This window comes from Paraburkholderia susongensis, from assembly GCF_900177725.1.
In the GTDB taxonomy this organism is placed as follows: domain Bacteria; phylum Pseudomonadota; class Gammaproteobacteria; order Burkholderiales; family Burkholderiaceae; genus Paraburkholderia; species Paraburkholderia susongensis.
The window spans coordinates 57,224-114,894 of record NZ_FXAT01000005.1 but is presented as its reverse complement, the minus strand read 5'-3'; the positions used below and the strand labels follow the sequence as shown (position 1 = coordinate 114,894).

Here is a 57,671-nt window from a genome sequence, read left to right as displayed (position 1 = left end):
GTGTGCGCTCGTCGTCGATTCGCACGAAGCCCGGCGCGCCGCCGCGATGCGACACATCTACGCCGCTCGCCGCGCCAACTGCGTCATCGAGATTGGCGGTAGCGATGAAAAATACGTCGGCGCGGGCGATCAGCGAGCGGTCTTCTTCCGACAGCGCATCGGCGTGTTCGACCGTGGCGTCCGCCAGCGTATCGCCAGCGAACGCCGGCTCACGTGCGTTGATGTACTTCGCGCAGTTGCCGAAGCTCTGCTTGACCGCGAGCGTTACCACGCCGCCATCGACAGCTTCGATCACGCCATTCACGCGGTTGCGCCGTCGTGTGTGCGGCTGGATGCCGAGGCCGCCAATGCGCGCGCCGGGCACCCAGCTTCCCGCGAGCGGATCACCGGGCAGCACGCCGCCGTCGACACGCATCGTGCGGCTGTCCGGCGTCGATACGAAGCCCGCTGTGTTCGCGCGCAGCGTCGCCCACGGCTGACCGCTTGCGTCGACACCGCCGAACACCATGAACGGCAGCATCGCGAAGAACGCGCGATGCTGGTCCGGCATGTAATCGCGGATGCCGCGCGAGCCGCTTGCGAGCGCGACGTCGGCGACGCCGGCACGCAGTTGCGCCTCCCGCTCGCCATCGTGAAACGGGCCGATCGCGCGGTATGGGTTCGGTTCGGGGAGACGGGTCATGACGGTCTCGGGTTGGCGGCGCGTACGTGCGTACGTGCGGCTCAGGCCGCGAGCAGACCCGCTTTCGTCGGTGGCATCGGCACGAAGCCCGGCAACGCGGCGACGCGCTCGAGCCATGCGCGCAGGTGCGGATACGGCTCCAGCGACACGCCGCCTTCAGGTGCATGCGCGATGTAGGTATGCGCGGCGATATCCGCGATCGTTACGTGATCGCCCGCGGCGAACGGCTTGTGCGCGAGCTCCGCATCGAGCAGCGGCAGCAGCGTCCTCGCGATTTCCTGCGCGCGCGCCAGATCCAGATCCCGCTTGAATACATGGACGAGACGTGCGGCGCACGGGCCGGACGCGATCGGCCCGGCTGCGAGTGACAGCCAGCGCTGCACGGTTGCCGCGCCGAGCGGATCGTGCGGGAGCCAGGACGGATCGCCGTAACGCTTGGCCAGATAGACGAGGATCGCATTCGAATCGAACAGCACCGTGTCGCCATCGACGATGGTTGGCACCTGGCCGAATGGGTTGAGCCTCAGATACGCGGGCTGACGGTGTTCGCTCGCGGCGAGATCCAGCGGCACGATCTCGAACGGCAGGTCCAGCATTGAGAGAAACAGCCGGACGCGGTGTCCATGGCCGGAAAGCAGGGTGGTGTATAGCCGGATCGGCTGGTCGGGACGGACAGCGGGCATCGCATTCTCCAAGACGATAGCGCGGCGGGAAGAAGCGCCAGGGAAGCTCCAGATTAGGCAATGGCTGCACGCTCGGGAAGACTGCTAAGCTTGGAAACATTTTCTATCGAAAGTGGACAATCGCCGATGACTGACGTGCGCGACGTGAATCTGAACCGGCTGGCGGTGTTCGTCGCCGTGGTCGAGGCGGGGTCGCTTACGGCGGCCGCCGAACGGCTCGGCATTGCCAAGACGATGGTCAGCGCGCACATGCAGCGGCTCGAACGCGAGATCGGCGCGAGCCTGATCGCGCGCACCACGCGGCAGTTGTCCGTTACCGATGCGGGCCGCGCGTTTTACGACGCCAGCTGCCGCATCCTGCAGATCACGGAAGAGGCGCTTTCAGCGGTGTCGGACGAGGCTTCGCCGGTGCGCGGCACGCTGCGGGTGAGCGCGCCTGTCGACTACGGCGCACAGATCGTCGCGCCCGCGCTCGTCGATCTGCGCGGCGCATACCCGGAACTCGACGTCGAACTGATCTGCGCCGATCACTACGTCGACCTGATCGGTGAGGGGATCGATCTGGCTGTACGGCTGGGCAATCTGCCGGACTCGAACTATCGCACGGTGAAACTCGGCAGCTACGTGCGATGGCTGGTCGCGAGTCCCGCGTTTGTCGCGCGGCACGGTATGCCACGGTCGCTGAAGGCGCTGGCGTCCTTGCCGCATATCGCGATGACGGTGCTGAGGCATGCGTCGACGCTCGAGTTGACGCGCGAGTTGACGCATGACGCCGGTCGGCGTGCAGCGGGCCGCGTCGCTTATGACAAAGCCGTGCGCCGCGTGCGCTGCGTGAACGCGCTGAGCGTGAACACGGCGACCTCGGCGCGAGCGGCGGTTCTCGCGGGCGGAGGCTTTGCAGCGCTGACCGACTTCTCGACCCGGGCCGATGTCGCGTCCGGCGACCTCGTCCGGTTGCTGCCCGAATGGTCCGGCGTGCCTTCGAATGTGCAAGCCGTGTTTCCGCCGACGAGCTATCCGTCGGGCAAGGTGCGGGCGGTCATCGAGGCGCTGAAGGCGAGGATCGCGAAAAGCGCCGCGTAAGCCACCGGTTCCCTGCGACGATCACCAGCCATGCGGTGCGGTGGTACTTCCGGTTCCAACTCAGTCTGCGCGACAAGGCTGCTGCCTGCTGGCAGCGCAGGAACGAAGCCTGGCTAAGTGGCTGGCTCGACTGTGCCGCCGCCTCGAGCTTCGTGCGTCTCTAGCTTGTTGCCCACTTACCCGCGCGATACCTGACGCAACGACTAGCTTGAAGTGACTAGATTGTCCGGGCAGTCGCTGCCAATTTTCAGAACACATGTGCTTCTCCTGCGCTGCGTATCTCTCGAAGGGTAATTGTCTGATTGATGTTAGCAACACTACGATATGGGTTTCGTACTGTTAGTGAAGCAGGGTGGAGCCTGGTTTAGGTGTGGAAGTGAATGATTGACGGGTATTTGAAGATAAATGATTGAATATTAAAGTTAATTAGGCAATTTCGTGAGTGAATGACGTCGATCCAGGGGAAATCCCTTGGTTGATATTGAGTCCGGCGAATCGTAGTATTACTACGTTTTCAGAGTAGTACTACAGGCTCGGCGACCGTCAGCGGCGGATCGATCTGCGCCGCATCTACAACCACAGGAGCAGGAGATACCGGACATGACCAAGAAGGACGAACACCTCGTCACGCGGAGGCAGTTTTTGACCACGGCAGCGGCAGCGGCCGGTGCACTTGCGTTGCCAGACTGGGCGACGGCTCAGGACAAGCCCTTCGTTCCTTTCAGTAACAAGAGTCTCGACTATTACTTCTTCGCCACAGAGCAGGAAGCCGTAAAGCGGGCGGTCGAGGCGAAGGGGTGGACGTTCCAGGCGGTCAATGCGAACTTCAGCACGACTACGCAACTCGAGCAGTGGCAGAGTCTGATGCTGAAAAGTCCCGCGGCGATCATCGCGGACCCGATCGACAGCCAGGCGATCGTGAGCGCGATCCGGAAGTACGGCATGAAGAAAATCCCGGTCGGCATCATCGATACGCCGAGTCAAGGCGGCGACGTCGCGATCACGGTGGATTTCGACAACTATCAGGGCGGCGTGATGGCGGCGAATACGATCGTCGACGCCCTGAAGAAAAAGTATGGCACTCCGAAGGGTACGGTGCTGAACTGCTATGGCGCACTGCAATCGGTCGCATGGCGGCTGCGCAAAGAGGGGATGGATGCGACGTTCAAGCAATACCCGCAGATCAAGGTCATTAGCCGGCCAACCGAGGGCATGCTGAAGAACATGCTGTCGGAGACGCTGTCGACGTTGTCCGAGTACCCGGATCTCGATGCCGTGCACGCGCCGAGCGATTCGCCGGCGCGCGGTATCGCGACGGCTCTGCAGCAAAAGGGCAAATGGAAGAAGGTCGGCGAGCAGGGGCACGTGATCTTCGTGACGATCGATGGCGAGCCGGCCGCGTTGCAATGGATCGGCGGCGGCTATATGGATGCTGTCGTGTCCCAGGATCCGATCGCATATGGGCAGATCACGGTTGAAATGCTCGATCGTTACGCGATGAAGGGTAAGCCGGTGCCGCTCGGCCCTTATCAGAATAGTCAGTACTTCTGGGAGAAGGGGCAGATTGCAAAATCCGATTCCGGACCCAGTCTCGTGATTCCTCCGTACATCGTCGACGCCAGCTCCGTACACGACAAGCGCCACTGGGGGAATATCGCGTACAACGAATGGGGTTTGCGCTACAACTGAGCGCACGGCAGGTCGCGACAGTACAGGCTCAGCATGCGTGTAACCAACGTGGCACAGCGACGGTTACACGCCAGGTTCAGATTGGGAAGCAAACCATGACGCAAGCATCGACCGACTACATTCTGAGAACGCAGGACATCGTCAAACGCTACAAGGCCGTGGTAGCGCTCGATCACGTTTCCATCCATATCCGCCGCGGGACGATCCATGGGCTACTCGGTGAGAACGGAGCGGGCAAATCGACGCTCGTCAGCCTGATCTCGGGCCTGATTTCCCCAACGGAAGGCAAGATCTTTCTCGATGGTGAGGAGATCCAGGGAAGCGACGTGAAGCAGATGGAAGCGCGTGGCGTTTTCCTGGTCACGCAAGAGCCGATGATCGTCGAATCGATGACCGTCGCGGACAATCTGATGCTGGGACACTGGCCAGTCAAGCGCGGTTTGCCGGGCGTGGTCGACCAGCGTGCATTGCACGATGAGGCGGTGCGGGCGCTTGCTGATACAGGACTCGATCCCGGGATGTCCGCGGGCCGATTGTCGGCCGTCGAGAAGCGCAAGCTCAATATTCTTCGTGCGCTTTTCAGTGGCGGAAAGCTTCTGATCCTGGACGAGCCGACCGCCGCCTTGACGCTCGCGGACCGCGATCACATGTTCGATTTCATGCGCGAATTGAAAGCGACCGGTGTGAGCTTCGTGTTTATTTCGCATTACAACGAGGAGATCCTCAGTATCTGTGACGGCGTCTCGGTGCTGCGCAACGGCCGTCTTGCCGGCGAGATGGACACGCTCGAATCGATCGATTCCGACGCATTGTCCGAGCTCGTGATCGGGCGGGACGTGCCGCTGTTTTATCGACAGAACCCCGGGAAGAAGACGGGCTCGGGATGGCGGATGGATGGACTGCGAGCGCCTGGCATCGAGATCGATCATTTCGAGATCGCGCCTGGCGAAGTCGTTGGCTTCGCCGGACTGCCGGGTTCCGGTGCGAAGGAATTCGCCAAGGTGCTGTTCGGCCTGAATCGCGCATCTGCCGGGGCGTTCAGTCATGCTGGCAATCCGGTCACGCTCCCCGATCACCCGCAGGCCGCGTTTGCCGCAGGCATCGCTTACCTGTCCGATGATCGCCATCGCGATGGCTTCGTTGGCCTGCAAAGCATCGGTCACAACATCTCGATGTCGAGCCTCGGCGAACTATCGGTAGCCGGTGTCGTTAACAAGGCCCGCGAACAGCAGGTGGTTGATCACTACTTCAAGACGCTGCGCGTCAAAGCCCCTACGCCGGAAGTCGCGGTGGGTACGTTGAGCGGCGGAAACGCGCAGAAGGTCGTCTTGTCCCGCCTGCTCGCAACCGGGCCGCGCCTGCTGATTCTCGACGAGCCGACTCGTGGTATCGACGTCGGCGTGAAAGAAGAGATTCATCAACTAGTCGATTCGCTGACCCGCGAGGGGCTGAGCGTGATCGTCATTACCAGCGATCTCGACGAACTGGTACGGCTTGTCGACCGTGTGTGTATTTTCGTCGGGGGCCGCGTGCAGCACGAATACGTGGGTGCGGAGCTCAGCAAGGACGTCATTCTCGAAGCCGCATTCGGGACCGCAACGGTCTGATTAAATACTGGAGACAGCAACATGCAAGGTCAGAACAATTCTCCCGCCGGTGCCACCGTCGTGAGCAGCGGGGCAACGGCCCCCGCTGCCACCCGGCGGTCATCCCGGCTGTCCACGGGCCAATGGCTCTTCCAGAACGTCGTCTGGATCTGGCTTGTCGCGCTGATCATTATCTTTGGCGTGCTCAACCCGTTCTTCTTCACGGTGTCGAATTTCCAGAACGTCATCCTGCAATCGACCGTGCTGGGGCTGCTGGCACTCGCGGTGTCGCTGCCGCTGATGGTGGCGGAGATCGACCTGTCGATCGCGAGCAACATGGGTTTTTCCGCGGCCGTAGGCGCATTGCTGTCGACCCGCATGGGGGTGCCGGCCGCGGTCGGCGTGCCGGTTGGCATTCTGGTTTCTACCGCGATCGGCTTCTTCAACGGGCTGTGCGTTACGCGGCTGAAGATGGTGTCGCTGATCGAGACGCTCGCGATGATGATCATCCTGCAGGGCGCATTGCTCGCGACCACGCAAGGGAACACGATTTCCGATATGTCGGACGGCTATATCTGGATCGGGCAGTACACGATCGGCAACTGGCCGGTGATGCCGGTCGTGTTCGTGATCGCCCTGATCGGCATGGCTTTCCTGCTGCGCCGCACCGTGCTGGGCCGCAAACTGTATGCGACCGGCGGAAACGTGCTCGCGGCCAACTCCGCGGGTATCCGGGTTGGACGGGTCAAGATCATCGCGTTCACGATTTCGGGCCTGCTGTCCGGCATCGCGGGTTACCTGCTGGCGGCGTGGCAGATGGCCATCACGTCCGATCAGGGCGAAGGGTTTCTGCTCTATGCGATTGCGGCGCCGATCATTGGCGGAGTCAGCGTATTCGGTGGCCGCGGGGGTACGGCCGGCATCCTGGGCGGCGTGCTGCTGTTGACTGTGATTCATGTCGGGCTCGCGATCACGTCGGTTCCGTCCTTCTACGTGCAGATGATCGGCGGCATCCTGATTTTTGTCGCGGTGGCGGTCGATGCCGTGCGCGTGAAGTTCGTGAGCCGCTGAGTCCGAAGTTTCTTGCCCCTTTCTGGAATAACCGAAATGACATTGATCAGGGAATGCACGCAATACATCGACGGCCGGATGTCCAATGACGGCGTCGGTGAATGGATCGACGTAATCAACCCGGCCACCGGCAAGGTGGTTGCGCGGACGCCCGAGGCCGGTACGGCGGTGGTCGAGCGCGCCGTCGAGGCTGCGCGCCGCGCGTGGCCGGGCTGGCGCCGGACCAATCCGTTCGAGCGCGCGCGGTTCCTGCATGGGATCGCGGCGGAGATCGAGAAGGACGAGCGGACGATCGCGGCGGCGATCACGGAAGAGATGGGCAAGCCGCTCGCGGAAGCGCTGGGCGAAGTCCGCAAACTCGCGAAGGCATTCCACTACTACGCGGAAGAGGCGGTACGCGTATTCGGCACGACGATTCCGAACGAGGAAGATGGCTTCACAAGCATCATCGAACGTGAGCCGGTGGGTGTCGTGGCGGCCATCGCGCCCTGGAACTATCCGGTCGAGCTGATCGGGTGGAAGCTCGCTGCCGCGCTGGGAGCGGGATGCACGATCGTCGTGAAGCCGTCGGAATACACGCCGTCGTCAGCGGTCGCGCTGTTCCGTTGCCTGCACGCGGCAGGCGTGCCCGCTGGTGTGGCGAATCTCGTTACCGGGAGCCGCGAAACGGGAAGACTGCTGGTCGGCCATCCGGACGTGGACAAGGTCGCATTCACCGGCTCGCAGGCGGCGGGTGAGGACATCTACCGAACGGTGTCCGGTATCACGTCTTTCTCGCTGGAGCTCGGCGGAACCTGCCCGATCATCGTGACGAAGCATGCCAATCTCGAGCGGGCTGTCGCGGGCACATTGCGCCGCGGGTTCCGCAACGCCGGACAGATCTGCATTGCGATCAACCGGGTGTATGTCCATGAATCGGTCTACGCGTCGTTTGTCGATGCGCTGGGCTCGCGTGCGGCGTCGCTGGTTGTCGCCGATGGCCTCCTCAACGAACGCGCCGATGTGGGACCGATGGCGACGCGCGCGGGGGTGGGCAAGGTGGAGCGTCACGTGGCGGATGCGCGCGAGCGTGGTGCGCGCGTGTTGAGCGGCGGCGGCCGCACCGGTGAGGCGGAAGGCCTGTTCTACTCGCCCACCGTGCTCGCGGACTGCACGCCGGAGATGCTGGTCATGCACGAAGAGACCTTTGGTCCGGTCGTGGGCATCGCGCCGTTCGCAACACTCGACGAAGCGATCGCGCTCGCCAACGGTACGCCCTCCGGTCTGGCAGCCTATGCGTATACCGAAGACCTGCGCGAGACCTTCGAGCTCGGACGTGCGCTCGAATTCGGCAGCGTGGCGATCAACAACGTGGACGCGGGCATCATGAACGCGCCGTACGGCGGCCGCAAGCAGAGCGGCATCGGGTACGAGCACGGGCATGAGGGGCTGGAAGGCTATCTGCACCTGAAGCACCTGCGCGTGCATCACGGCGCGTAAACGGAGCCGCCATGGACAGCTGGTTGCTGGGAATCGATATCGGCACGTCGGCCTGCAAGGCGATCGCGGTGGACAGGCAGGGCAACGTGAGCGCGAAGGCGCTAGTCGGTTATCCGGTCGTATCGTTGAATCCGGGTTGGGCCGAACAGGAGCCGGCACACTGGTGGGACGCCGCACAGCGCGCACTTGAACAGGTGCTGGCCGCATTGCCGGATCGGCGCGCGATCGAGGGCATCGGGCTGAGCGGCCAGATGCACGGCCTGACGCCGCTCGATGAAAACGGCGAGGTGCTGCGCCAGGCCATGCTCTGGTGCGACCAGCGCGCGGCGCCGCAGTGCGAAGAGATCACCGCGCGAGCGGGTGGGCTCGACGGGCTGCTGCAACTCGTACAGAACCGGATGCTGCCCGGCTTCACGGCGGGCAAGCTGCTATGGATGCGTGAGCACGAGCCGGCGCTGTTCGAACGGATGCGCCGCATGCTGAATCCGAAGGATTATCTGCGCTACCGGCTGACCGGCGAATACGTAACCGACGTCTCGGACGCATCGGGCACGGGGCTCTTCGACGTGCGCAAACGCCAGTGGTCGACGCATTTGCTGACGCTGCTCGATCTTCCTCGCAGCCTGTTACCCGACGTGGTCGAGTCATCCGAACGGACCGGGACATTGCGGCCCGAGCTGGCGGAGCGCTGGGGTTTGCCGGCGCGCACGCCGGTCTTCGGCGGCGGCGGCGATTCGGTCATCCAGACCACCTCGATGGGTGTGATCGACCGCGGCATGCTCGGCGTAACGCTGGGAACGGCGGGTATCGTTGCGGCGGGCGGGCGCGAGTGCCCGAATCCGGACGGCAGCCTGCAGATTTCATGCGGGAACGCGCCGGGGCGTTGGCATGTGATGGGCGTGACGCTTAGCGCAGGCGGTGCGTTCGAATGGCTGCGCAACTCGCTTGCACAGTTCAACCGCGAACGGGCGCTGCCCAGCTACGCCGAGTTGATCGAACTCGCGCGTAGTGCCGAACCGGGGGCGGCCGGCCTGTTGTTTCTGCCGTATCTGCTTGGCGAGCGCTGCCCGCACGTTAGTGCGAATGGTCGAGGGGCGTGGATTGGCCTGACGACGATGCACTCCGGTGCGCATCTGGTCCGAAGCACGATCGAGGGCGTCCTCCTGAACCTGAGGAGCATCGCGGCGCTGTGTGCGAACGCAGGGCTCGGCGGGAGCGAACTGCGCGCATCCGGTGGCGCCACCGCCGAGCCGTTCTGGAGGCAGATGCTGGCCGATGTACTCCAATGCGAGGTCAGCACAGTCACCGGCGCCGCGGAAGGCGGCGCCTACGGAGCCGTTCTGGCGGCAGGCGTGGGCAGCGGACGCTGGTCGTCTCTCGACGAAGCCGTCGGCTGTCTGCGCGTGGTTGACCGCAATCAACCGGACCGGTCGCTCGGCGCGCTCTATGACGCGAGATTCGCGACGTTTCACGGGCTCTACGACACGCTGCGGCAGACCTTCGAACAGATTGCGCGGGAGCCATCCGCCACATCGTAGCGATGCGACAGCATCGCGTCCTGTTCCATTTGAATTTGACATGAACAAGCTTATGAACTCTTCAGACGCACTTGCCCGTCCTTGCCAACCGGTTACCGGCGTGGTGTTCGATCTCGACGGAACGCTCGTCGATAGCGCGCCGGATATCGCGGAATCGTTGAACCAGGTGCTCGCCACGCATGGTATCGGGCCGCAGTCGGTCGAGTTCGTCGAGCAGTTTATCGGCGAGGGCTCGTTCGGCCTCGTCGCCAACCTCTACGAAGCGCTCGGCGTCGCGGCGACGCCCGCACGGGTCGCGGCTGACGTGGAAGCTTATCTGGCGGCGTATCGCGCCACTCCGGTGCGGCACTCGACGCTCTTCGCCGACGCGGCCGAAGTAATTCCGTCGCTGCATGCCGCGGGCCTGCGGCTCGGCATCTGTACGAACAAGGCCCAACTTATCGCGGAAGCCGTTCTCAGGCATTTCGGTTTGCGCGATTACTTCGACGCGATCGTCGGCGGCGACGCGTTGGAAGAGCGCAAACCCGCGCCGCAGCATCTGCTCGAGACGCTGCGCCGAATGAACGTCGATCCGGGCGAGGCCGTCTTCGTGGGCGACACGCCGATTGACGCGGAATGCGGCCGCCGTGCCGAGGTCCGTTGCCTGATCGTGAACTGGGGCGGGGGCAGCAAGGTGCCCGTTTCCCCCTCCTCGCGGCTCGGATCGTTTGGCGAATTGCGTTTTCTGTGCGAAAACGCGGTTGTCGACCACAACCGGGAAAGAAGATGAAAAATGACCTGCTCCGCAGCATCGCGGCGGAACGCTCGCAACTCGCTGGCCCGGCCCAACGGATTGCGGAGATCGTGCTGGATGACCCGGAAGCCGTCATCAAGATGAGCATGGCCGAGCTGTCGCGCGCGGCGGAAACCAGCGACCCGACAGTCGTGCGATTTTTCCGGCGTTTCAGTTGCGAAGACTACCAGGACTTCAAGGTCCGGCTCGCCCAGGGGCTTATTCCCCAGGCACCGTTTGATTACGAGCCCATCACGCAGTCGGATGGTCCGCAGAGTTTGTGCGCGAAGATCGTCACCAACTCGCTGCATGCGATCCAGCGCTTCGCTTCCGACGTCGATGCGACGGCGATCGACAAGGCCGTGGACAAGCTGATGGAAGCGCGCAGCGTGTTCCTGTTCGGCCTCGGCATCTCGGAGACGATTGCTTTCGACGCCGAACACAAGCTGTTCCGGCTGGGCCTGCATTGCCGCACGGTCATGGATTCGCAGAAGCAGCTGTTGATCGCGCCCACATTGCGCAGCGACGAAGTGGCTGTGTTTTTTTCCCATTCCGGCGCGACGAAGTCGCTCGTGACGGCCGCCTCGATGGCACGGTCGAAGGGGGCGTACACGATCGCGATCACGGCGCCGGGGTCACGGCTCACCCAGACGTGTGATCTGACCATCGGTGTGCCGGCCTACGAAAACACCGAGCTGTATACCCCTTTGACGGCACGTATCAACCACCTGCTGGTCGTCAACATGCTGGTGACGATGCTGGGCAGCCGACAGGGTCACGAACTGCCGGACAACCTGACGGCACTCGATTCATGGATCACCAACAAGTTTGTGGATTGAGCAATTGCGGTTTGAATACCTTCACTTTATGGAGAAGTAAATGGCGACTCATATCGAACCCGGCTATGCGCGCATGACGCCCCAGTCCGAACAGGACAAGGCGAAACTGGCATCGGGCATCAAGGCCGTGGATCACTATCTGAAGCCCGGGATGAAAGTCGGATTGGGATCGGGCACGACGTCGCACTGGTTCGTTCGTGCGCTTGCGCAACGCGTCGCGCAGGGCTTCCAGGTCGAGGGCGTGCCGACGTCCAACGCGACGCGCGAACTGGCGCTCGAACTGGGCGTGCCGCTGACCGATCTCGGCGCGATGGACCAGCTCGACGTGACGATCGACGGCGCCGACGAGATCGATCATCAGGGAAGCATGATCAAGGGCGGCGGAGCCTGCCTGCTGTGGGAAAAGATCGTCGCAGCCGCTTCGAGGAAAATGGTGGCGGTGGTGGACGACAAGAAGGTATTCGAGCGTCTGGGACGTTTTCCGCTGCCGATCGAAGTCATCCCGTTCGGCTGGCAAAGCACGCAACGGCTGCTGCGCGAGTTGCTGGCCGACGCCGGTTATGACCGGGACCTCAAGATCACGACGCGGATGAAAAACGGTGAGCGTCTTTTGACCGACAGCGGCAACTGGATCTTCGATTGTCATCTCGAGTCGATCCGCGACACCCACACGCTCGCGCCGCGTTTCAACGCGATTCCCGGCGTTGTGGAGAATGGCCTGTTCGTTGGCATTGCTGACGAAATGATCGTCGGTCATGCCGACGGATCCTCGGACATCGTGGTGTTCTGACATGGCGACCTCCTCCAACTCCAGCTCCGGGAAAGCGGGCTCGACCATGGACCGGTTCCGCCTCGACGGCAAGGTCTGCGTCGTGACGGGTGGGGCGCGCGGCATCGGGCGTGCGATTGCCGCCGGTCTTAGGGATGCTGGCGGCACCGTCGTGCTTGCTGACATCGATATCGACGGCGCGAAGCGATGCGCGGCGGAAATCGGCGCGGACGCTGTTCAGCTGGACGTGACGGACGAGCATTCGATCGAGCGCGCCTTCGACACGATCGTGGACCGGCACGGCCGCCTCGACGTGCTGGTCAACAATGCGGGCATCGTCCGCAATACGGCCGCCACCGAGACCGATACCGCGTCGTGGCGGGCAGTCATGGCGGTCAACCTGGACGGCGTGTTCTATTGCTGCCGCAGAGCCGGGCAATTGATGTCGAAGCAAGGCGGCAGCATCGTCAATATCGCGAGCATGAGCGGCTCGATCGCCAACCGGCCGCAGCCGCAGGCGTCGTACAACGCGTCGAAAGCCGGCGTGATCCATTTGACCCGATCGCTTGCTGCGGAATGGGCGCCGAATCGGGTACGCGTCAATTCGATCTCGCCGGGCTACGTGGCGACCGAGCTGACGGAGGCAGGTCTCGCCAACGAAGCATGGCGCGATGCGTGGCTGGAGGGGACCCCGATGGGGCGGCTTGCGACGCCTGACGAGATCGCGCCGGGCGTGATCTATCTCGCCTCCGAAGCGAGCGCGTTCATGACGGGCTCGGATCTGGTGATAGACGGCGGCTACACGATCTGGTGAGCGGTCTTGATTGCGCGTCATCGCACGCGGACATCTGAAACGGAAAACTGACATGTCGGAATCGACAGTAATCGACCAGCTGCTTGCTGAACTCGGTACGGGGATCGTGCAATTGCCGTCCGAATTCGGTACGCGCCAACTGCACGACTGGAGCGGCGTGCCGGGCGAGACACCCGTCGCGCTGATCCGGCCACGGACCACGGAGGACGTCGCGACTGCACTGCGCATCTGTCATGCGCATGCCCAGCCCGTCGTCACGCAGGGCGGCCTGACCGGGCTCGTGGGCGGCGCGAACGCGCTGGGCGGCGAAGTGGCGTTGAGCCTCGAACGGATGAACCGGATCGTCGAGATCGACCGCACGTCGGCCACGATGACGGTCGAGGCAGGCGTACCGCTGCAGGCGGTCCAGGAAGCCGCGCTCGACGCAGGGTTCTATTTCCCGCTCGATCTCGGCGCGCGCGGCAGTTGCACGATTGGCGGCAATCTCGCCACCAATGCGGGCGGCAATCGCGTGATCAAGTACGGGATGATGCGCGACCAGGTGCTGGGTCTCGAGGCCGTGTTCGCGAACGGCGAGGTGGCGAGCGGCATGCACAAGATGATCAAGAACAACAGCGGCTACGATCTGCGTCATCTGCTGATCGGCAGTGAGGGCACGCTCGGCGTGATCACGCGTGCGGTGCTGCGGCTGCGTCCGCGGCCGACGGCGGTGGCGACGGCGTGGTGCGCGCTGCCCGATTACGACGCAGTGACGACGCTGCTGACCTGCGCGCAGGCCGAGTTGCCGGCCGGTGTGTCCGCGTTCGAAGTGATGTGGGCGGGCTACTACGACGCCGTGCTCGCGAATCTGCCGGAGTTGCGTGCGCCGGTGGGCGGCCGCTATCCCTACTACGTGCTGCTCGAGAGCGTCGGCAGCGATGCCGGGCCGCATGCCGCGATGTTCGAGGCGTTCCTCGGCCGCATGCTCGAAGAAGGCGTGGTTGTCGACGCGGCGCTCGCCCAGTCGGAAGCCGATGCGATCGCGTTCTGGACGATTCGCGACGCGCCCGGCGAATACCAGAAGTTCATCCCGCATCACAGCGCCTTCGACGTTAGTTTTTCGATCAGCGACGTCGGGGAAGTGGCCGCGCGCTGCGAACGAGGGCTGCTGGAGAAATGGCCCGATGCGCTCGTCATGATCTATGGGCACCTGGGCGACGGCAACCTGCATATCGTCGTCGACATTCCTGGAACGGAAGGCCGGTTGCACGACGAGATTGACCGCGTGGTCTATGAAGTGACGCAGGAATTTCACGGTTCGGTGTCCGCCGAGCATGGCATCGGCGTAAAGAAGAAGGCGTTCCTCGGCCACACACGCACCCGTATCGAAATTGCAGCCATGCATCAGATCAAGGCTGCGCTCGATCCGCGCGGGATCCTCAATCCCGGGAAGATCTTTTAACCAGGTGCACCATGTCTCTGACTTTTACTCATTTTCTTCCTGAAGATCTCGACCGTGCGCTGCTGATCGGACGAGTATGGCGTCCGGCGCCGATCGACGGTCCGTCCGTCGTCGTCGTCCGCCATGGCGAGGTCTTCGACATCACTCACGCCGTCGCGACGACGGCCGATCTGTTCGACCGCAGCGATGCCGCCGATTTCGCGCGTACGGTGTCCGGCGAGCCGCTCGGCCCGGTCGGCGCCCTGATCGAGGCAAGCCTGGCTCCGGCGGCCGACAGGCGCCTCCGGTTGCTGGCGCCATGCGATGTCCAGGCGCTCAAGGCGTGCGGCGTGACGTTCGCGGTCAGCCTGCTCGAGCGCGTGATCGAGGAACAGGCGGGCGGCGACCCGGCAAAGGCAGCCGAAGTCCGCAGCATGATCGTCGAATTGATCGGCACCGATCTCGCGAAGATCAAGCCCGGCTCCGATAGCGCGATGAAGCTCAAGGCGGAATTGCAGCGCAGGGGCGCCTGGTCGCAATACATGGAGGTCGGCATCGGGCCCGATGCCGAGGTGTTTTCCAAATCCCAGCCGATGTCCGCGGTCGGGCTGGGCGCCGACGTCGGCCTGTCTCCCGCGTCGGCCTGGAACAACCCGGAGCCGGAGATCGTGCTGGCCGTCAACGGTTTCGGGCGCGTCGTGGGCGCCACGCTGGGCAACGACGTCAACCTGCGCGACATCGAAGGCCGCTCTGCGCTGCTGCTCGGCAAGGCGAAGGACAACAACGGTTCATGCGCGATTGGACCGTTTATCCGGATGTTCGACGATGGGTTTTCTATCGGCACCGTGCGCGAGGCGAGCGTGTCGATGCGCATCGACGGCACCGATGGCTTCGTGCTCGAGGGCGTGAGTCACATGACCGAGATCAGCCGCGACCCGCTCGATCTCGTCGGCCAGACGTGTGGCGCGCATCACCAGTATCCGGACGGCTTCATGCTGTTCCTCGGCACGATGTTTTCGCCGATCAAGGACCGGGATGCGGCCGGCGGCGGATTCACGCATCACCTTGGCGACATCGTCTCGATTTCGACACCGTCATTGGGGAGCCTCGTCAACACGGTCCACCTGTCGACGGAAATCATGCCCTGGACCTTTGGCGTGCGCGCACTGTATCGAAATCTCGCGGCGCGCGGTTTGCTCGGCAGCTGACGCTGAGAACCTGTACGCCTTCTCTCGTTGCGATCAATCTGGTTTTATTGCCATGTCAAACACATTTGCAAATTTCATCGACGGTGAATGGGTCGACGGCCCGGATGTTTCGGTCAATATCAACCCGTCCAATCTGGATGACGTGGTCGGCGAGTTCGCGCGTGCCGATGCCGAGCAGGTGGAGCGGGCGATTCGCGCCGCCGCCGATGCTTTCCCGTCCTGGTCGGTTTCGACGCCGCAGCAGCGTTTCGACGTGCTCGATCGCGCTGGCAGCGCGTTGCTGGCCCGCAAGGAGGATCTCGGGCGTCTGCTGGCCCGCGAGGAGGGTAAGACTGTTGCGGAGGGCATCGGTGAAGTCGGCCGCGCGGGACAGATCTTCAAGTTCTTTGCCGGCGAGGCATTGCGGATCGGCGGAGAGATCGTGCCGTCGGTACGGCCGGGGATGACGGTCGAGGTGACGCGCGAGCCGCTCGGTGTGATCGGTCTCATCACGCCGTGGAATTTTCCTGTTGCGATCCCGGCCTGGAAAATCGCGCCGGCACTGGCATACGGGAATTGCGTCGTCCTCAAGCCGGCCGACCTGGTGCCTGCCAGCGCATGGGAACTCGTCAAGATCATCGCGGAAGCGGGCGCGCCGCGTGGCGTGGTCAATCTGGTGATGGGCCGCGGCGCGGTGGTCGGCGAGGCGCTGGTGAGTTCGCCGCTCGTCGACGCGATCAGCTTCACCGGATCCGTGGCGACTGGCCGTGCGATCGCCGCGCGGTGTGTCGAGTCGGGGAAGAAGATCCAGCTCGAGATGGGCGGCAAGAATCCGATGGTCGTGCTCGACGATGCCGACCTCGATGTCGCCGTCGAAGCCTGCATCAACGGTTCATTTTTCTCTACTGGGCAACGCTGTACCGCGTCGAGCCGGCTGATCGTCACCGAGGGAATTCATGACCGCTTCGTCGAAGCGATGAAAGCGCGGATGTCCACGTTGAAGGTCGGCGATGCGCTTGTACCCGACACGCACATCGGACCGGTCGTCGACGCGAAGCAACTGCAGCAGGATGAGGATTACATCCGCATCGCGCGCGAACAGGGCGGCGAGGTGTTCGGCGGCGGGCGGGTCCAGAACGCGGGCAAAGGCTATTTCCTGGCACCGGCGCTGATTACCGGGACCGACAACTCAATGCGTATCAATCGCGAGGAGGTGTTTGGGCCGGTGGCCTCGGTTGTCAAGGCGAAAGACTACGACGAAGCCCTGGTGCTGGCGAACGATACGGAGTTCGGCCTGTCGGCGGGGATCTGTACGACCTCGTTGCGCCACGCGACGCACTTCAAGCGCCATGTGCGGGCCGGGATGGTGATGGTCAACACCGCGACTGCGGGTGTCGACTACCACGTGCCGTTCGGCGGACGTAAGGGGTCGAGCTATGGTCCGCGCGAACAGGGTAGCTATGCGCGCGAATTCTATACGGTCGTCAAGACAGCGTATGTCGCTGCCTGACATTGCAGTGGAATGGGACCCGGTTGAATCTGGTCCCGATTCTGGTCCCGATTCCGCGACCACCAATCTGGAAAACTCGTAGTCGAACAAACATGAAAATCCTTGTGCCAGTCAAGCGCGTAGTCGATTACAACGTCAAGGTCCGCGTGAAGTCGGACGGATCGGGCGTCGATATCGCCAATGTGAAGATGTCGATGAACCCGTTCGACGAAATCGCCGTGGAAGAGGCGGTGCGCCTGAAGGAAACGGGTGTGGCGACCGAAGTGGTCGCGGTGTCGGTGGGTGTCGCGCAGGCGCAGGAGACGCTGCGCACGGCGCTGGCGATCGGCGCGGACCGCGCGATCCTGGTCGAAGCGGGTGATGGCGTCGAGCCGCTGGGCGTCGCGAAGATCCTCAAGGCGCTCGTGGACAAGGAGCAGCCTTCGCTCGTGATTCTCGGCAAGCAGGCCATCGACGACGATTCGAACCAGACCGGCCAGATGCTCGCCGCTTTGGCCGGGCTGCCGCAGGCCACGTTCGCATCGAAGGTCACGGTTGCGGACGGCAAGGCCACGGTGGCGCGTGAAGTGGACGGCGGCGCGCAAACGCTGTCGATCAAGCTCCCCGCAGTGGTCACAGCGGACCTGCGCCTGAACGAGCCGCGCTACGTCACGCTGCCGAACATCATGAAGGCGAAGAAGAAGCCGCTGGAAACGGTCAAGCCCGAGGACCTCGGTGTGGACGTCACGCCGCGTCTGACGACGCTGAAGGTAGCCGAGCCGCCCAGGCGTAGCGCGGGTGTGAAGGTGCCGGACGTCGAGACGCTGGTCGCGAAGCTGAAGACCGATGCGAAGGTGCTCTGATAGAACCTGAGAGACTATAGAAATGACGAATCTGGTTATTGCCGAACACGACAACGCAACCGTCAAGGCTGCGACGCTGAACACCGTGGCTGCCGCGCAGAAGATCGGTGGCGACGTGCATGTGCTGATCGCGGGCCATAACGCCCAGGCTGCTGCTGATGCAGCAGCGAAGATCGCTGGCGTTTCGAAGGTGCTGCTGGCCGATGCGCCGCAACTGGAGCAGGGCCTGGCGGAAAACGTCGAGGCAACCGTTCTCGCGCTTGTGCAAGATGCGGCGAAGAATTACTCGCACATCCTCGCGCCGGCCACCGCAGCGGGCAAGAACGTCACGCCGCGTGTCGCTGCGAAGCTCGACGTCGCGCAGATCAGTGACATCACCGCAGTGGATTCGCCGGATACGTTCGAGCGTCCGATCTACGCGGGCAACGCGATTGCTACGGTTCGGTCAGCTGATCCGGTCAAGGTCATCACGGTCCGCACGACTGCATTCGATGCCGTTGCGGCCGAAGGCGGCAGCGCTGCGGTGGAGAAGCTTGAAGCGGCAGCGGACAGCGGCCTCTCGCAGTTCGTGAGCCGTGAAGTCACGAAGCTCGACCGTCCGGAGCTGACGAGCGCGAAGATCATCGTGTCGGGCGGCCGGGGTCTGGGCAACGGCGAGAACTTCGCGTTGGTTCTGGAGCCGCTCGCCGACAAGCTCAGCGCGGCGCTGGGCGCTTCGCGCGCAGCAGTGGACGCGGGTTATGTACCCAACGATTACCAGGTCGGCCAAACTGGCAAGATCGTCGCGCCGCAGCTCTACATCGCGGTGGGCATCTCGGGCGCGATCCAGCACCTGGCGGGTATGAAGGACTCGAAGGTGATCGTGGCGATCAACAAGGACGAAGAAGCGCCGATCTTCAACGTGGCCGACTACGGGCTGGTGGGAGATCTCTTTGAGATCGTGCCCGCATTGACCACGAGTATCTAAAGCTGGACAGGGCAGGCTCAGAAATTTTTCGATCCGCCATGCGACACTCGGGCGTCAGCGTTGGTCAGGCGGCTACGGGTCGGCTTCCTGACATTCGGCGGACCGCGGCCGCAAATGTCCGGTCTCACGCACGCCGAATTCGTACTTTCGACCCGCTCCTGCCCTATGCCATTCCCGGCACTACGAATGTCTGGCGAGCGCCAGGCAACGATTTCAGCCGCCAACGCAATCGCCCATACGCAGAGCGAGTTTGGTCCGGTGGCGAGCGTTTTCTGTCGCGGCAAGCTCGCCGTGCGACGGGTAGCGCTCAAGCAGGCCGGGGTCGGCCGGATGGTCGAGGCGCGTCCCACCGTGATCATAGGAATGGCGCGACCTCGACTGACATGTGCTCCCGAATGGCTAGTGCTTTTGACTAACGGCAGAAAGTATTGCCTGTGCAGCATCTGATCGCGTCATCGGCGCGGTCGGCTTAAAGGTCCCGTCGGCGAACGTTTGCATGTACCCGGCGCCCGTGGCAAGACGCACTGAATCTGTGGCCCAGGACGCCACCTGGCTTGCATCCGAAGGAGCGGCAGCCGCCTTCGTCGCCTTGAACGCCCGTACCAGCGATGTCGCGAGCTCCTGGCGCGTCACCGGATCGCTTGGCTTCAGAGTGGTGGCGCTCGGGAGCACCAGTAGCCCGGCCTTCGCTGCCGCGGATGCCGGTGCCGCTAGCGCGTCGGTTGACGCGACGTCCGTGAATTGACTTTGTCCCGGTGTCGCAGGGAGTTTGAGGGCTGTCGCCAAGGCGACTGCTAGCTGTCCACGAGTGAATGGTTCGCTCGGTTTAAAGGTTCCGTCTGCATATCCGGTCATGATATTGACACGCGTAAGGATTCCTATTGCAACCTTGCCAGCGGTACCGTTCGGGACGTCACTAAACCGCTGGATCCTCGCTTCCTGAGTCTGGGTCATTGCATCCAGATCGAGAAGTTTGAGAGCAGCTGTGGCCTGGGCAGCGGAGAATTTGTTGCTGGAAACAGAAGAAGCATCCTGGAACATAAATCCGCCAAACATCTTGTCAAGGAAGACATTGACGGTTGGCTTGGACGGGAGCGGATTGTGGCAAGCTTTGCAAGCAACCCCCGATGGTCCCTGTGTTTGGTTATCGACGTCGTTCAATGTGACCGATGCCGTGGTGACGAGTTGATCTGACACCGCGGTGGAATTGCTATACGCAACCTGAGTGTCAAACTCGGAGGTACCGGTCTGTACGGTTGATTCAGTTCCTGTCAACCCGAGTGTGACGTAATAGGACACCTGTCCGGATCCGCTTAGACTCGTGGTTGAAGTTTGAGTGTTGGTTACGCTAGCCGTATAGGAAGTTTGGCCACCACTGGTGGTTGTCGTTACCTGATTATTGTTATAAGTGACAACGACTGGATACTGAGAAGTTGTACCGGCGAAGCTACCATAGCTTACTGTTTTGATCGGAGCAGCCCGTGTGGCGTCCAACGTTGCCCCCTGTGACAATGCTGCATAAAACGGATCGAGTTGAAGAAGGCGCTTGGCCTCGTCGACCGTCAAGGTAACTTTGCCCGTCGCAGACTTATACTGAGCTTGATTAATATTGGTAATTCCAAAACCCGAGTAACCAAAGACACAGGAAGACAAACCCTCTGTAAGTGCACCCGTGGCGCATTTATAAAGATCAAGTACTGTTGGGCTAGCGGTGGCCGCTACGGAGCCGTAGAGCGCGGTACGGTTGGTCCCTTTGCCAATGACATAGAGCGCATATTGCGGATGGATCAGTAATACGAATTCGTCGTTCCAGAATGGCTGGGACTCAAACCATCCTGGGGCGAGCGCTGTCGTTGCGCAATTCGTGCTTGTTGCGCACACGAGGCCGTTCCCAGGTGTCGTACCGACATTGCCTCCAATTCCATAGGTAAGGCCTATACCTTGACCGTACTGCGTCGTAGCATTCTGATTGGTCTGGACGCCGAACCCCTGCGAGACGCTCGTATCCCAGCTCTCGCCGTCACCCCAGGTCACCGTAGCTTTATTGCTAGCCTGATCATAACCCTCCGTCATGCTGACGTTCCAGCTGCCTGCATTCGTCCCGGTATCCTTGTTGGTTTGTGAGTTGCTCTGGCCCACCACGTAGTTGACGTTATAGTTGTCGTTCGTTGTGAAAGTGACGCTGCTCATATCGCCTGGCGGCGCGTAAACGATGCCTAACGGAATTAACTTGGCCTGCATAAACGCGATTGGAACGACGACGACGTTAGCCGGTGCCGACGTATAGTTTGCATTGCGAATTGGATTGCCGGGAGTTTCCGTGTCGGACAGAGTAAGCTGCAGCACTGTACGCACCGTAGCTGCCAGATTCTGCTCGCTAAACAGTGGCCCCATAGGGAGCGCAATATCGCCGCTGGCGTCGCCGCTCGCCGGCATATTCAAAGTAAGGCTGACCGGATTGCCGACGGATTCCCACATTCCCGGGCTGTTGTCCCAGCCAGTGCAGGCACCGTCGCCGGCGTTCGCAGCGGGCACGCAGCTTTCTAGTTTTGCAGAGAATTTGCCTACGTTGCCAACGTTGCTATTAGGTCCGTACGGGGGCCCCTTTGTCTCAGGATATTGCGTGGATTGGTTGGTGAAACCGGCGCTTATATGTAGTACCGGCGTCATGGTCGTATAAGTCAGGGCCTTTGGCGCTCCAAGAGAAAAGCTGCGACCCTGGCCATTTACCCACGCATAGTCGCCAGCCTGTGGATTCCAGGGCAGAGGTCCGGTGACCCCCATGTACCCCAGCGGGACGGTATATGTCGCATCGCCGAAGGCGACGGTCTGGGTGGTTCCACTTGAGAGCAGCACCGACACCGGGATCACGTTGCCTGGTGACTCCAAACCATACGGCATAGTTGCCGTCAATGAACCGTCGTTGTTGACCCCGAAATACTGTACCGACTGTGAGCCGAAGTAGATCGTCTTTGCGCTACCTAGCGGGACATTTCCCTTGATCGTGACCGAGCCTCCCGTGCCCATCGCAGGCGAAACACTGACAATCTTCGGCGTCGGTGTTACCAGGTGCTTCGGTCCAGGGTTCTTTAAGGGGGTACTGGAGGGAGGGGTGACGATCTTTGCGAGCGCGCACAAAGGTAGTGCCAGCATATTCACCCATAGTAGTGCCGATGCGGTGAGCAGCACTCTCTCGCGAGACGGGTGGCGAGAAACGATTAATCGTAAAGTGTTTAATCGCAATTGATTTACAAACCTAACAGATGACATTTTTCACTCCTCGTTCTGGCGATTCAGTTAGGTGCAATGCGTCGCATCGCGATTTGCTAGCCGATAGAAGTCGCGTGACTGAAAAAGACAGATCTTCTCGCCTTCAACAGCCATGGTTCGGCTGGCAGGTGCGAGGAGTCGGGTGTGTACAAAGCCCGGGTCAGGACCAGACGCGCCCATGCTTTCATCGTCGTTTGGCACACGAACGACAGCGGTACTTCCGTTGTCGGAGAGCGCCTCTGATATACCGACGGAAACGCGTGATTCTGGCGAAAATTTCGATTGCCACGCTTTCCATCGAATATATTGACTTGTATGGGGTCTCGCCTCCATCAACTAGTGGAGAGTCGAAACCGATCAATCTCGGCCTCCGCACTCGGTCCCAGGTGTGAGAACAGCCCCGCGGAAGTCGTCCGCCCCGAAGCCGGAGAGGAGTCGCGATGTTGCTCGGCGCCGACTTGTCGAATTTGATCGCCTCAGTCTATGAAGCGGGACTCGAGCCGGATCGGTGGTCCAGCGTGCTCGAACGATTCATCCCTTTCCTCGATACCACGGTGGTGCAACTGTGGGTCGGCGACCCGGCTCAGAAAGCGCGTTCGGTTGCATGGGCCGGCGCTGAACCAGAGTTTGTACGCAGCTACGAGAGTCATTTCGCAGAGGTCGATCCGCTTTTACCGGTCGCCAGAAGGTCTCCATCCGGCACGATTCTGACTGACACGATGGTCATGCCACGAACTACGTTCGAGCGAACTGAGATATATCGGAACTGGGGGGTGCCGCAGGATATTCTGGGTGTTACTGTCGCGAACTTCTTTCGCGAGGGCGCGATAGTCGGCCTCGTCGCAGCGCGGCGCCCGCTTGATGAGAACCGCCAGCGCGCGCAACTTGAATCGCTGAGCGCTCTCGTTCCGCATTTGCAATGCGCGACGCGGATGAGCTTGCGCTTGTCTGGACTGAGCATTCAGCAGCATACGGCGTGCGAAGTGCTAGATAACCTGGGTCCTGCGATCCTGATCGTCGATGCGGACTGTCGGGTGATGTTCGCAAACCGGGCGGCGGAAGAAATCCTCGCGTCGGCAGATGGAATCGGAGCGGGACCCCGCGGCTTATATGCGTGCACTTCAACGTCGACAAGTCACCTTCGTGGACTGGTGGCGAGGGCGATCAAGAGGTCCCCGGGGCCGCCTACGGGTAGCGTCATCGCGCTCGAGCGTCCGTCAATGAAGCGAGCGCTTCACGTACTCATCTCGCCGCTGAGCTGCGATACAGCATGGGCCGGCATCATATCGCAGCGCCCGGCCGTTATGGTCGTATTGATCGATCCCGAGCGCGCGCCCTCGGGATCCAGTGACCAATTAATACGGCTCTTTCGTTTGACTCCCGCAGAGGCCCGGGTCGCATCTGAGATTGGTCGCGGCGAGCGGCTGAATGCCGTTGCCGAGTCCCTTGGGGTACTACCGTCAACCGTGCGTACGCATTTGCATCACGTGTTCGAGAAAACCGGTACCCGGCGACAAGCCGAACTGGTACGACTGATGGCGCACATGGCGCTGATCCGAACCGTTAAAGGCTAAGGCACCAGCCTGTAACCGTGCGCACAAGCCCCGAAATACGCACCCAGGGCGATTTCTGGCATCAAATACCAGATTCTGAGCATCGAAAGTACCATTGTCGGCCTGGCCGACGGTACCCAGCCGAGTTTGTCCGCCGCGGACGTGCGGGAAGGCTACCGGAAAGCGCTGGTTGGAATGTATGTCGTGTTTTTCAGGGAATCGGACGCTCTGATCGACGTCATCCGTATCCTGCATCAACAGATGGATATTCCGGGCTGGCTCGGCGACGACAGCTAGATGTGTCGGCGCGCTGGTGCTACCCGCAAAGCAGGCCTTGTGACTTACGCGAGCACGCGTACCACGCCAGATCGTCCCGTGCATGAGGTCACGCCCATTCGTGTCGCTCGTCAGGACCGGCCCGAGGGGTGTCTCACATACCATAACCATCCATGCGGCTATCACGGGGCTCGACGGCAGCGTCCGGCCGGGTCTCCTGTTGATCGCATGGATATGCCGGTAACCTGGGGCGCGGTTCGGTAGATAACGGCCACCGATGCTCAAAGCCGGAAGACGTGGCACGGTCTGGCGCAACCGCTCCGGAATGTGCACTGGCGCCGGCGGTGGCCTAGGCCGCGAGATCGCGCTCGGACTAGCCGCCAAAGGCTACGCTGTTTTCGGTATTGCCATGTCCGACGCGGAGGTCCGGGAACTGAGATCCTTCGGCATCGACGTCGTGGTGGCGCCTGCCGGCAACATGAAGACCGGTGGCCCGGCAAAGACGGCATCTGCGCTCGCGCGCGTGTCTAATGACATGACAGTGGAACAGCACGCTTTGTACGGGCAAGCGTTCGACAGATTTTCCACCACGCTCAACAGCATGCAAAACAATGGGCTCGATGCCGCGGTCGGCCCCGATGCCGAGCAGATGCTTAAGGCCGCTTGCGAGAAATCCGATGCCGAACTGAATGCGCTCCGCCTACGGATCGTCGGTCTCGACTGACGGCTCTGTCGCAGTAAGGAAAACCGGTCAAGCAACGGCAATATGCGTAGGATAGCTTATGAAAACGGCGAAGAAAATTGCTGGGCGACAGACAGCGCAGCCTTGCCTGAACCTTTCAACTGTCCTTTCCTGATCGTGTGCATCAATTCGATGCCGCCTGGAATCCCGCGCGCGCAGTCCTGACAAACCGTGACGGGCATCTCCCGCTCCGCGTTCACCGCGTTCACCACGTTGAGCGCGGCCAAACTGGAGCCGCTTTTGTCGATGGTTACCATCTCCGGCGAGCCGTTCTGACCGATTGCCTTCTCGAAGAAGCGCCGCGCAGCAGCCTTGTGCCGCCTGGCTCTGAACAAAGTTCCTGCGGCAGCGTTGCAGTACGGTTAACGGTCTATTGATAAATGGGGGCTCCTATTGCATGGGCATTGCCTCTACCATTGCTCCGTCTCTGCATGCACCACCTGCCATAGAGGAGTGTTATGAATCTCGCTTCAATCCGCAAAGACGCCTTTGCGATGCCTGTTCACAGTCCCGCCTATCCCCGGCCGCCATACCGCTTCATCAATCGGGAATACTTCATCATTTCATACGAGACCGATTTCGATGCACTGCGTGCCATCGTGCCCGAGCCGCTGCATCCGGAAAACGATCTCGTGCATTACGAATTCATTCGCATGCCGGACTCGTCCGGTTTCGGCGACTACACCGAAAGCGGTCAGGTTATCTCGGTGCGCGACCAGCAAGGGCGCCTCGGTAATTACACACACTCCATGTATCTCGACGACGAAGGCCCGATCGCGGGCGGCCGGGAGATCTGGGGCTTTCCGAAGAAACTCGCCAGGCCGACCTTGAGCGTCGACGGCAACGACACGCTGCTCGGCACGCTCGACTACGGCACGCAGCGTATCGCCACCGGCACGATGGGTTTCAAGCATGTGCCGCTCGACATCGAGGTCGAACGCAGGAAGCTTGCGGACACGCCGAACTACCTGTTGAAAGTGATTCCGCACGTCGACGGTTCGGCGCGCGTGTGTGAGCTCGTGCGCTTCTATTTGCGCGACGTGAGCGTGCTCGGTGCATGGTCGGGTCCCGCCGCGCTCGAACTGCATCCGCACGCATTGGCGCCCGTCGCCGATCTGCCGGTGAAGCGGGTGGTCGGCGCGCGCCATGTGATCGCCAATCTCACGCTGGATATCGGCGAAGTTGCGCTCGACTATCTGGCCTCTGCCGATACGGCCTCGACCGGGAGCGTGAAGCTCGCGGTCAATCAATAACGATCCGCGAACCAATAAGGAAGGAGAGTCACATGTCATTGAACCAGAAAGTCGCACTCGTGACCGGTGCAGCAAGCGGTATTGGCGAGCAGTGTGCACGCAAGCTCGCGAGTCTTGGCGCCGCGGTAGTGATCGCCGACCTGAATCTCGAGAGCGCGCAGAACGTCGCGAGCAGCATCGTTGCGGCGGGCGGCAAGGCGCTGGCAGTTGCAATGGATGTCACCAGCGAAGAAGCGGTCAATAGCGGCATCGAACGCGCGGTGAAGGAATTGGGCAGCCTCGATGTGCTCGTGTCGAACGCGGGTATCCAGATCGTCGCGCCCATCGAGGAGTATGCGTTTGCCGACTGGAAGAAGATGCTGGCGATCCACCTGGACGGCGCCTTTCTCACGACGAAGGCGGCGATCAAACATATGTACGCGGGCGGCAAGGGCGGCTCGATCGTCTACATGGGCTCGGTGCATTCGCACGAAGCATCGAAGCTGAAGTCCGCCTATGTGACCGCCAAGCATGGTTTGCTGGGGCTGGCCCGGGTGGTGGCGAAGGAAGGCGGCCCGCGCGGCGTTCGGGCGAATGTCGTGTGTCCGGGTTTTGTGCGTACTCCGCTCGTCGACAAGCAGATTCCCGAGCAGGCCAAGGCGCTCGGTATCTCCGAGGCGGATGTCGTGAAGAACGTGATGCTCCGGGAAACGGTCGACGGTGAATTCACCACCGTCGAGGACGTCGCCAATACGGTCGCGTTCCTTGCGGGCTTCGAATCGAATGCACTCACCGGGCAATCGGTGATCGTCAGCCACGGCTGGGCAATGCAATAAGGAGTCGTGTATGCGCAGCAGCACAAACAAAATCAATCGGCAGCCGGATGCGTTCGTGTTGCCGCGCTATGACGAAATTGCCTTGGTGCTTCAGGGTGGCGGCGCGCTCGGGTCTTACCAGGCCGGCGTCTACGAAGGACTCGCCGAGGCCGGTGTGCAACCGAACTGGATCGCAGGCGTCTCGATCGGCGCACTGAACACTGCCATCATCGCAGGCAATGCGCCGGAGAACCGCGTGGAAGCATTACGCGGTTTCTGGAATTCGATCTGCCATCCGCTCGACTGGGTCGGCGGGTTGGGCGCCTGGACGCTGCCCGGGTTCGGAATGCCTGACGTGTCGCGCAAGTGGGCAAGTTTGTGGGCAGCCGGCCGCGCGTTGACAGAGGGTCAGCCGGGTTTCTTCTCACCGCGCAACCCGTTGCCGATGGCAGGTTTCGGCAAGCAAAACCCGAACGTGGTCAGCTACTACGACACAGCTGCGCTGAAGGAAACGCTGTTGAAGTTCGCGGATTTCGACCGGATTAACGATGGTGACATTCGCGTTTCGGTGGGGGCGGTGAACGTGCGGACCGGCAATCTGGTGTACTTCGACAACACGAAGATGCGTCTGGAACCGGAGCATTTCATGGCGTCGGGCGCGTTGCCGCCGGGCTTTCCGGCGGTCGAGATCGACGGCGAATACTACTGGGACGGCGGCCTCGTTTCCAACACACCGCTGACCGAGGTGCTTCGCGATTCCGACCACAAGGATGCGCTGGTTTTTCAGGTCGATCTGTGGAGCGCCAGAGGCAATGCGCCGGGCGATTTTCTCGATGTCTCCGAACGTGCCAAGGACATTCAGTACTCGAGCCGTACTCGGACGATTACCAGCATGCTGGCGGATCGTCAGAAACACGCACGCTTCATCAAGGAATTGCTCAGGCATGTTCCGCCCGATCTGCTCAGGACCGATCCACTATTCCGTCGCGCTGAGGAAGCGGCCGACGGCAGTGCGATCAATGTGGTGCACCTTATTTACAAGAACAAACCATATGAGGGGCATTACAAGGACTACGAGTTCAGCGTCGACACGATGCACGAGCATTGGGAAAGCGGTCTTGAAGACATTCGCGATTCGTTTGCCCACCGGGAGTGGTTCGATGTGCCAAGCCGCGAACAGGGTTTCGTCACGCATGACGTCCATCGCCGGCCGGAAGAGGTGCCGCAGTCTGACCGCGACGTGCCTGAATTGCCCCTTGGTGCGGAACGAAAAGTCGCCGCCTGAACTGGTGTGAATCGGCTGGCTAAGACGGGCAACACCGCGCTGTCTGTCGCATTTCCATGACTAACGCATGGGCATAAACCGGCAACAATGAATTGCTCTGTTTGCCCCAATTCTGAGCCGCCGCCGATTTATACTGGATTCACTGAACCCGCAAACGAGTGCTTGCGAGTCACGCCCAGAGGAACTCTTATGAAACTCGCTCAAACCATCGTCGCCGTATCTATTTTGACCACGGCTATGTCTTCATTCGCTCAATCGACACCGCAGGCTCTAAATGAAGACGTAAGGGCGCAACTAATTCAAGAGCAAGCGCCGTACCAATTTATGAATTCCAGCGATCCGAAGCAGACTTTAACGAATGACGTCAAGCGGAATGGGGGGCAATCTCACCAGATAGCTGGAATGCACCTGGGTCGTTACTTACTGTCAGTGGTCGGTCCTTCTTTTTGATGGTGCCGATGATTATCGTGTCGCCCCTTGCGGCACCCCACCAGACATTCGCGCGAGGCAGGTCAGGTTGCCGGCAATCATCGTCAGCTTGAAGTGCGGTCGACTCGCCTGACGCCGCGATGGACCATTTGCCGGATCCATCCGACAGTCTTACCCCGGCGGAAATGCGCCCCGAAGCGTTTTGATCGTTTCCATCTCAGCCGTACCGCCGCGGCCTCCCCGATTACTTCCCGGTGTTTTGCCTGAATTCCTGGACAACGACACCATTGAGAATTACCGGCGTAGCCAGAAGTCAGAAGGCTAGGCCGGTAAATGGTCCATGCACGGTCCGAGAGGGCATGCGCTGGACCTGACATGCTTGCAGAACACGGCGTGGTGCCTCGGAAGAAATAGGGCCGATTCCCTATCGATATTATATTTATCATTAAAGTCGAGGGCGGTGGGTGTATCCCCGCGCTACAGGGAAGCACCTTCATGCTCGACGCTCATGTGCGAGCCAGCAGATTGAGCAAAGTTCTGAGAGACTATCCGTTAAATCCCCGCTCTGCGTCCGTTGTGTATATGCCTGGTCGAACCAGGCCAAAGCGAGTCGGAATTTTTATCAGCAGGTTAGTAAATCTGTATCCGGTCCATCTTGCCAATTAAAGCTATTTCGCATCGACACCCCCACGGAGAGGCCTATGGAGTTACTAACGCACGGCGCGAGAAAGTATCCTGCTTCCGGCCTGCTCGGATCATCCGCCAAGCTTGGCTGGTCCATGATATCCGCGGAGCTTCGTAGCCACAGTGCTTGCCAGACGCCGTTGATCGTTCCACAGCACACTGAGGTCTGTCTCGTCGTGGCCGGCAACAGGAACGGTATCGTAAGGCGAACCGGGGCGGGACAGAGCCACCAGTCGGTACCAAGAACGGGCTTGATTTCGCTCAGCCCGATCGGGGTCGGCGACAATGAAGTCACGATGACCGCGCCGATTCCGCAGACACTGCATCTATACCTGCCCGCGGCGATATTTAAGCGCTTGAACGACGATTTCAATCTTCCGGTCGCACCAGCTCATTCGATCCGTTATGTCGCAGGCATCAGAGACGAAGTGATCCGGCACATAGGGTGTTCAATCGTCGCTGAACTCGCCAATCAGACGGCCGCTGGCCGGATGTACGTCGAAACGGCCTCCCTGACGCTTGCGGCCAGACTTCTCCAGAAGCATTGCGATAGCGGGGCGTGCGCGCCCACCGAGTCCTCCGCGCATAGTCTTGATCGTATTCGGCTCCGCCGCGTTCTCGACTATATCGCAGCCAATATCGCGGACAACATCACGCTTGCGGATCTCGCTGGAGTCGCGGGTTATAGCCCATTTCATTTTGCGCGTACCTTCTCACTCGCCATGGGTATGCCACCGCACCGCTATATCAGCCGCATGCGGATGGAGCGCGCGATGGCGGACCTGGCGGCGGGCAAACTGCCGCTCGCGGAGATAGCGCTCAATGCGCAATTTTCCTCGCAGGCCAGCTTTACGCGAGCGTTTCATCACGCGACCGGCATGACGCCCAAGGAATATCGGCGCAGCCGGCTCTAGCGAGAGCGAGAAGCCCATCTCCTGCCTACGCGCGTGCAGATCGCGGAACTGTCTGCATCGCGCTCAATTGAGCTCACGTCCAGGCTCGCCAGAAACTCAATCCTCATCGCTTGCGGCGCTCGCCAGCAAAAACGGTCAAAACAATCGCAAGCGCGGGAAAGGCGAAAATCGCGCCGCATGCTAACTTGAAATTTCTTCAGCAGGAGAGCAAAAGCTCACTTTCCTTAACAAGAAAGAATTTCATGCGGCTTTCGCTGGCGACGGCAGGGCGCCTGGTCTGCAGCCGCTCGCTAGAGGAGAAAAACGATGTCCAATGTACGTGGCGTAACCGAAGTGAACGGCATCAAGGAATATCGATATTTTGCGGGTGGCGAATGGCGCACGGCTGAAAATCAGAAGCTGTTCGACGTTTATCGGCCTTACGATCGCGGCTTGTATGCACGCGTTGCGGCAGGTGGCCGAGCGGAAGCGAAACTGGCGGTCGACGCGGCCGCCAAGGCATTCCCCGCCTGGTCGCAGACGACGCCAGCCGAGCGAGCCAGACTGTTCTTCAAGGCAGCCGAGATCGTTAAGCGCCGTCGCGCTGAGATTGCCGGGATTCTGGCCGTCGAAACGGGCAGCACCATCTCCTTCGCCACGTTCCAGCAAGACCTCGTGGCCGCCACGATCGAGCAGGCGGCCGGATGGATGTACTTGCCAAAGGGCGAGGTCCTGGAGACCAACATTCCCGGCACTCACTCCATTGGGGTGCGCCGGCCGCTGGGCGTGGTGGCGAGCTTTACGCCGTGGAATGGCGCCAACGTTCTGTCGTGGCGCGCCGTCATCTCTCCGGTGGTAGCCGGCAACACGGTCGTTGTGAAGCCGTCCGAACTCGCACCGATATCAGCGGGCCTCATTCTCGCGCAGATCGCGGAGGAGGCGGGTTTCCCGCCAGGCGTCATCAATGTGGTGACCCACGCGCCTGGCGCCGCGTCGGATATCGCCGATGTCTTCTTCGAGAGCCCGGATGTCCGGGTCATCAACCTCATTGGCGGAGTCAAGACGGCGAAGATGCTCGCGAAGCGCGCCGGCGAAACGCTCAAGCGCACGACGATGGAGTTGGGTGGCTACAACCCGATGATCATTCTCGACGACGTGGATGTGGACTATGCGGTTCGCACCGCGACGTTCGGCGCGTTTTTTCACCAGGGGCAGATCTGTCTCAACACACGCCGCATCATCGTACAGCGCAAGATCGCGGAGGAGTTCCTCGAAAAATTTGTCGCGCGTACAAAGACGCTGCCGTCCGGTGATCCTCAGGATCCGAAAACCGTCATCGGCCCATTGATCACACCCGCCGCGGTCAAACTGGTCGATGACCGCGTAAAGGAGGCGCTCGCCAAGGGCGCCAGGCTGTATACCGGCGGTGTTTTCGCGGACCAGATCTACCAGCCGACCATTCTCGGCAACGTGCCGCTCGACGCCGCTGTTGCCAATGAGGAAACCTTTGGACCGGTCGTCGTGGTGGAAGTCGTCGATACCCCTGAGCAGGCCGTCGAAGCCGCCAATCGCACGATGTACGGGCTCTCCTCATCCATCCTCGCTGGCGACACTTATCGCGCGTTTGAGCTGGCGCCGAAAATTCTCGCCGGCATCGTCAACGTCAACTCGGCGACAGTGAACGACGAGATTCATGCGCCGATGGGCGGAGTGCGAGACAGTGGTTGGGGGCGGACTGGTCCTGACAGTCTGAAGGAGTTCCAGGACGTCATCTGGATCAACGCTCACAGCGGTCAGCGCCAGTACCCGATCTGAACTGCAATCTACCCGGCACCAGGTTCAACCGCCAGGATGGAGGATCCAGGATGAGCAATGCCAATGAAAATGAAATGATCCAGTCTCTTCTGGATCAGGTGGCGAGCGGACGGCTGGGCAGGCGTCGCTTCATGGCCGTCGTCGGCGCTGCCGGTCTTACCGCCGGTCTCGGCAGTGGACTGTGGGGGGCGATGGTAGATCTGGCGTTCGCCGCCGGCGACAATCAGGCGGCTAACCAGGCGAAGCTCGAGGGAGCTTACGATTACATTGTGGTGGGGGCGGGCGCGTCAGGCGCGATCGTTGCCGGAGATCTGTCGAAGACTGGCGCCAAAGTGCTGGTCATCGAATCGGGAGGCGCCGACACGGCTCCCACGATCAGCAATCCAAGTGTCTGGTTTTACAACGTCGGCGGTCCGTTGGACTGGAAGCTTCCGATCGCGCCGGTTCCCCAGCTGGACAACCGTAAATTCAACATGGCGCTCGGCCACGTACTGGGCGGCGGCAGCTCCATCAATGCCATGGTGTGGTCGCGCGGCTTGAAGCGCGACTATGACGCCTGGGAACGCGGCGGCGCGAAGGGATGGGGCTTCAAGGACGTCTTGCCGACATACAAGGCCCAGGAGGATTGGCAAGGCGGCGCCAACGAGTGGCGCGGGGCCGGCGGACCAGTCCACATTCGCACGCCGGGGGACCCCCACCCGACGGCCCCAGCCTTCATAGAGGCAGCACGCCAGATGGGTTTTCCCGTCATTGACGACGTGAACGGGCCGATGCGCGCCGGGGCTGGCTATATCAACATGAATATCGCCGCCGATGGCACCCGCGTGAGCTCGTCCCGCGCTTTCCTGCGGCCGAACCTCGACCGTCCGAACCTTACTCTTGCGCTGAACACCAACGTCACAAAAGTTGTCTTCGAGGGTGATCGCGCAAGCGGCGTGGAAATCGATACCGCCGATGGCGCGAGGAACATCAGGGCAACCCGCGAAGTAATCCTCGCGGCTGGTGCGATTCACACCCCGAAGCTACTGATGCTCTCCGGGGTCGGGGACGCCGCGCAATTGCAAAAGCTCGGCATCAAGCCGGTCGCCAACTTGCGGGGTGTCGGCCAGAACCTGCAGGATCATGTGCTGGTGTCCGGGGTCGTCTATCAATACAAGGGGAAGATGCCGAACCGTCCCGCGGACAGCAATGCCGTCGACGCGGAAGTCTACCTGTCGAGCGGCGTCGACAGTCATTCGACCGATATCAACCTGGTACTGGAGCAGCTTCCGATCGCGACGCCGGAGGCGGCTGCCCGTTTCGGCGCGCCCCCGAAAGAAGGCTTCACGATCGCGCCGGCGCTCGTTCAACCAACCAGCCGTGGTCATGTTCTGCTCGCGAGCGCGGACTGGCGCGATGCTCCCATCATCGAAGGCAACTATCTGGGAACCGATCGCGATCTCGCCGCCATTGTGCGGGCGATCGAAGTGGCACGCGAGCTTGGCAGCCAGCATGCACTCGACAGCGTTCGTGAAGCGGAGGTTGTGCCTGGTTCCAAAGCCACCAGCCGGCAGGACCTGATCGAACTCGCGCGGACAGCGGCAGCGAGTTTCGGTCATGCGGTGGGTACGGCGAAGATCGGCACCGGCGACGATGCCGTGGTGGACAGCGAGCTTCGCGTCCATGGCCTGCGCGGTTTGCGCGTGGCGGACGCATCCGTCATGCCGTCGATCATTTCGGGGCCGACCAATGCTCCGGCCTTCATGATCGGCGGCCGCGCCGCCGAATTTATCAAGGCCGTCCAATCATGAAGGAATAGGACCATGTCCCTCACTATCGACGTCCATCACCACATTCTTCCCGACGTTTTCTGGCGCGCGACGAACGACGCACACAACCCCGTCGGCGGCATCACGCCCCCGCCCTGGTCGAAGGAGTCCACGCTCTCTTTCATGGACGACGCCGGGATCGACGTTGCGATCACATCCATCAGCACGCCGGGCGTCCATATGGGCGATGATGCCGCCGCCCGCGATCTTGCCCGCCGGGTGAACGAACTGTCTGCGGGGCTGATAGAGGAGCGTCCTGAGCGCTTCGGCGGATACGCGGCACTACCATTACCCGATGTCGACGGTGCGTTGCGCGAGCTGGAATACAGTCTGGACGTCCTTAAGCTGGACGGTGTCGTACTTTTCTCCAACGCGCGCGGCATCTATCTCGGCGATACGCGATTCCGTCCTCTGTTCGACGAGTTGGAAAGGCGCGCAGCGGTCGTCTTCGTGCACCCGACGTCGTCCCCGGACGCCGCGGCCCGCAGCCTTGGACTGCCGGATACGCTGATCGATTTCACGGCTGACACGACACGGGCGGTGGCGCAACTGCACTATGGCAATACCTTCGCCCGCACCCCGAACGTGAAATACATCATTTCTCACGCCGGCGGCACGATTCCCTATCTGGCGGCGCGTTTTTCCGTCATCGACGAAATGAACGTGATCCCTGATGGGGAAGAGCGCGGGACCGCTGCGGACACGCTTCGCAGGCTCTATTGGGACACGGCGGTGTCGTGGCGGCCGGCTATCCTGCAGATGCTTCGTTCCGTGGTCGGCATGGATCAGGTGCTTTTCGGTTCCGACTATCCGTATCTTCGCCGGGATTTGGCCGTCGCTTGCCGCCATGATGTCGAGACAAACGCGGGACTGGACAGCGAAGAAAGCCGTGCCGTGCTTGCCGGTAACGCGCTGAAGCTGTTCCCGAGGCTGGCGGCGCGCAGGGCGGCTGCGAAAGAAAGCGCCTGAACCCTGCGAACCCGGTCAACATAGTGACGTTCAGCGAGCGCGGAGCCAAGGAAGTAGCCCATGACTATTTCGATTCAACGATCTGACCATGACGGCCTCACCCCGCAGGAAATCGGCGATCGCCTTGCCATTCGCGAACTTGTCGACGCGTATGCGCATTGCGCGGATCGCCGGGACGTCGAAGGCCAGATGTCCCTGTTCACGGCGGATACCGAGTTCCTGGTTTTCATGGACAGCCGTAGCGCCGTCCCTACACAGGAAATTCGTGGTCGCGAAGGCTTGCGCCCCGTGTTCGAGAATCTGGGCACGTACGAGGCGACAACGCACTTCAACGGTCAGAGCACCGTGACGTGGTCACAGGACTCCGCAACGGGGGTCTCTTACTGTCTTGCGCATCACGTAAAGGTTGATGACGCCGGTCGAAGTTTGATGATCGCTTCAATCCGGTACCTGGATCATTTCGTGAAGATGGACGGCCATTGGTACTTCCGGCAACGGAAGTTGATGGTCGACTGGATCGACAACCGCCCACTGAGCGCGGGCTAGCGTGCTTGCGATTACCAAAACGCGCGCTCCGGACGGGCAGCTTTTTCCATAACGGCATCACGGCGGACATAAGAAGGAGATCGAAATGTCGAAAGTTCTGGTTTTATATTATTCCTCGTATGGCCATGTCGAAGCGCTGGCGGATGCCGTCGCCGAAGGCGCGCGCGCGGCGGGCGCCACGGTCGACGTCAAGCGGGTGCCGGAAACGGCACCGGCAGAGGTGGCCAAGGCCGCCTACTTCAAGCTCGACCAGAAAGCGCCGGTCGCGACGGTGGCCGAGCTTGCCAACTACGACGCGATCGTGGTCGGCACGCCTACGCGTTTCGGGCGCATCTCGTCGCAGATGGCTGCGTTTCTGGATCAGGCGGGCGGGCTGTGGATGAGTGGTGCGTTGAATGGCAAGGTCGGCGGCGCTTTTACCTCGACGGCCAGTCAGCACGGCGGCCAGGAAACGACGTTGTTTTCGGTCATTACCAATCTGCTGCACTTCGGCATGACGATCGTCGGCCTGCCGTACAGCCACCAGGGGCAAATGACGCTGGACGAGATCGTCGGCGGCGCGCCCTATGGCGCCACGACGATCGCCGGCGGCCAGGGTCAGCGCCAGCCGAGCGCCATCGAACTCGCCGGCGCGCGCCATCAGGGTGAACTGATTGCCAGGACGGCAAACAAGCTGTTCGGCTGAACATCAGGAAAATTCGCACATCCTGGCCGGTTATTGCGCTATCTCTGGCAAGAGAATTCATCGGGGCGACATTGTCTATCGGCCCACCGGCAGGCCACCGCCAGGAAACCGCGCCGCAATGATCACGATGGAAGCGGTTGCGCGGGCGTCATGAGCCGACGCAGTTGTGCCACCGGCTGCTCGAGCCGTCAAAGGGATAACGACGAGCCTACTGGGCCAGCCGCCGCTGCTACGGGCGATGGATGGCATGGATCGCGACTGACCTGACGGCAGGGATCGATCCCTGCCGGCTCCTGGGTGCGTCATCCCGACAGATATCCTCCTTCTTTCCGCCAGGTTACCGCGTCGATTCATAGGATAGTTAGTACTGCATATATAACGGGTTGAAAATGGAATTCAAACTGAATGAGCTGAGAGGTGGCGATGACGTATAGGTCATTGCGCTGCAATGCTTCTGACAGTATGAAAGGAGACGGGGTTGAAGAAAGGATTGGTGACTATCGGAGCCGCCCTGTTGGCGGGTCAGGCTCATGCACAAAACAGTGTGCAGATAAATGGAACCATCGACGCAGGCGTGACAGTGATCAGCAACGAAGGAGGGCACCGGGCCGCTGTGTTCGACAGTGGAATTGCGGAGCCCAATCTGCTGGAGTTCAAGGGGACGGCGGATGCTGGCGGCGGCACGAAAGTCATTTTCGATCTTCTGTCCCAATTCGATCTGGGCAGCGGCGCGACCCTTCCCGGGCCCGGACAGATATTCAACCGGACAGCGTTGATTGGCATAACGAACGACTGGTGGGGGAGACTCACGCTGGGCAATCAGTATGACTTCATGATCGATTCGCTTACGAATGCGGGTTTTGAGGCGGGAGGCGTGTTCGGCGGCCTCTATAACTTTCGTCAGGGACCTTTTTCCGGGCTGGCGATTCCCGGAAATCCGACGGGGGCCTTCGATTTCGACCGGACGGGCGGAGGGAGCCGTGTGCCTGATTCCGTCAAATACACGAGCCCGGTCATCGCAGGGTTCAGCGTGGGAGCGATGTACGGCTTTGGTAATCAGGCAGGAGACCTTGCGGCAAACAGTACCGTCAGCTTCGGTGCCAACTATGTGTATGGGCCCCTGGGTGTCGGCCTCGCTTACGTCGAGGTGAAATATCCCGAGTTCAACCAGGGGTATGACGGAATTCGAAACTGGGGTGGCGGCGCGAAATACGCATTCGGCAGGTTAACGGTGAACCTGCTGTACACGAATACGAGGAACACCTTCAATGGCGCCCAGGTGAATGCCGTGGAGGTGGGTGCGTACTATCGCATGTCCCCCGCCTGGGCATGGGGTGCCGATTACCAATACATGAAAGGTAACTCCGCACTCAACGACAATGCTGCACATCAGCTGACGTCGAAGCTACAGTACTCTTTGTCGAGGCGCACATCCGCCTACGTGGAAGCGGTTTATCAGTATGCCCAGGGAGAGGGCGCACACGCCTGGATCAATGGTCTGCCCGGCTTGAACAGCGCTTCGAGCGGGCCAAGCCAGTTCCTCACACGGATTGGCGTGACGACTGCATTCTGATCCGCGCGCCGATACCGGTCGCATTGAAGGGGAACGCCGGGCGCGATCTGCACAGCGATTACTCGACGCATTCGTGCGTTGGCTGATACGGACTCGATACCACGCGACTGAATCCCGCATCGAGCAGGTCGCGTGCGTGCTTGATGAGACGGTCCCGTAGTCGACAGCGGCACTGATCTCAGCGCTTGCTACCGGCCAACTCGCCGGTGCGGTACTTGACGTTTTTGAGCACGAACCAGATGTGCCGGCATGGCTCATCGAGGGTATCAGAGTGGTCCTCACGCCCCATATCGGTTCGCCGACAGAAGAAACTCGCCGCGGCACGGCGGAGCACGGCAAGGTGTTCAGCGATGCCCAGGTTGAGGTCTCACGCGGCATCGATGTGATCGAGTTTGCGTGCGGTATCCCGCATCTGCCGAAAGGCGACTATACGGAGCAGGCGTCGGCCGGTATCGACAACTGGACCACGCGCCAGATACTGGCCGTCGTTGCAGGGATCACTCTCTTCAATTTCTTATGCGATGTCTGATGCAGCCGGCGCCCGGTCGTCGAGGGTCATCCCTGGTTGCACACGGCCTCCTTCACATTTATCTTTCTACATCATACGTATTACCTAGAGAGTAAATCGTGGCAACGCTACACAGGCAGGTCTTGAATCAACTGGGCGAGCAGATCTGTTCAGGCAAATTCATGCCCGGCGACATCCTGCCGGCCGAACCCGTTCTCGCTGAACAGATGCAGGTGAGCCGCATCACCATCCGCGAGACGATGAAGTCGCTCTCGGCCAAGGGCATGCTGCAAGTGCGCCGCCGTTACGGCACGATCGTGCTGCCGCGCGCGCAATGGCAACTGTTCGATCCCGACGTGATCACCTGGCGTGCGCGCGCCGGCGCGATCGAACCGGGGCTCGTCGAAGATCTGATGGAGTTGCGGCTGATCATCGAGCCGAACGCGGCCAGGCTCGCCGCGAAACGCGCGACGCCGGACGATCGAATCGCCGTGCGGCGAGCGTTCAAGGCGATGGAGCGTGCGGTGGCCGGCCACGGCGAATACGTCCCCGCCGACCTCGCATTTCACGGCGCCATCCTTGCCGCCTGTCACAACCAGTTCGTCCAGCAGATGCAGAACGCGCTGTCGGCCATCCTGCGCACGAGCTTCGAACTCAGTTCCGAAATCGCGGGCGGTCCGGCCCGCTCGCTGCCGATGCACGAGGCGCTATGCGTTGCGATCGAGCAGGGCGATCCGCAAGCCGCCGAACAGGCCGTGCTGACGCTGATCAGGCGCGCCGAGCAGGATTTTGAGGACCGCGCCGCGTTGAACGACACCGTCAACGACCAGCCGGCCTGACGCAGTCCGGTTTCGCCAGCAGCAAATCCAACCCACTTGAAACGCGACGCGCAGCGCCGTCGCGATGGGCGCGCTCGCGCCTTTTTCCTGACCACACAGAGGACCCAGCATGACCCATCTATTCGATCTGAGCGGCCGCACGGCGTTTGTCACCGGCTCGGCGCGCGGTATTGGCTACGCGTTGGCCGAAGGATTGGCGGCGGCGGGCGCGAGCGTCGTGCTCAACGGCACGCGAGCGGATACGGTCGCTGAATCGGTCAGCAAGCTGGTCAGCGCGGGCTATCAGGCGCAGGGCCGCGCTTTCGACGTCACCGATGAAGCGGCCGTTGCCGACGCCTTCGCGCAGTGGGACAGGGACGGCGTGCAGATCGACATCCTCGTGAATAACGCCGGCATCCAGTTTCGCAAGCCGCTCGTCGATCTCGAACTGAGCGACTGGCAACGCGTGATCGACACGAACCTGACCAGCGCGTTCATCGTCGCGAAGCAGGCGGCGCGCCGCATGATTGCGCGCGGCAAGGGCGGCAAGATCATCAACATCGGCTCGCTCACGAGCGAAGCAGGGCGGGCGACCGTCGGCGCGTACACGGCGGCGAAGGGCGGCATCAAGATGCTGACTCGCGCAATGAGCGCCGAGTGGGCGGTCTCGAACATCCAGGCGAACGCGATTGGTCCGGGCTACATCCTGACCGACATGAACAAGCCGCTGATCGAGAACGCGGCCTTCGATGCGTGGGTGAAAAGCAGCAACCCTTCGCAGCGCTGGGGCACACCGGATGAGCTCGTCGGCACGGCGGTGTATCTCGCGTCGCCCGCGTCGAGCTATGTGAATGGTCAGATCATCTACGTGGACGGCGGCTGGCTCGCCGTACTTTGAAACCGAATTGAATACAGGTCCACGCGAGTACAACAGAACGATCAAACGACTCGCGCTGGTCAATCGTTGAATGCGCCGTACCGATCCGGAGACAGCATGGAAAGCGTCAAGCCCGTAGCACCCCAAAGATGGTGGTATCTGATGCCCATCATCTTCATCACCTACAGCCTCGCCTATCTCGACCGCGCCAACTACGGCTTTGCCGCGGCGGCCGGAATCGACAGGGACCTCGGTATCACGCAAGGCACGTCGTCGCTGATCGGTTCGCTGTTCTTTCTCGGCTACTGCCTGTTTCAGGTGCCCGGCGCGATCTACGCGCAGCGCAACAGCGTGAAGAAACTGATCTTCTTCAGCCTGATTCTGTGGGGCGTGTGCGCCGCGGCTACGGGCATGGTCAGCAACATTCCGATGCTGATGGCGCTGCGATTCATCCTCGGCGTGGTGGAGGCCGCCGTGATGCCGTCGATGCTGATGTACATCAGCCGGTGGTTCACGCGCAGCGAGCGTTCGCGCGCGAATACGTTCCTCATTCTCGGCAACCCGGTGACGGTACTGTGGATGTCGGTGGTGTCGGGCTATCTGGTGCACAGCTTCGGCTGGCGCGAGATGTTCGTCTTCGAAGGGGCGCCCGCGCTTGTCTGGGCAGTGGTGTGGTGGTTCACGGTGAAAGATCGCCCGGCCGACGCCCCCTGGATGAGTGACGCGGAAAAGGTCGAACTCGATGCACGTCTGAAGGCGGAGCAGGCGCATATCGCCCCAGTGCGCGACTACAAGTCGGCGTTCCGCTCGTCGATCGTGATGAAGTTCTGCGCGATTCACGCGCTGTGGAGCATCGGCGTCTACGGCTTCATCATGTGGCTGCCGTCGATTCTCAAGGCCGCGTCGACGATCGATATCGTCTCGGTTGGCTGGCTCGCGGCGGTGCCCTATCTCGCCGCAATCATTCTGATGCTGCTCGCGTCGTGGCTCTCGGACAAGACGCGCAACCGCAAGCTGTTCGTGTGGCCATTGCTGCTCGTCGGGACCATCGCGTTCGTCGCCTCCTACCTGATCGGCGGCTCGCATTTCTGGATCTCGTTCGCGCTGCTGGTTGTGGCGGGCGCAAGCATGTACGCGCCGTATGGCCCGTTCTTCGCACTGGTGCCCGAGCTGATTCCGAGCAACGTGCTGGGCGGCGCGATCGGCCTGATCAATGCATGTGGTGCGTTGGGTGCGTTCGCGGGTTCGTGGGTGGTGGGTTATCTGAACGGCGTGACCGGCAGCCCGGCGGCTTCGTACATCTTTATGGCGGGCGGCTTGCTGCTGTCCGTGATCCTGATGATGACGGTGCCAGCGCAGTCCGATCAGCGTACGAAGCGTGAAGCGCCGCTGTCGCTGAATCGCACGTGAAGCCCCACTTGAGCAGCAGCTTTGTTTTCCTTGATTCGCTTTTGGCAGACAGAACATGACAACCCTGATTACCGATGTGAAGGTCATCCTGACCGCGCCGGAAGGCATCAATCTGATCGTAGTGAAGGTGGAGACGGACCAGCCTGGTCTGGTCGGTCTCGGATGCGCGACATTCGCCTACCGGCACGTCGCCGTGAAGTGCCTCATCGAGGAGTATCTGCGGCCGCTGCTGATCGGCCGCGATGCCGAGGCAATCGAGGAGCTATGGCAACTGATGCATCAGAATGCATACTGGCGTAACGGGCCGATCGAGAACAACGCGATCTCCGGCATCGACATGGCGCTGTGGGATATCAAGGGCAAGCTGGCGAATATGCCGTTGTATCAGTTGTTCGGAGGCAAGTGCCGTGAAGGCGTTCCGATTTACCGGCATGCCGATGGCCGCGACCTCAACGAGCTTTGCGAGAACATCCAGAAGTACCGCGAGCAGGGCGTCACGCATATTCGCTGTCAAAGTGGGGGCTATGGCGGGGGCGGCTTTGGCAAGGCGCCGCCGAATGCACCGTCAGGTTCTGTGGACGGCGTGTATCTCGACAGCAGGAAGTACATGCGCGAGACGCTCAAACTGTTCGACGGCATTCGCAGCAAGATCGGCTTTGACGTAGCCTTGTGCCACGATGTTCACGAACGTTTGAAGCCGGCCGAAGCGATCCGCTTCGCGTGCGAGTTGGAACAATACGATCTGTTCTTCCTCGAAGATGCGATCCCGCTGGAGGAGGGCGAATGGATGCGGCAACTGCGCGCGAAGACGACCACGCCGTTAGCTCAAGGCGAACTGTTCAACAATCCGCATGAGTGGCGCTTTTTGATCACCGAACGGCTAATCGATTACATCCGCGTGCATCTGAGTCAGATCGGCGGCATCACGGCGGGGCGAAAACTGCAGATATTCGCCGAGCAGTTCGGCGTAAGGACCGCATGGCATGGACCCGGCGACATGTCGCCGCTGGCGCACGCGGCGAACATCCACATCGATCTGGCCTCGCGCAATTTCGGCGTGCAGGAATGGTCCGGCACCGAACCGCCCAACTTCGTGATTCAGGATCTCAAAGGCCCCAGGGCCGCATTGCTCGACGTATTCCCGGGACTGCCGGAGTTCAGGGACGGCTACGTCTACGCCAATGACAAGCCGGGGCTCGGCGTGGATATCGACGAAGCCGAGGCGGCGAAGTATCCCTGCGAGAACACGGTCACGACATGGACACAGACGAGATTGAGAGATGGGACGCTGCAAACGCCGTGAGCGCTTGTGCGTCGCGCATCGTGTCGACTGCCTCGCCGCAGAACCCCTCTGCTGGAAACGGAATCAGCTGCGTTTGCCGCCTACCGCTTCGCGCCGAGCCTGAACTCGTGCAGCAACGGCTCCGTATACCCGGAAGGCTGCGAGCGTCCTTCAAACACCAGTGCCTTTGCCGCCTTGAACGCGAGCGATGTATCGAGGTGACCGGTCATAGGCTGGTACTGCGGGTCGTTGGCGTTCTGATCGTCCACCACCTTCGCCATGCGCTTGAACGTGTCGTTGACCTGCGCTTGCGACACCACCCCGTGATGCAGCCAGTTCGCAATGTGCTGGCTCGAAATGCGCAGCGTCGCGCGGTCTTCCATCAGGCCGATGTCATGAATATCCGGCACCTTCGAACATCCGACGCCCTGATCGATCCAGCGCACCACGTAACCGAGAATCCCCTGCGCGTTGTTCTCGATTTCGTTGCGGATTTCCTCATCCGACCATTGCGCCTTTTCGACGACAGGAATCGTCAGCAGCCCGTCGAGCAGTTCATCGCGTACGCTATCGTAAGCGGTCTTTTCCAGCTCTTGCTGCACGGCCTGAACATCGACCTGATGGTAGTGCAGCGCGTGCAGCGTCGCGGCAGTCGGTGACGGCACCCAGGCCGTGTTCGCGCCCGCTCGCGGATGTGCGACCTTCTGTTCGAGCATCGCATGCATGAGGTCGGGCATCGCCCACATGCCTTTGCCGATCTGCGCGCGTCCGCGCAATCCCGAGTTCAGACCGGCCAGCACGTTATTGCGCTCATAGGCAGCGATCCAGGCGGACGATTTCATATCGCCCTTGCGCATCATCGGACCAGCTTCCATCGAGCTGTGCATCTCGTCGCCAGTGCGATCGAGGAAGCCCGTATTGATGAACGCCACGCGCGCCGATGCCGCCGCGATGCACGCCGGCAGGTTGACGCTCGTGCGGCGTTCCTCGTCCATGATGCCCATCTTGATGGTATGGCGCGGCAGCCCCAGAAGGTCTTCGACGCGCCCGAACAGCTCATTGGCGAATGCGACTTCGGCCGGGCCGTGCATCTTCGGCTTGACGATGTAAATCGATCCGGTCCGCGAATTGAGCCTGTTCTGCAGGTCATGCATCGCGCCCAGCGAGGTCATGACGGCATCCAGGATACCCTCGGGAATCTCGTGGCCGTCGCGATCGACGATCGCCGGATTCGTCATCAAATGCCCGACATTACGGATGAACAGCAACGAGCGGCCATGCAGCTTCACGCTCGAGCCATCGGGCGCGGTATAGATGCGATCGGCGTTCAGGCGACGCGTGAAGGTCTTGCCGTTTTTGGTGACCTGCTCGCTCAGATCGCCTTTCGCGAGGCCGGTCCAGTTGCGGTAGAGCTGCACCTTGTCGGCGGCGTCGACGGCGGCTACCGAGTCTTCGCAATCGATGATCGTCGAGACGGCCGCTTCCATCAACACGTCTTTCACGCGCGCCGCGTCGGTCTTGCCGATCGCGTCGGCGGCGTCGATCTGGATCTCGAAGTGCAGGCCATGATGCTTCAGCAGCACGGCGGAAGGGGCGCCTGCGTCGCCCTGATAGCCGATGAACTGCGCGGGCACTTTCAATGCCGACGAGCCGTTCCTGAGCGTGACGTTGAGCTTGCCGCATTCCACGCGGTACGCGATGGCGTCCACGTGCGAGCCGTTGGCGAGCGGCGCGGCTTCATCGAGGAACGCGCGGGCGCGCGCGATCACGCGTTCGCCGCGGACCGGATTGAAGTAAGCGGTGCGCTCGGCACCGTCGGTCTCGGGGATCGCGTCGGTACCGTAGAGCGCGTCGTACAGGCTGCCCCAGCGCGCGTTTGCGGCGTTGAGCGCGTAGCGCAGGTTCGACAGCGGTACGACCAGTTGCGGGCCAGCCTGGCCGGCGATTTCGGCGTCGACGTTCTGGGTCGACGCCGCAACGGCCGCGCGCGCCGGCACGATATAGCCGATGCTTTCGAGAAATGCGCGGTACGCCTTCAGATCGCGTACCGGCCCCGGATTGGCGCGATGCCACTGGTCCAGCTCCGTCTGCAGACGATCGCGTTCCGCTAGCAGCGCGCGGTTCTGCGGAGCGAGGTCGTGGACGAGGGCAGCGAAGCCTCTCCAGAAGGTTTCACTGTCGATGCCGGTCCCGCTCAACGCCTCATCGTCCACAAACTTGCTCAAAACAGCCGCGACACGCAGACCGTGTCGCTCGATCATTTCACCCATCATGTGCTCCAACAGTTTCAGATACTCCAGATACTCATTACTCAGCCGTTGAGGCTGATTGCCGCGGTTCGCGCCACTTGCGAATCCTGATCCGGCTTGACACCGGACACGCCCACCGCGCCCACCACGTGCCCGCCGACCATGACGGGCACACCGCCTTCCAGCGTGCCGGCCAGCGGCGCGCTCAGGAACGCGGTCCGGCCGCCGTTGATCATGTCTTCGTACTGCTTCGATTCACGCCGGCCGAGCGCTGCCGTGCGCGCCTTTTCAGTCGCGATGTATGCGCCTATCGGCGCACAGCCATCGAGGCGCAGCAGAGCCAGCAGATGGCCTCCGTCATCCACGACCGCGATGGTGACAGCCCACTGGTTCTTTTCTGCTTCCGCGCGCGCCGCTTCGAGAATTCGCGTCGCTTCCACAACGGTCAATACGGATTTGCTTTGCATGTCAGCGTTATCAAGTCAGGTGTTGAAGTGAAGTGTCGCCACCGGTGCGTGCCGGTGGCCGGGAGAGGTTTCTTTGCGGCGACGCGGCTTATCCGCCCAGCGCGCCTTGCGTATTGACGTGCACCGCATAAATGGACTGCGACGACGCCATGAACAGCCGGTTACGCGCGCGACCGCCAAAACACAGATTCGCGCAGCGCTCGGGCAGGGCGATTCGGCCAATCAATTTTCCTTGCGGCGAAATGACCATGACACCATCGAGTTCGTCATTGCCCATGCCCCAGCCGCACCACAGATTGCCGTCGATGTCCGCGCGCATTCCGTCGATCGTGCCGGCGCCCGCGTCGTAGAACATGCGGCCCCGAGCGATCCGGCGGCCGTCTGCTTCCATTTCATAAACGTGGATCATCCGGTTCGGTACGCCGCGCGATTCGATGATGTAAAGCAGCTTCTCGTCGGGTGAAAAGCACAGGCCGTTGGGCCCTTTCAGATCGCGAGTGACGACGGACGCTTCGCCCGTCACGCCATCGATCCGATACACGGAGTGCGGCAGTTCCTGTTCCGCCTTGATGCCTTCGTAGTGCCCGGCGATGCCCATCGGCGGATCGGTGAACCAGATCGAGCCGTCCGACTTCACGACCAGGTCGTTGGGGGAATTGAGCCGCTTGCCTTCGAAAGAATCGAGAAGGACGGTGATGCTGCCGTCGTATTCGGTGCGTGTGACGCGGCGACCATGCTCGCAGGTAACGAGCCGCCCCTGCCGGTCGCGGGTATTGCCGTTCGCGTAGTTCGAAGGCTTGCGAAACACGCTGACTACGCCCGTTTCCTCTTCCCATTTCAGCATCTGGTTGTTTGGGATGTCGCTCCACAGCAGGTAGCGTCCATCGCCGAACCAGACTGGACCCTCGGTCCACCGGTAGCCGGTGGCCAGGCGTTCGACAGCCGAAAAGGCCACGCGGTATTTATCGAAGGAAGGGTCTAGCGAAATGACCCGGGGATCGGGGTATCGCTCAGCTTGTTGCCACATCTGAATCTCCTGTTCGGGTGCCCGGCATTGCCGCCTATGCGGCAGCGTGACGCCGAGTATAACCGGAAATGAGTAAGCGCTTTCTCTTGAATCCTGCGAGGAAGTACCATAATATGCCTGAAATTCCCGGATCTAAAAAATTGACGCGGCGACGTAGAGCTTCTGTAGGAAAGCGATTACCCGTCGAGCGGTTGTTTTGGCCGCCCGACGCCCCATTTCTCGAAGGGCAATGTTTGATGACTGAGACGACGAGCAGGAACGTAACGGGCCCGGTGATCCGGCTGCATGCCGATGACAATGTGGTCATTGCGCGCATCGATGTTGCAATCGGTACGCCGGTTCCAGCGGAAGATTTTGTTTGCCGCAGCCAGGTGGCCGCGGGTTACAAGATCGCGGCGACGCCGATCAGGAAAGGCGAGCCGGTTCGCAAATACAACGTGGTGATCGGTTTCGCGGCGACGGACATCGCACCGGGCACGATGGTCCATAGCCATAACGTCGAGTTTCGCGAGTTCGACCGGGACTATGCTTTTGGCGCGGACTACCGGGCCGTCGAGATGGTGCCCGAAGCCGGGCGCGCCACATTCCAGGGAATCGTGCGGGAGAACGGCGAGGTCGCTACGCGCAATTACATCGGTGTGCTGTCCACCGTCAATTGTTCGGCCACGGTCGCTCATAAGATCGCCGAATGGTTTACGCCGGAACGGCTAGCGGACTACCCGAACGTGGACGGCGTGGTCGCATTTACGCACTCGATCGGTTGCGGCATGGAAATGAGCGGCGAACCGATGGCGCTGCTGCGCCGGACGATGGCGGGTTATGCGCGCCATCCCAATCTCGCCGCTGCGTTGATCGTCGGGCTGGGATGCGAGCGCAACCAGCTGGCCGGACTGATGGATCAGGAAGGTCTGAAGGCTGATTCGCGGCTGCACACGTTCATCATGCAGGAGAGCGGTGGCACGCGCCGGACCATCGAGGCTGGCGTGGCGGCGGTCAAGGCGCTGTTACCGGCTGCCAACCGCGTCAAGCGCACGACGGTTTCCGCGAGCCACCTGAAGATCGGTCTGCAATGCGGCGGCTCGGACGGTTTTTCGTCGATCACCGCCAATCCTTCGCTCGGTGCGGCGATGGACCTGCTGGTCCGTCATGGCGGCACGGCGATCCTGTCCGAAACGCCCGAAATCTACGGCGTGGAACATACGCTTACGCGGCGTGCGGTCAGCCGCGAAGTTGGCGAAAAGCTGGTCGAGCGGATCGGCTGGTGGAAAGACGAGTATTCGGTCGGCCGGGACGTTCAGATCAACGGCCGGGTCAGCCCGGGCAATCAGGTGGGCGGACTGGCGAACATCTTCGAAAAGTCGATCGGATCCGCGATGAAAGGCGGCACCGGTCCGCTCATGGAAGTGTATCGATATGCCGAGCCGGTGAAGCAGCATGGACTCGTGTTCATGGACACGCCCGGTTTCGACCCCGTCTCCGCGACGGGTCAGATTGCAGGCGGCGCGAATCTGATCGCCTTCACCACGGGACGCGGTTCGATGTTCGGCGCGAAGCCCGTGCCATCGCTGAAGCTCGCCACCAATACACCGATGTACAGCCGTCTGACCGAAGACATGGATCTGAATTGCGGTGGGATCCTCGATGGCGTTGCGTCGATTCAAAGCACGGGCCAGAAGATCTTCGATGCCATTCTCGCGGCCGCGTCGGGCGAGCGCACGAAAAGCGAAATGCTCGGGCTCGGTGACCACGAATTCGTGCCGTGGCAGATCGGCATCATGAGTTGAGTCTGGAGTGACTCAACGCGTCGCGAAGGCGAGCGGCCATTTACAACAACAAAAAATGCCGTCGCCCTGTAGCTAGTCGAATCCAATGGTGGAGACAACCCCTTGAGTACCCGAAGCCCGGCAATACCAATCACCGCAAGCGCGGCAAGCAACTCGATCTATTCGCGCGTGACATGGCGCTTCATGCCCTTGCTGTTCGTCTGCTACGTGGTTGCCTATCTGGATCGGGTCAACGTGGGCTTCGCCAAGCTCCAGATGCTCAGCGATCTGAACTTCAGCGAGGCGATATACGGCTTCGGCGCCGGCATCTTTTTCGTCGGATATTTCCTCTTCGAGGTGCCGAGTAACCTGCTTCTGCACCGGCTCGGCGCGCGCCGCTGGATCGCCCGGATCATGCTCACCTGGGCCGTGCTCTCGGCTGCGACCGCGTGGGTCACGTCGCCTCCGATGTTTTACGTATTGCGTTTCTTTCTGGGCGTCGCGGAAGCGGGCTTTTTCCCGGGGCTGGTGTTGTATCTCACCTACTGGTTTCCGTCGCACCGGCGCGGCAAGATGATCGCTTTCCTGATGGCGGGCAATCCGGTGGCTGGCATCGTCGGCGGCCCGATATCGGGTTTCATCATGCAGCGCCTGGCGGGGAGCGCGGGGCTTGCCGGCTGGCAGTGGTTGTTCATTCTGGAAGCTATCCCCGCGCTGATTCTCGGCGCCGTGATTTTCTGGTTCCTCGACGACCGCGTGAAGGACGCAAAGTGGCTGCCGGTCGAGGACCGCGATTTCATCGCAGCGGAAATCGATGCGGAAGCGCGCACAAAAAGTCATGGTTCCGTACGTCAGGTCTTCACGTCGCTCAAAGTGTGGACCTTGTGCACGATTCTCTTCGGTATCGTGATGGGCTCTTATGCGGTTGGCTTCTGGCAGCCGACCATCATCAAGAGTTCGGGTGTCACGGACCCTTTCACGATCGGCATGCTCACCGTCGTGCCCTATCTGGCAGCCTTGATTCTGATGATGGTGGTCGGCCGCAGCGCGGACCGCACGCGTGAGCGCCGCTGGCACGTGGTGGTGCCGCAATGCGTGGCGGCCGCGGGTTTCGTGACGTGCGCCTACGCGGGCAACAATACCTATATTGCGATGCTCGGTCTGACGCTTGCCGCTTCGGGCGTGATCACGGCGCTTCCGATGTTCTGGGCGTTGCCCACGTCCTTTCTTGGGGGCACCGGTGCGGCCGCCGGCATTGCCTTGATCAACTCGACGGGCAATCTGGCGGGATTCGCAAGTCCCGCGCTGGTGGGGTGGCTGAAAACGGTCACTCATTCACTTGATTCAAGCCTGTTCCTGATAGCGGGGTCGCTGATTGTCTCCGCATGTCTGATCCTGACGCAGCTTCCCGCGAAGCTCGTCAACAGGTAGTTCCCGCGTGACACCAGAGCGAAATGCCGGACGACAAGATTCGGCGTCCTCAATTCTATGGATTAGAGACAAATGAAGACTGGGAAGTATCGTTACGTGATCGCATTACTGCTGTTCATCGCGGGCGCGATCAATTACATGGACCGGGCGGCGCTTGGCGTAGTAGCGCCTGTTCTGAACAAGGAACTGGCTCTTTCACCATCGCAACTCGGTGTGGTGTTCAGCAGTTTTTTCTTCGGCTATTCCATTTTCGCATTCGTCGGCGGGCAACTTGCCGACAGGTACGGACCACGCAGGGTGTTTTCGTGGGCAATGGGTGCATGGTCCATTCTCTGCGGGTTGACTGCGGCCGCGACTGGCTTCGGCACGCTGCTGGTCTCCAGGGCGCTGTTCGGCTTCGGCGAAGGCCCGATGAATTCGACGACCAACCGGACCATCACCAACTGGTTTCCCCGGCATGAAACCGCGACGATGGTCGGCTTCACGTTTTCGGGGCAGACGGTAGGCAGCGCGATCGCGGGGCCGGTGGTCGGACTGATCGCCATCGCCTACGGCTGGCGCACCTCGTTTGTGATTATCGCGGTGTTCGGGCTCGCGTGGATCGTCGCCTGGCGTCTGTTCGCGACCGACAAGCCGGCGCAAAGCGCGTGGGTCGGCGAAGCCGAACGAGAGATGGTCGAAGCGAGCCGTAACGCGGCGCATCCGGCAGAAGGTGACGACGAAAGCACGCCGCTGCGCGGCTATCTGTTTCGTCCGAGCACGCTTGCGCTCGGCGTCGGCCTGTTCGCGGTGAACTACACGTTGTTCGTGTTCATTTCGTGGATGCCGAGCTATTTCACCAACGCGCTGCATCTCGACATGAAGCAGATGAGCTTTTTGAGCGCGGTGCCGTGGGCATGTGGCGGGATCGGCTATTTCGGCGGCGGCCTCGTCGCCGACGCGTATTTCAAGCGCGTGAGCAACAAGCTGCTCGCGCGCAAGGTCTCGGCGATCGTGCCGCTCGCGCTGTCGGGTCTCGCCCTTGTGGGCGTCAGCCTCGTTGATTCCGTGACGCCCGCCGTACTGCTCGTCGCGTTCGCCGTGCTGTTCCTGACGGCCTCGTCGCAAGCGTGCTGGGCCATCATGCATGAACTCGTGCCGGGCAGACATCTCGGCGGCGTAAGCGGCTTCGTTCACCTCTTGAGCAACATTTCGGGCATCGTCGGCCCGACCATGATGGGTCTGGCGGTTCAGTACTTTGGCGGCTACAGCAGCGGCTTCATGCTCGGCGCGGCGGTCGATCTGATCGGCGTGCTGGCCATGCTGCTGGTCATCGGCCGGCGTGCGCCGGCCGAGTCCGTCGGGACGCCCACCACCGCCGCATAGTGGGGCCGCACGATCGGTCACGCGAGCATCGTCACTTTTTCGAGTCGAACTACTGCTATGAGAAGCATCAACGTTGAAGCTGGGCAAACCGGTTATCAGGCGCGTGCGCGCATCGTTTCGGTGGAGGCGCGCACCATCCGCGTGCCGCTCGATCGCCACACGGCGTTCTCGACCCGTCTCGTCACGGCCCGCGACTACACGGTCGTGCGCGTGAGGACAGCCGATGATTACTACGGCATCGGCTTCTGCTACGGCGGCAACCGCGCCGGCATGCTGGTCACGTATGCGGTGCGCGAACTGTTTGCACCGTTGTTGCTCGGGCGCTGCGCGCTCGATGTCGAAGGCTCGTGGTGCGCGATGTACGACGAATCCTTGCTGCAAGGGCGCGCGGGCTCGGTCATGCGGGCTCTGTCCATCATCGACATCGCGTTGTGGGACCGCAATGCCCGCGCGTCGGGCCTGCCGTTGAGCCGCTATCTCGGCGGCACTTCTAGCGCCACCGTGCCGGCCTATGCCAGCGGCGGTTACTACCTCGAAGGCAAGACCCCGGAGCATCTCGGCGAGGAGATGGCGGCCTACGTCGCGTCGGGATTTCGCGCCGTGAAGATGAAGGTGGGGCGGCTCGATCCGCGTGGCGAGGAGGCGCGCATCAGGGCGGCGCGAGAAGCGGTCGGCGACGACGTGCTGCTGATGCTCGATGCCAACAACGCCTGGTCCGACGTTCCAACCGCGCTCGAATACATGCGCCGGTACGAGCCGTACAACCCGTACTGGATAGAGGAGCCCTTCAGTCCCGATGACATCGAAAGCCATGCGCAACTGAGCCGGCGCACGCCGGTGAATGTGGCGACCGGTGAGATAGAAACGGGGCGCTGGCGGCACCAGGCCCTGCTCGACAAGCGCGCGGCCGTGATCCTTCAGTCGGACGCGGCGGTATGCGGCGGAATCAGCGAATGGCGACGCATTGCGGCGTCGGCCGCGGCCGTGGGTGTCACGATGTGCCCGCACTGGTTCCACGATCTGCACGTGCATCTCGTCGCGTCGACGCCCAATGCGCGCTATGTCGAATTCTTTCCTGACGATCAGGTGCTGAATTTCCGTCGGCTGGTGGATAAGCAACTGTCGTTCGCGGACGGCGAGCTGGTCGTGCCGACCGGACCCGGCCTCGGCTTCGACTTCGATGAAGCGGCGCTCGACGAATACGCGCTCGACGACTGGGCGTGAGGTCGACGCGATAACTGACGCAAAAAACGCCGGTTGCGAATGCAGCCGGCGGGTGATTCCGCACTACATCAGGCGTTGACTTCGAGCCCCGGCATCGAGAAGCCGTTTTCGCGGAGCGCGCCGGCGAGCGCATCGCATTGCGCCGGCGTCAGATCGACGAGAGGAGGACGTACGACGCCCCAATCGGGCTCGTTCGAGTACACGCCGATCGCTGCCTTGAGCGCGGGAATCATCGGGAACCGCGCGAACACCGCACGCGTCGCATCGAGTTCCGCCTGACGGGCATCGGCGTCGGCCGATTGCCAGTGGCGATACAACTGCACGATCGCCGCCGGATTGACGTTGCCGGTCGCCGTGATACAGCCGACGCCACCCGCGCGCATCGTGGCCAGCAGGAAGTTTTCACTGCCGGCGAACACATCGAAGCCCTGCGGCTGGAAGCGTTCGAGCATCGCCCGGGTGTTGCTCCAGTCGCCTGAACTGTCCTTCACGCCGGCGATCACGCCTGGGAAAGCGGCGAGCAGCCGCTCGATGAGCGCGAGGCTGATCGGCACCTGCGTCACGGGCGGGATGTGATACAGGTAAATGCGCAGCGCGTTTGAACCCACGCGCTCGATGATCTGCGCATAGCTGCGGAACAGGCCTTCATCGGTGACGCCCTTGTAGTAGAACGGCGGCAGCATCAGCACATGGTTCACCCCTAGCGAAAGCGCATGGCGCGTCAGCTCGACCGTGTCGGTGAGTGCCGAGCAGCCGGTGCCCGGCATCAGGCGATCGAGCGGAATGTCCGCGTCCACGAGTGTTTCGAGCAGTTTCATCTTCTCGCTGACCGCGAGCGAATTGGCTTCCGAGTTGGTGCCGAAAACAGCGAGCCCGACGTCCTGCTCGATAAGCCATCGGCAATGACGGACGTAGCGGTCGCGATCGGGAAGAAGGTTTCTGGTGAACGGCGTGACCACGGGCGAGTAGACGCCGCGGGGCCGGTTGACTGAAGTCATCGCGTGTTCCTTGTGATTGAGGTGAGAGTGTTTCGCGCCATTCAGCCGGCGATCTGTTGCGCGGGCGAGCGGGCGTGGAGCGCTTCAGGATTGACACAGGTCGAGGAGAGCCGACCGTCCAATGCATCGATGAGATTGCGCACCGCGCGCATAGCCATGTTCTCGCGTGTCTGTCGCGTCGCGGAGCCGATATGCGGCACCGCCACGACGTTCGGCAACTGCAGCAGCGGCGAGTCGGGCGGCACCGGTTCGCGTTCGAACACATCGAGACCGGCGCCGAGAATGCGGCCTTCACGCAGATGCGCGATGAGGGCGGCCTCGTCGACGACCTGTCCGCGAGCGCAGTTGATGAGAATGGCCGATGGCTTCATCGCAGCGAGTTCGGCGCTGCCGATCAGGCGCTCGGTGGCGGGCGACAGCGGCACCAGCACGCACACGAAATCCGCAGTCGCGAGCAGTTCGGCAAGCGGCCGCCATTGCGCGCCGTAGCGCTCCTCCGCTTCGGGGTTGCGGGAGCGGTTCGAATAGATCACGTCCATGCCGAAGCCGAGCGCGGCGCGCTTCGCAACCGCGCTGCCAATGCGCCCGAGTCCGACGATTCCGAGCGTTTTGTGATGCACGTCGACGCCGAATTGCGCCTCGCCGATCGTACGTGTCCATTGGCCGCGCCGCGTCCAGTCAGCGAGTTCGGCAATGCGCCGGGCGCTCGCGAGGATCAGGCTGAACACGAGATCGGCGGTGGTTTCGGTGACTTCTTCCGGCGTGTTGGTGAGCACGATGCCGCGGCGCGAGAGTTCGGGCACATCGAACGCATCGAAGCCGGCCGAGATGGTGGAGGCGACCTGAAGCAACGGCGCCGCATCGAGGATCCCGGGCGTAATCTTGAGATTGTTGCCGACCATGCCATGAGCCGTGCCGAGCGCACGTTTGAACGGCGCCAGGTCGCCGGAAGACACGTCGGTCAGCTCGACGGAACAGTGCTCACGAAGTAGCCCCAGCACGGCTGGAGGCAACGAACGATAGGCCACGACATGCTTCATGAAAACCTCGGCGCAATGCGCTTGAAGAGAAAGTGGAGAGGCGGCGTCGACCGCGAAAAAAGAACTGCTTGCGAACAGACTATAAATATCGGTAACATCATCGTCAAGATTATTGATAATCTCACCGAAAATCAAGGAACAGCAATGAGCGACAAGAAAAGCGGTTTGCGGCAGGGCCTGACGAACTATGGCGACGAGGGTTTTTCGCTGTTTCTGCGCAAGGCGTTCATCAAGGGCGCGGGCTACACCGACGACGCGCTGTCGCGTCCCATCGTGGCGATCGCGAACACGGGCAGTGCCTACAATCCGTGCCACGGCAACGCGCCGCAGTTGATCGAGGCGGTCAAACGCGGGGTGATGCTGGCTGGCGGGCTGCCGGTCGAATTCCCGACGATTTCGATTGCCGAGAGCTTTTCGCACCCGACCAGCATGTACCTGCGCAATCTGATGTCGATGGACACGGAGGAGATGATCCGGGCCCAGCCCATGGATGCGGTGGTGCTGATCGGCGGCTGCGACAAGACCGTCCCGGCCCAGTTGATGGGCGCGGCGGCGGCGGGCGTGCCGGCCATTCAACTGGTGACGGGCGCGATGCTCACGGGCTCGCATCGCGGTGAACGGGTGGGAGCCTGTACGGACTGCCGTCGTTTCTGGGCGAGCTTTCGCGGTGACCAGATCGACGCGGCCGAGATCGAAGCGGTCAACAATCAGCTCGTCGCAACGGTCGGAACCTGCTCGGTGATGGGAACCGCAAGCACGATGGCGTGCATCGCGGAAGCCTTGGGCATCATGCTGCCGGGCGGTGCGTCGGCGCCTGCCGTCACCGCCGATCGCATCCGCATCGCGGAGCGCACCGGCGCGCAGGCCGTGGCGATGATCGGCCAGGACCTCGGTCCGGCGAAAATTCTCACGCCCAACGCATTCGAAAACGCGCTGCGGGTGCTGCTCGCCATCGGCGGCTCGACCAACGGCATCATTCACCTGACGGCCATCGCGGGCCGGCTCGGGATTCGCATCGACCTGCAGCAGCTCGACCGGATGGCGCGTGAAACACCGGTGCTGGTCGACTTGAAGCCGTCGGGACAGCACTACATGGAAGACCTGCATCGCGCCGGCGGTTTGACCACGGTCATGCGCGAGATCAAAGGGCTGCTGCATCTCGACGCGCTCACTGTCACCGGTCGTACGCTCGGCGAGGAGCTGGATGCCGCGCCCCCGGGCTTCGCGCAGGAAGTGGTTCGTCCGCTTGACCGCCCGATCTTTCCGCAAGGCGGTATCGCGGTGCTGCGGGGCAATCTCGCGCCGGGCGGCGCGATCATCAAGCAGTCAGCGGCAAGCGCCAGCCTGATGGAGCACGAGGGCCGCGCTGTCGTGTTCGAGGACGCGGAGGATCTGGCTCGCCGTATCGATGATCCGGAACTGGACGTGGAAGCGCACGACGTGCTCGTGCTCAAGCGGATCGGTCCGGTCGGCGCACCCGGCATGCCGGAGGCGGGCTACATTCCGATCCCGCGCAAGCTTGGCCGCCAGGGTGTCAAGGACATGGTGCGCATTTCGGACGGCCGCATGAGCGGCACGGCGTCCGGAACGGTGGTCCTGCACGTCACGCCGGAGGCGGCGATCGGCGGTCCCCTCGCGGTCGTGCAAACCGGCGACCGGATTCGCCTGAGCGTGGCGAAGCGAACCATCGAGCTGGTCCTCGGCGACGAGGAAATCGCCGCTCGCCTCGCGGCCTTGCCGGCGCGCCAGCCCGATCCCGAGCAGCGCGGCTACCGCAAGCTGTTCCTGACGACGATCACGCAGGCCGACGAGGGCTGCGACTTTGACTTCCTGCAGGCGGCCAGGATGACCGCGACCGTTCCCGGCGATGGAAACAAGGGTTGAAGGCCGCATTTTCGTATAGGCTCGCGGCTTAGATTATTTTGGGTACTTTTTTCATGAGCAACGCTGCCAAGCCCCAACGCTCCGATGCGCCTGCCGCGAAGCCGGCGGAACGCGATCGCAATATCGACGAGACGCTGCGCGGCGTCGCGGACGCGCTCGAGGAAGAGATCGTCCTCGGCGTTCTGCATCCTCGCGAACGGCTCGTGGAAGACGATCTGTGCGAGCGCTTCAATCTGAAGCGCCACGTCGCCCGGCTGGTGCTGGCGGAGCTGGAGCGGCGCGGCCTGGCCGAGCGCCGCAAGAACGTGGGCGCGCTGGTCAAGTCGTTCACGGCGCGCGAGGTCACCGAGCTGTATGCGCTACGCGAGTTGCTGGAAGCCGACGCGGCGAGGCGCATCGTTTTTCCGGTCAGCCGCGAGGCGCTCGACGCCTTGACGGCAATTCAGGCGGAGCATGACGCAGCCGCTATCGCCGGCGATCTTCGGCGCGTGTTCCGCGCGAACATGGCTTTTCACCATGCGTTTTTTGCGTTGTCGGAAAGTCAGGTTCTAACCGAGGCGATTCGCGAGTATGAGCGCCGCACGCATGCGATCCGTTCGGTATCGATCGTGTTTCCGCAGTATCTGGAGAAGGCTCGCGCCGACCACCACCAGATGATCGAGGCGCTGCGCACGGGCGACCGGGACTCGTTGATCAAACTGTGCCGTGAGCACCTGGTGCCTGCGCGCGATGCCTATCTTGAAGCGTACCACCGGCGCTCGGCCGCGTACGCCGAACGCAAAGGTGCAACCGATTAACCGCATTTACCTGAATCACAGAAAGAGGCATTGATGACTCGAGTACTGATCACCGGCGCGGCCGGTCATATTGGACGTGTGCTGCGCGCCGGTTTCCAGGGCCACTATGATCTGCGTCTCGCGGACATCGCGCCGCAGGCGCAAGCGCAGGCCGGCGAGGAAATCGTGACCGCGGACATCACGCGGCTCGAGGAGCTTCTGCCGATCATGGAAGGTGTCGACGTCGTCGTGCATCTCGCCGGCGTTCCTGACGAGGATCGCTGGGAGCGCATCCGCGATATGAACATCGAGGGTTGCTACAACGTGTTCGAAGCGGCGCGGCAAGCAGGCGTCAAGCGCGTGGTGTTCGCGAGTTCGAACCATGCGGTGGGTTTTCATCGTCGCGACCGGATGCTCGACAACACCGTCGCGCCGCGTCCTGATAGCCGCTATGGCATCTCGAAGGTGTTCGGCGAGGCGCTTGGCCGGATGTACGCGGACAAGCACGGCATGTCGGTGGCGTGCATCCGGATCGGCTCGTTCCGCCCGGACAACCGGCCGACCGTACCGCGCCACCTCTTCACCTGGATCAGCCATCGCGACATGGTGCAGGTGGCGCGCCGCTGTATCGACTATCCGGAGCTCCACTTCGCGCTCGTGTATGGCGTATCCAATAACGCGCGCAATCGCTGGGACAACGCCAACGTGCGCTATCTCGGCTACGAGCCGCAAGACGATGCCGAACTGTACGCGGCGCAGATCGCGAGCACGGCTAAGGCGGAGGATGCGCGCGAGGCGCTGTTTCACGGCGGCTTCGGCTGCCTGGTCGAATTCGACGGCGATCCGCCGCGGATCGATTGAGTGAGAAGACACCGCTTCAACCCGAAACCACGACGATCGGGTGGCGGGCGGGCGATTCGATGCCCCGCGACGGTGCGCAATGCTCCGCGACGTAGCTCGCCGGCTCCAATAGAAAATAATTAATTCGTCGATTGACGATTTAACTTCTTCGGTAAAGTCACCGGGTCAACCCGCTTAGACCGTGA

At 61.8% G+C, this 57,671-nt stretch carries 49 protein-coding genes and 3 pseudogenes (1 of these 52 cut by a window edge); 43 read left to right on the top strand and 9 right to left on the bottom strand.

The features are described from left to right. Positions 1-682, bottom strand: the beginning of a protein-coding gene (locus B9Z01_RS16785) for a pyridoxamine 5'-phosphate oxidase family protein (protein ID WP_244196044.1). The gene continues 1,370 nt to the left of window position 1, outside the view; 682 of the gene's 2,052 nt are visible here — the first part of the coding sequence; the start codon lies at positions 680-682; its stop codon lies off the left edge, out of view. A 41-nt stretch (positions 683-723) separates the two neighbouring features. Then, complete coding sequence (locus B9Z01_RS16780) at positions 724-1,365, bottom strand: glutathione S-transferase family protein (RefSeq protein WP_085484996.1); 642 nt, start codon at positions 1,363-1,365, stop codon at positions 724-726. A gap of 126 nt (positions 1,366-1,491) precedes the next feature. Between B9Z01_RS16780 and B9Z01_RS16775 the strand changes: the two genes are divergently transcribed. From B9Z01_RS16775 to B9Z01_RS16705, 15 genes are all read left to right on the top strand, one after another. After that, positions 1,492-2,448, top strand: coding sequence for a LysR family transcriptional regulator (locus B9Z01_RS16775; RefSeq protein WP_085484994.1), 957 nt, complete (start codon positions 1,492-1,494; stop codon positions 2,446-2,448). Between the two features lie 600 nt (positions 2,449-3,048). Next, entirely contained in the window at positions 3,049-4,137 is a 1,089-nt protein-coding gene (locus B9Z01_RS16770; protein ID WP_085484992.1) for a sugar ABC transporter substrate-binding protein, read from the top strand. Between the two features lie 95 nt (positions 4,138-4,232). After that, a complete protein-coding gene (locus B9Z01_RS16765) occupies positions 4,233-5,744 on the top strand; it encodes a sugar ABC transporter ATP-binding protein (RefSeq protein ID WP_085484990.1) in 1,512 nt (503 codons plus the stop codon). A 21-nt stretch (positions 5,745-5,765) separates the two neighbouring features. Next, positions 5,766-6,794 carry an ABC transporter permease gene (locus B9Z01_RS16760; RefSeq protein WP_085484988.1) on the top strand — a complete coding sequence of 343 codons (1,029 nt, stop codon included), beginning with the start codon at positions 5,766-5,768 and terminating at the stop codon, positions 6,792-6,794. A gap of 36 nt (positions 6,795-6,830) precedes the next feature. Next, entirely contained in the window at positions 6,831-8,273 is a 1,443-nt protein-coding gene (locus B9Z01_RS16755; RefSeq protein WP_085484986.1) for an aldehyde dehydrogenase family protein, read from the top strand. An 11-nt stretch (positions 8,274-8,284) separates the two neighbouring features. Next, positions 8,285-9,811 carry a xylulokinase gene (gene xylB / locus B9Z01_RS16750; protein ID WP_085484984.1) on the top strand — a complete coding sequence of 509 codons (1,527 nt, stop codon included), beginning with the start codon at positions 8,285-8,287 and terminating at the stop codon, positions 9,809-9,811. A gap of 52 nt (positions 9,812-9,863) precedes the next feature. Then, positions 9,864-10,580: an HAD family hydrolase gene (locus B9Z01_RS16745; RefSeq protein ID WP_167387501.1), complete on the top strand. Its 717-nt coding sequence runs from the start codon at positions 9,864-9,866 to the stop codon at positions 10,578-10,580. After that, on the top strand, positions 10,538-11,422 hold the full coding sequence (locus B9Z01_RS16740) for a MurR/RpiR family transcriptional regulator (RefSeq protein ID WP_167387500.1): 885 nt from the start codon (positions 10,538-10,540) through the stop codon (positions 11,420-11,422). Before B9Z01_RS16745 ends, B9Z01_RS16740 begins: the two co-directional genes overlap by 43 nt. Positions 11,423-11,462: 40 nt before the next feature. After that, entirely contained in the window at positions 11,463-12,212 is a 750-nt protein-coding gene (rpiA, locus tag B9Z01_RS16735; protein WP_208626036.1) for a ribose-5-phosphate isomerase RpiA, read from the top strand. 1 nt (position 12,213) lies between these two features. Continuing rightward, on the top strand, positions 12,214-13,005 hold the full coding sequence (locus tag B9Z01_RS16730; protein WP_085484977.1) for an SDR family NAD(P)-dependent oxidoreductase: 792 nt from the start codon (positions 12,214-12,216) through the stop codon (positions 13,003-13,005). A gap of 52 nt (positions 13,006-13,057) precedes the next feature. Next, positions 13,058-14,446, top strand: a complete 1,389-nt coding sequence (locus B9Z01_RS16725; RefSeq protein WP_085484975.1) for an FAD-binding oxidoreductase — start codon at positions 13,058-13,060, stop codon at positions 14,444-14,446. Between the two features lie 11 nt (positions 14,447-14,457). After that, a complete protein-coding gene (locus tag B9Z01_RS16720; RefSeq protein WP_085484973.1) occupies positions 14,458-15,633 on the top strand; it encodes a fumarylacetoacetate hydrolase family protein in 1,176 nt (391 codons plus the stop codon). 52 nt (positions 15,634-15,685) lie between these two features. Then, positions 15,686-17,122, top strand: a complete 1,437-nt coding sequence (locus tag B9Z01_RS16715) for an aldehyde dehydrogenase family protein (RefSeq protein ID WP_085484971.1) — start codon at positions 15,686-15,688, stop codon at positions 17,120-17,122. Between the two features lie 92 nt (positions 17,123-17,214). Then, positions 17,215-17,964 (top strand): electron transfer flavoprotein subunit beta/FixA family protein, encoded by a 750-nt coding sequence (locus B9Z01_RS16710; protein ID WP_085484969.1) that lies wholly within the window; start codon positions 17,215-17,217, stop codon positions 17,962-17,964. Positions 17,965-17,986: 22 nt separating this feature from the next. Next, positions 17,987-18,931 carry an electron transfer flavoprotein subunit alpha/FixB family protein gene (locus B9Z01_RS16705; protein WP_085484967.1) on the top strand — a complete coding sequence of 315 codons (945 nt, stop codon included), beginning with the start codon at positions 17,987-17,989 and terminating at the stop codon, positions 18,929-18,931. Between the two features lie 399 nt (positions 18,932-19,330). Here the strand turns inward: B9Z01_RS16705 and B9Z01_RS16700 are convergent, their stop codons facing one another. Then, positions 19,331-22,201: an S-layer homology domain-containing protein gene (locus B9Z01_RS16700; protein ID WP_085484966.1), complete on the bottom strand. Its 2,871-nt coding sequence runs from the start codon at positions 22,199-22,201 to the stop codon at positions 19,331-19,333. A gap of 440 nt (positions 22,202-22,641) precedes the next feature. On the opposite strand from B9Z01_RS16700, the gene B9Z01_RS16695 reads away from it, so the two are divergent. From B9Z01_RS16695 to B9Z01_RS16685, 3 genes are all read left to right on the top strand, one after another. Further along, positions 22,642-23,775 carry a helix-turn-helix transcriptional regulator gene (locus B9Z01_RS16695; protein WP_085484964.1) on the top strand — a complete coding sequence of 378 codons (1,134 nt, stop codon included), beginning with the start codon at positions 22,642-22,644 and terminating at the stop codon, positions 23,773-23,775. A gap of 51 nt (positions 23,776-23,826) precedes the next feature. Further along, a complete protein-coding gene (locus tag B9Z01_RS16690) occupies positions 23,827-24,051 on the top strand; it encodes a type II toxin-antitoxin system RelE/ParE family toxin (protein ID WP_085484962.1) in 225 nt (74 codons plus the stop codon). 256 nt (positions 24,052-24,307) lie between these two features. Next, positions 24,308-24,754 (top strand): Rossmann-fold NAD(P)-binding domain-containing protein, encoded by a 447-nt coding sequence (locus tag B9Z01_RS16685; protein ID WP_208626033.1) that lies wholly within the window; start codon positions 24,308-24,310, stop codon positions 24,752-24,754. 56 nt (positions 24,755-24,810) lie between these two features. Here the strand turns inward: B9Z01_RS16685 and B9Z01_RS16680 are convergent. Beyond that, positions 24,811-25,107, bottom strand: a pseudogene (locus B9Z01_RS16680) (IS6 family transposase); the annotation flags it as partial. A gap of 123 nt (positions 25,108-25,230) precedes the next feature. Between B9Z01_RS16680 and B9Z01_RS16675 the strand changes: the two are divergent. The 18 genes and pseudogenes from B9Z01_RS16675 (at position 25,231) to B9Z01_RS16590 (ending at position 42,422) form a co-directional block, all read left to right on the top strand. Continuing rightward, entirely contained in the window at positions 25,231-26,025 is a 795-nt protein-coding gene (locus B9Z01_RS16675; RefSeq protein ID WP_085484959.1) for an acetoacetate decarboxylase, read from the top strand. Positions 26,026-26,057: 32 nt separating this feature from the next. Continuing rightward, the gene (locus B9Z01_RS16670) at positions 26,058-26,840 is read left to right on the top strand and encodes a 3-hydroxybutyrate dehydrogenase (protein ID WP_085484957.1); all 783 of its coding nucleotides are present in this window, start codon (positions 26,058-26,060) and stop codon (positions 26,838-26,840) included. A gap of 10 nt (positions 26,841-26,850) precedes the next feature. Continuing rightward, entirely contained in the window at positions 26,851-28,104 is a 1,254-nt protein-coding gene (locus B9Z01_RS16665) for a DUF3734 domain-containing protein (RefSeq protein ID WP_085484955.1), read from the top strand. Between the two features lie 189 nt (positions 28,105-28,293). Further along, positions 28,294-28,554 (top strand): hypothetical protein, encoded by a 261-nt coding sequence (locus B9Z01_RS16660; protein ID WP_085484953.1) that lies wholly within the window; start codon positions 28,294-28,296, stop codon positions 28,552-28,554. Positions 28,555-29,468: 914 nt separating this feature from the next. Then, positions 29,469-30,131: a helix-turn-helix transcriptional regulator gene (locus B9Z01_RS16650; RefSeq protein ID WP_208626029.1), complete on the top strand. Its 663-nt coding sequence runs from the start codon at positions 29,469-29,471 to the stop codon at positions 30,129-30,131. Between the two features lie 306 nt (positions 30,132-30,437). Further along, positions 30,438-31,925, top strand: coding sequence for an aldehyde dehydrogenase family protein (locus tag B9Z01_RS16645; protein ID WP_085484949.1), 1,488 nt, complete (start codon positions 30,438-30,440; stop codon positions 31,923-31,925). A 50-nt stretch (positions 31,926-31,975) separates the two neighbouring features. Beyond that, positions 31,976-33,715, top strand: coding sequence for a GMC family oxidoreductase (locus tag B9Z01_RS16640; RefSeq protein WP_085484947.1), 1,740 nt, complete (start codon positions 31,976-31,978; stop codon positions 33,713-33,715). Positions 33,716-33,727: 12 nt separating this feature from the next. Then, positions 33,728-34,702 carry an amidohydrolase family protein gene (locus B9Z01_RS16635; protein WP_085484945.1) on the top strand — a complete coding sequence of 325 codons (975 nt, stop codon included), beginning with the start codon at positions 33,728-33,730 and terminating at the stop codon, positions 34,700-34,702. Between the two features lie 60 nt (positions 34,703-34,762). Next, positions 34,763-35,248, top strand: a complete 486-nt coding sequence (locus B9Z01_RS16630; protein ID WP_085484943.1) for a nuclear transport factor 2 family protein — start codon at positions 34,763-34,765, stop codon at positions 35,246-35,248. 85 nt (positions 35,249-35,333) lie between these two features. Beyond that, on the top strand, positions 35,334-35,933 hold the full coding sequence (gene wrbA / locus B9Z01_RS16625) for an NAD(P)H:quinone oxidoreductase (protein WP_085484941.1): 600 nt from the start codon (positions 35,334-35,336) through the stop codon (positions 35,931-35,933). After that, positions 35,902-36,087 (top strand): DUF3331 domain-containing protein, encoded by a 186-nt coding sequence (locus B9Z01_RS16620; RefSeq protein ID WP_085484939.1) that lies wholly within the window; start codon positions 35,902-35,904, stop codon positions 36,085-36,087. Before wrbA ends, B9Z01_RS16620 begins: the two co-directional genes overlap by 32 nt. Positions 36,088-36,411: 324 nt before the next feature. Continuing rightward, entirely contained in the window at positions 36,412-37,506 is a 1,095-nt protein-coding gene (locus B9Z01_RS16615; protein ID WP_085484937.1) for a porin, read from the top strand. A gap of 172 nt (positions 37,507-37,678) precedes the next feature. Beyond that, positions 37,679-37,789: pseudogene (locus B9Z01_RS36655) on the top strand (2-hydroxyacid dehydrogenase); the annotation flags it as partial. Positions 37,790-37,828: 39 nt separating this feature from the next. After that, a pseudogene (locus tag B9Z01_RS36255) lies at positions 37,829-38,032 on the top strand (aldehyde dehydrogenase family protein); the annotation flags it as partial. Between the two features lie 101 nt (positions 38,033-38,133). Further along, entirely contained in the window at positions 38,134-38,853 is a 720-nt protein-coding gene (locus B9Z01_RS16605; protein ID WP_085484935.1) for a FadR/GntR family transcriptional regulator, read from the top strand. A gap of 109 nt (positions 38,854-38,962) precedes the next feature. Next, positions 38,963-39,730, top strand: a complete 768-nt coding sequence (locus tag B9Z01_RS16600; protein ID WP_085484933.1) for an SDR family oxidoreductase — start codon at positions 38,963-38,965, stop codon at positions 39,728-39,730. Positions 39,731-39,826: 96 nt separating this feature from the next. After that, on the top strand, positions 39,827-41,119 hold the full coding sequence (locus B9Z01_RS16595) for an MFS transporter (RefSeq protein ID WP_085484931.1): 1,293 nt from the start codon (positions 39,827-39,829) through the stop codon (positions 41,117-41,119). 55 nt (positions 41,120-41,174) lie between these two features. Beyond that, positions 41,175-42,422 (top strand): enolase C-terminal domain-like protein, encoded by a 1,248-nt coding sequence (locus B9Z01_RS16590; RefSeq protein WP_085484929.1) that lies wholly within the window; start codon positions 41,175-41,177, stop codon positions 42,420-42,422. 80 nt (positions 42,423-42,502) lie between these two features. Here B9Z01_RS16590 and B9Z01_RS16585 read toward each other — a convergent pair whose 3' ends face one another. From B9Z01_RS16585 to B9Z01_RS16575, 3 genes are all read right to left on the bottom strand, one after another. Next, a complete protein-coding gene (locus tag B9Z01_RS16585) occupies positions 42,503-44,671 on the bottom strand; it encodes a malate synthase G (protein WP_085485716.1) in 2,169 nt (722 codons plus the stop codon). A 41-nt stretch (positions 44,672-44,712) separates the two neighbouring features. Then, positions 44,713-45,117 carry a heme-binding protein gene (locus B9Z01_RS16580; RefSeq protein WP_085484927.1) on the bottom strand — a complete coding sequence of 135 codons (405 nt, stop codon included), beginning with the start codon at positions 45,115-45,117 and terminating at the stop codon, positions 44,713-44,715. Positions 45,118-45,205: 88 nt separating this feature from the next. Next, complete coding sequence (locus B9Z01_RS16575; RefSeq protein ID WP_085484925.1) at positions 45,206-46,144, bottom strand: SMP-30/gluconolactonase/LRE family protein; 939 nt, start codon at positions 46,142-46,144, stop codon at positions 45,206-45,208. A 236-nt stretch (positions 46,145-46,380) separates the two neighbouring features. Here B9Z01_RS16575 and B9Z01_RS16570 point away from each other — a divergent pair, with 236 nt between their 5' ends. The 4 genes from B9Z01_RS16570 (at position 46,381) to B9Z01_RS16555 (ending at position 51,927) form a co-directional block, all read left to right on the top strand. Beyond that, a complete protein-coding gene (locus B9Z01_RS16570; protein ID WP_085484923.1) occupies positions 46,381-47,928 on the top strand; it encodes a UxaA family hydrolase in 1,548 nt (515 codons plus the stop codon). Positions 47,929-48,030: 102 nt separating this feature from the next. Further along, positions 48,031-49,338 (top strand): MFS transporter, encoded by a 1,308-nt coding sequence (locus tag B9Z01_RS16565; RefSeq protein WP_085484921.1) that lies wholly within the window; start codon positions 48,031-48,033, stop codon positions 49,336-49,338. Positions 49,339-49,410: 72 nt separating this feature from the next. Further along, positions 49,411-50,703, top strand: coding sequence for an MFS transporter (locus B9Z01_RS16560; protein WP_085484919.1), 1,293 nt, complete (start codon positions 49,411-49,413; stop codon positions 50,701-50,703). Between the two features lie 57 nt (positions 50,704-50,760). Beyond that, a complete protein-coding gene (locus B9Z01_RS16555; protein WP_085484917.1) occupies positions 50,761-51,927 on the top strand; it encodes a mandelate racemase/muconate lactonizing enzyme family protein in 1,167 nt (388 codons plus the stop codon). A 68-nt stretch (positions 51,928-51,995) separates the two neighbouring features. Here the strand turns inward: B9Z01_RS16555 and B9Z01_RS16550 are convergent, their stop codons facing one another. After that, positions 51,996-52,925, bottom strand: a complete 930-nt coding sequence (locus B9Z01_RS16550; protein ID WP_085484915.1) for a dihydrodipicolinate synthase family protein — start codon at positions 52,923-52,925, stop codon at positions 51,996-51,998. A gap of 41 nt (positions 52,926-52,966) precedes the next feature. Continuing rightward, positions 52,967-53,965, bottom strand: a complete 999-nt coding sequence (locus B9Z01_RS16545; RefSeq protein ID WP_085484913.1) for a 2-hydroxyacid dehydrogenase — start codon at positions 53,963-53,965, stop codon at positions 52,967-52,969. 144 nt (positions 53,966-54,109) lie between these two features. Here B9Z01_RS16545 and B9Z01_RS16540 point away from each other — a divergent pair, with 144 nt between their 5' ends. From B9Z01_RS16540 to B9Z01_RS16530, 3 genes are read left to right on the top strand one after another with little or no spacing between them, the layout of a single operon-like run. Then, entirely contained in the window at positions 54,110-55,849 is a 1,740-nt protein-coding gene (locus B9Z01_RS16540) for an IlvD/Edd family dehydratase (RefSeq protein ID WP_085484911.1), read from the top strand. A 53-nt stretch (positions 55,850-55,902) separates the two neighbouring features. Next, entirely contained in the window at positions 55,903-56,646 is a 744-nt protein-coding gene (locus B9Z01_RS16535; RefSeq protein WP_085484909.1) for a GntR family transcriptional regulator, read from the top strand. Between the two features lie 33 nt (positions 56,647-56,679). Continuing rightward, on the top strand, positions 56,680-57,486 hold the full coding sequence (locus B9Z01_RS16530; protein WP_085484907.1) for an NAD-dependent epimerase/dehydratase family protein: 807 nt from the start codon (positions 56,680-56,682) through the stop codon (positions 57,484-57,486). The last annotated feature ends 185 nt before the right edge of the window (positions 57,487-57,671 follow it).

Bases quoted from the DNA above. Each gene is read 5' to 3' on its own strand.
- B9Z01_RS16780 (WP_085484996.1), bottom strand. From the start codon at position 1,365: ATGCCCGCTGTCCGTCCCGACCAGCCGATCCGGCTATACACCACCCTG.
- B9Z01_RS16775 (WP_085484994.1), top strand. From the start codon at position 1,492: ATGACTGACGTGCGCGACGTGAATCTGAACCGGCTGGCGGTGTTCGTC.
- B9Z01_RS16770 (WP_085484992.1), top strand. From the start codon at position 3,049: ATGACCAAGAAGGACGAACACCTCGTCACGCGGAGGCAGTTTTTGACC.
- B9Z01_RS16765 (WP_085484990.1), top strand. From the start codon at position 4,233: ATGACGCAAGCATCGACCGACTACATTCTGAGAACGCAGGACATCGTC.
- B9Z01_RS16760 (WP_085484988.1), top strand. From the start codon at position 5,766: ATGCAAGGTCAGAACAATTCTCCCGCCGGTGCCACCGTCGTGAGCAGC.
- B9Z01_RS16755 (WP_085484986.1), top strand. From the start codon at position 6,831: ATGACATTGATCAGGGAATGCACGCAATACATCGACGGCCGGATGTCC.
- xylB (WP_085484984.1), top strand. From the start codon at position 8,285: ATGGACAGCTGGTTGCTGGGAATCGATATCGGCACGTCGGCCTGCAAG.
- B9Z01_RS16745 (WP_167387501.1), top strand. From the start codon at position 9,864: ATGAACTCTTCAGACGCACTTGCCCGTCCTTGCCAACCGGTTACCGGC.
- rpiA (WP_208626036.1), top strand. From the start codon at position 11,463: ATGGCGACTCATATCGAACCCGGCTATGCGCGCATGACGCCCCAGTCC.
- B9Z01_RS16730 (WP_085484977.1), top strand. From the start codon at position 12,214: ATGGCGACCTCCTCCAACTCCAGCTCCGGGAAAGCGGGCTCGACCATG.
- B9Z01_RS16725 (WP_085484975.1), top strand. From the start codon at position 13,058: ATGTCGGAATCGACAGTAATCGACCAGCTGCTTGCTGAACTCGGTACG.
- B9Z01_RS16720 (WP_085484973.1), top strand. From the start codon at position 14,458: ATGTCTCTGACTTTTACTCATTTTCTTCCTGAAGATCTCGACCGTGCG.
- B9Z01_RS16715 (WP_085484971.1), top strand. From the start codon at position 15,686: ATGTCAAACACATTTGCAAATTTCATCGACGGTGAATGGGTCGACGGC.
- B9Z01_RS16710 (WP_085484969.1), top strand. From the start codon at position 17,215: ATGAAAATCCTTGTGCCAGTCAAGCGCGTAGTCGATTACAACGTCAAG.
- B9Z01_RS16705 (WP_085484967.1), top strand. From the start codon at position 17,987: ATGACGAATCTGGTTATTGCCGAACACGACAACGCAACCGTCAAGGCT.
- B9Z01_RS16700 (WP_085484966.1), bottom strand. From the start codon at position 22,201: ATGTCATCTGTTAGGTTTGTAAATCAATTGCGATTAAACACTTTACGA.
- B9Z01_RS16695 (WP_085484964.1), top strand. From the start codon at position 22,642: ATGTTGCTCGGCGCCGACTTGTCGAATTTGATCGCCTCAGTCTATGAA.
- B9Z01_RS16685 (WP_208626033.1), top strand. From the start codon at position 24,308: ATGCTCAAAGCCGGAAGACGTGGCACGGTCTGGCGCAACCGCTCCGGA.
- B9Z01_RS16675 (WP_085484959.1), top strand. From the start codon at position 25,231: ATGAATCTCGCTTCAATCCGCAAAGACGCCTTTGCGATGCCTGTTCAC.
- B9Z01_RS16670 (WP_085484957.1), top strand. From the start codon at position 26,058: ATGTCATTGAACCAGAAAGTCGCACTCGTGACCGGTGCAGCAAGCGGT.
- B9Z01_RS16665 (WP_085484955.1), top strand. From the start codon at position 26,851: ATGCGCAGCAGCACAAACAAAATCAATCGGCAGCCGGATGCGTTCGTG.
- B9Z01_RS16660 (WP_085484953.1), top strand. From the start codon at position 28,294: ATGAAACTCGCTCAAACCATCGTCGCCGTATCTATTTTGACCACGGCT.
- B9Z01_RS16645 (WP_085484949.1), top strand. From the start codon at position 30,438: ATGTCCAATGTACGTGGCGTAACCGAAGTGAACGGCATCAAGGAATAT.
- B9Z01_RS16640 (WP_085484947.1), top strand. From the start codon at position 31,976: ATGAGCAATGCCAATGAAAATGAAATGATCCAGTCTCTTCTGGATCAG.
- B9Z01_RS16635 (WP_085484945.1), top strand. From the start codon at position 33,728: ATGTCCCTCACTATCGACGTCCATCACCACATTCTTCCCGACGTTTTC.
- B9Z01_RS16630 (WP_085484943.1), top strand. From the start codon at position 34,763: ATGACTATTTCGATTCAACGATCTGACCATGACGGCCTCACCCCGCAG.
- wrbA (WP_085484941.1), top strand. From the start codon at position 35,334: ATGTCGAAAGTTCTGGTTTTATATTATTCCTCGTATGGCCATGTCGAA.
- B9Z01_RS16600 (WP_085484933.1), top strand. From the start codon at position 38,963: ATGACCCATCTATTCGATCTGAGCGGCCGCACGGCGTTTGTCACCGGC.
- B9Z01_RS16595 (WP_085484931.1), top strand. From the start codon at position 39,827: ATGGAAAGCGTCAAGCCCGTAGCACCCCAAAGATGGTGGTATCTGATG.
- B9Z01_RS16590 (WP_085484929.1), top strand. From the start codon at position 41,175: ATGACAACCCTGATTACCGATGTGAAGGTCATCCTGACCGCGCCGGAA.
- B9Z01_RS16585 (WP_085485716.1), bottom strand. From the start codon at position 44,671: ATGGGTGAAATGATCGAGCGACACGGTCTGCGTGTCGCGGCTGTTTTG.
- B9Z01_RS16580 (WP_085484927.1), bottom strand. From the start codon at position 45,117: ATGCAAAGCAAATCCGTATTGACCGTTGTGGAAGCGACGCGAATTCTC.
- B9Z01_RS16575 (WP_085484925.1), bottom strand. From the start codon at position 46,144: ATGTGGCAACAAGCTGAGCGATACCCCGATCCCCGGGTCATTTCGCTA.
- B9Z01_RS16570 (WP_085484923.1), top strand. From the start codon at position 46,381: ATGACTGAGACGACGAGCAGGAACGTAACGGGCCCGGTGATCCGGCTG.
- B9Z01_RS16560 (WP_085484919.1), top strand. From the start codon at position 49,411: ATGAAGACTGGGAAGTATCGTTACGTGATCGCATTACTGCTGTTCATC.
- B9Z01_RS16555 (WP_085484917.1), top strand. From the start codon at position 50,761: ATGAGAAGCATCAACGTTGAAGCTGGGCAAACCGGTTATCAGGCGCGT.
- B9Z01_RS16550 (WP_085484915.1), bottom strand. From the start codon at position 52,925: ATGACTTCAGTCAACCGGCCCCGCGGCGTCTACTCGCCCGTGGTCACG.
- B9Z01_RS16545 (WP_085484913.1), bottom strand. From the start codon at position 53,965: ATGAAGCATGTCGTGGCCTATCGTTCGTTGCCTCCAGCCGTGCTGGGG.
- B9Z01_RS16540 (WP_085484911.1), top strand. From the start codon at position 54,110: ATGAGCGACAAGAAAAGCGGTTTGCGGCAGGGCCTGACGAACTATGGC.
- B9Z01_RS16535 (WP_085484909.1), top strand. From the start codon at position 55,903: ATGAGCAACGCTGCCAAGCCCCAACGCTCCGATGCGCCTGCCGCGAAG.
- B9Z01_RS16530 (WP_085484907.1), top strand. From the start codon at position 56,680: ATGACTCGAGTACTGATCACCGGCGCGGCCGGTCATATTGGACGTGTG.